This window comes from Brevundimonas sp. P2_A6, assembly GCF_056404975.1.
Genome location: NZ_JBFUCZ010000004.1, coordinates 55709 through 110515, shown reverse-complemented (window position 1 = coordinate 110515; position 54807 = coordinate 55709). Strand labels below are relative to the sequence as shown.

The following is a 54807-nucleotide window of genomic DNA, read 5'->3' as shown; positions in this document are numbered from 1 at the left end:
ACCCGATCAGGAAGAGGTCGTCGCCTCTCCCGATCAGGCCGGTCTGGTTGATCTGGACGAGGCGTTGAAGTCGCTGAGCGAGACCGAACGTCTGTGCGTCTCGCTGTGCCATGGCGCGGGGCTGTCTCATCCCGAGATCGCGGCCGCCATGAATCTGCCGCTTGGAACGGTGAAGTCTCATGTCAAACGTGGTCTGGATAAACTCCGCGCCCGGCTTTCGCCGGATGCCGGACAGTCGGGGAGGGCGACCCATGTCGGCTGACGAATTCGATCCCATGATCGAGCGGATGTTCGCCCGCACGCCCCAGATGGCGGACGCGACCCTGTTCGCCGTCGATGTCGAAACGAAGCTGCAGTCCTCGACGCGGATGCGGACCCTGGCTCTAAGCCTCGCCGGCGTGATCGGCGGGATCATCGCCGTGCGCGAATCCATGAACGTGGATCTGCACCTGACCGAGTCGCAGGCCCCGATCGCCGGGCGGGTGATCGGGCAGGGGATCCAGTCCGCCAGTCTCGATGTGCAGAGCGCGGTGGCGTCGGGCCTGTCGCAGATGGGTCTGGCGGACATGACACTTGGGTCCATGGGCGGGATGCAGCTGTTCTGGATCGCCGCGGGTGCCCTGATCGCGCTGGCGGCCGCCGGGGTGATGCGACTGTCGCAGGAGGTCTGACGGTCGACGTGGCGCGCGGGGCACCCTATCTGTCGCGGCCCAACCCAGCGGAGCGCCCATGTCGAGCCAGAAACAGGATCTCGTGAAACGGACGTCGGTCCCGGATATCGCCAGCCGCAAGGGGGCCGAGCCGATCGTGGTCCTGACCGCCTACGATGCCCCGACCGCTGCGATCATGGATGCTCACTGCGACGTGCTGCTGGTCGGTGACAGCGTGGGCATGGCGGTGCACGGCCTGACCTCGACCGTGGGGGTGACGCTGGAGATGATGATCCTGCACGGACAGGCGGTGATGCGAGGCGCGAAACAGGCGCTGGTGGTCATCGACATGCCGTTCGGCAGCTATGAGGCCGGGTTCGAGGCGGCCTATGCCAATGCCGCGCGCGTCCTGAAGGAAACCGGGGCCCAGGCAGTCAAGGTCGAAAGCGGGCCGCAGGTGCCGGCCACGATCCGCTATCTGGTCGATCGCGGCATACCGGTGATGGGCCACGTCGGCCTGTTGCCCCAGTCGATCAACATCGACGGTTCGTTCAAGGCCAAGGGGCGCGAGGAGGCCGAACGGGCCCGCATTCTGGAGTCCGCGCGCCAGACCGCCGGTGCCGGGGCCTTCGCCGTCGTCATCGAGGGGGTGGCCGAAAGCCTGGCCCGCGAGATCACCGAGGCGATCGACAAACCCACCATCGGCATCGGGGCCTCTTCCGCCTGTGACGGCCAGGTCCTGGTCACGCCGGACATGCTGGGGATGTTCGACTGGACGCCGAAGTTCGTGCGCAAATACGCCGATCTGCGCGGTGAAATCGATCGTGCGGTGGCAAGCTATGCCGCCGATGTGAAAGCCCGCCGTTTTCCTGCCGAAGTCGAGACCTACTTCTCCAAAAAGCCCGTCACCTCCTGACGCCTCTTGCTGGTCAAGATGCGTTGCGGCGGAAGCGCCGACTGTCTAGGGTCCGCGCCGATTGGCTTTGCAGCGATTTTTGGGGCGGCGTTTCACGTGACTGATGTCTTCGAAGAGGTCGAGGAGGAGATTCGCTCCGAACGCCTCAAGCGCCTGGCGCGCACCTGGCTGCCGGTCGTCGGCGGCATTCTGGCCGTCGCCCTGGTCGCCGCCCTGGCGTGGTGGGGCTGGCAGAGCTTCCAGACCAGCCAGGCCAACAAGGCCTCGGTCGCCTATCAGCGTGGGATCGAGTCCCTGCAGTCGGGCGACACGACGGCGGCCGAGAGCGCGTTCGCCGAGGCTGAAAAGGTCGGCAACGGCGCGTACAAGGCCCTGGCCCTGCAGCAGCGCGCCGGCCTGGCCGTCCAGGCCAACCGCGTCGCCGACGCCATCAAGCTGTTCGATCAGGCCGCCAAGGCGTCGTCGGACCCCATCCTGGCCGACCCCGCGCGCTACAAGGCCGCCCTGCTGCTGATGGACAACGGTGGGACGCTGGCGGATCTGGAAGCCCGCCTGATGCCCCTGACTGACGACGATAGGCCGATGCGTCCGTTCGCGCAGGAGGCCCTGGGCCTGGCGCGCCTGCAGTTCAACAAACCGACCGAGGCGCGCGAGCAATTCGTGCTGCTGACCCTGGGTCAGGACGTACCGGATTCGGTGCGCCAGCGCGCCCAGGCCGCGATCAGCATGATCGATGCTGGTCTGGTGGCTGGACTCGGCCCCATCGTCGCCGCGCAGCAGCTGGTGCCGCCGCCCGAACCCCCCGTCCCGACCGGTCCCGATGGCCAGCCGATCGACCCGCGCGCCCTTGAAGCCGCCCGTCAGGCTCAGGCCCAGGCCGAAGCTTCAGGCGCAAACTGACCGTGACGACCCGCCCCCTCAAGACCGGAACCCCGATGACCCCCGGAAACCCAATGAAACCAGTGTCGCGCGCATTGAAGACGGCTCTGGTTCTGGGGCTGGCCGCCGGGCTGGCGTCCTGCGGCACGGTTCGACGCGTGCTGCCATTCGGTCTGGGCAAGGACGATACCCCGCAGGCCACGGCGACCGAGGGAACGCGGATCTCGATCCTGACCTTCGAACAGCAACTGGCCCCCTCGGCCGGTCTGGCGGGGCGTGACTTCTTCCTGCCCGGCCCAGTCGCTGCGAATGCCTGGCCTCTGCCGGGGGGCACCGAGACAAACTCCATCGAGCATGTGATCGCCGCGCCGACCTTCACCGTCGCCTGGCGTCGGCACATCGGAGCCGGCTCGGCCAAGACGCGTCAGGTCATGGCCCCGGTCGTCGCCGACGGTGGACGGGTCTTCGTCATGGACGGCGAATCGACGGTCACGGCCGTCGATGCCGCCACCGGCGACGTCGTCTGGAAGGTCGATGTCAAGCCGGACGGCCGCGAGGTGCGCGGCGGCTCGAGCCTGTTTGGCCTGCCTGTGCCCTCCATCGGTATCGGAGCGCCCGGTGAATTGACCGGCGGCTTCGGGGGCGGTGTCGCGGTCAGCGGCGGAAAGGTCTTCGTGGCCTCGGGCTATCGCACCATGTCGGCGCTGGATGCGGCGACCGGCGCGGTCGTCTGGACCCAGCCGGTGGACGTGCCGATTCACGGCGCGCCGACGGTCGCGGGCACTCATGTCTATGTCGTCGACGTGGACAACCAGCTGATCGCCTTCAACACCGCGACCGGCCTGCAGGACTGGTCCTATCGCGGCATCGTCGAGCCGGCGCGCATCATGCGTGCCTCCAGTCCGGCCGTCAGCGGCGAGACCGTCATCGCGCCGTTCTCCTCCGGCGAAGTCGTCGCCCTGCGCGCCGGAAACGGTCAGGTCGTCTGGCAGCAGGTCCTGTCGCGCACCAGCCGCACCAGCGCCCTGTCCGAGGTCCGCGACATCGCGGGCCGCCCGGTCATCTCGCGCGGCTTCGTCTATGCCGTCGGTCATTCCGGCGTGATGCAGGCCATGGACATCCGCACCGGGGCGCCGAAGTGGTCGCTGCCGGTCGCGGGCGTCAACGCGCCCCTGCCGGCGGGCGACGTGGTCTATGTCGTGTCCAAATCGGGCGAGCTGACCCTGGTCAACCGGGATTCGGGTGCCGTCTACTGGACGCGCGATCTGAACGACGGGTTGATTCGCCAGGAAGGCGGATTCTTCGGCTTCTTCGATCATACGGTCCGGCCCGAGTGGTCGGGTCCGATCCTGGCGTCCAACCGGCTGATCCTGGTCAACTCGGACGGCAACGCCGTGGCCTTCGATCCCAAGACGGGCGTGCAGACCGCCAGCCTCTCGCTGGGCGCGCCCGCCTATATCGCCCCGGCCGCCTATAACGGCGCGCTGTATGTCCTGACCGACAACGGTGATCTGGTCAGCATCCGCTGATTGAAAAATATCCACCGCTCATCCCGGCGAACTCCGGGATCCAGTGCTTAGGTGAGGCACGGAGCGTTGGACTTCGGCCCGCGCGCAATGTCGGCTATCATCGCCCGAAGGACTGGGTCCCGGCTTTCGCCGGGATGAGCGGAATCTAGATGCCACTGAAGCTCGCCATAGTCGGCCGTCCCAATGTGGGCAAGTCGACACTGTTCAACCGGCTGGTCGGCAAGCGCCTGGCGCTCGTCGACGATCGCCCCGGCGTGACCCGCGACCGGCGCTACGCCGAGGGCAACATCGGCGACATGGACCTGACGCTGATCGACACGGCGGGGTACGAGGACGTCACCGACGACAGTCTGGAATCGCGCATGCGCGAACAGACCGAGCTGGCGCTGGAGGACGGCGACGTCATCCTGTTCATGATGGATGCGCGCGAGGGGGTGACCTCGCTGGACGAGATCTTCGCCGAGCGGCTGCGTCGTCAGCACAAGCCGGTCATCCTGCTGGCCAACAAGTCCGAGAGCCGCGAGAGCGGGGGCGGGGTGGGCGAAGCCTATTCCCTGGGCTTCGGCGAACCCGTCGCCATCTCGGCCGAGCACGGCGAGGGGATGGCCGACCTCTATGCCGCCATCCGCGACGCCTCGGTCGACATCTTCGTCGAGGAGCTCGACGAGCCCGACAAGCCGATCCGCATCGCCATCATCGGCCGCCCGAACGCGGGCAAGTCCACCCTGATCAACCGCCTGATCGGCGAGGATCGCCTGCTGACCGGACCGGAGGCCGGGATCACGCGCGACAGTATCTCGGTCGACTGGGAATACGAGGGCCAGAACATCCGCCTGGTCGATACGGCCGGCATGCGTCGCAAGGCGCGGGTGCAGGAGAAGCTGGAGAAGCTGTCGGTCGCCGACACCATCCGCGCCATCACCTATGCCGAGGTGGTCGTGCTGGTGATGGACAAGGATAACGCCTTCGACGTGCAGGACCTGCAGCTGGCCGATCTGGTCGAGCGCGAGGGAAGGGCCTTGGTCTATGTCGCCGCCAAATGGGACCTGGAGGAACAGCCCCAGGCCAAGATGGCCGAGCTGAAGTCGATGGCCGACGACAAGCTGCCCCAACTGCGCGGGTCGCCGTTCGTGGCCCTGTCGGCGCATTCGGGACGCGGTGTCGATCGCCTGATGCCCGCGGTGCTGAAGGCGCACGAGACCTGGTCGGTCAAGGTCAAGACCAAGGACCTGAACGACTGGCTGGCCCTGGCGACCCAGCGGCATCCACCCCCCGCCGTGGACGGCAAGCGCATCAAGACCAAATACATGGCCCAGACCAAGGCCCGCCCGCCGACCTTCGTGCTGTTCGCCAGCCGGGCCGCGAGCCTGCCCGACCACTACATCCGCTATCTGACCAACTCCTTGCGCGAAAGCTTCGACCTGCCGGGCACGCCGCTGCGCCTGACGATCAAGGGCGGGTCGGAGAACCCCTACGCCTCGGGCGGCGCCAAGTCCGGCCCCGAACGCTACAAGGGCGACGCCAAGACCGCGCCGCGCGCCGTGCGCAAGAAGGCCGAGGAGGAAAGCCACCTGCCCGGCAAGGCGCTGGAACAGAAGAAGACCCGCGTCGCCAAGCCGAGGATCATCGGCGCGGTGAAGAACAGCGCGTCCAAGAAGGCCGGGTCGTCGGTGGCGGTCCAGAAGGGCGCGCGCGGCGGGGCGAGGCAGGTGTCGCGCTCAGGCCGCGTGCGGACGGGGCAGAAGCACGCGCCGAAGAAGTGAATTACAGTCGAGCCAACGCTTCTCGGAGGTACAATGAAATTCCCGTTCCTCGCAGTCGGCTTGATTCTCTGCTTCCCATCATTTGCCGTCGGGCAAGACCGTAGCTTGCCTGAAGGCCGGTTGACGCTATTCGCAGGAAGCAGTCTCGCTGCAAATTTCATCGTCGAGGACTCGATCCAGCGTGCCGGAGAGTCCGTCAATCTGACTACATTGCGGTTCTATCCAGATAGAATGCCGGAACCGGGAGGGCCGATCGCCTACGATACAACGTTGATGACGATCGACTGTGCTTCGCGTACGTTTCACAGGCTGCGCGTGGATGCCTTCGACGCCTCCGGGCGCTACTACAGTTCCCTTGCAGCAGAGCCTGTCGTTCCGATCGAAGCAGGTCAGACGTGGGATTTCGTTGCTCGTATCGTTTGCGACGGCGTCAGGTTTGGACCTGAAGCAACGGTGACTGGTCATGAGGCGGCACGAGCTCTGGCTCTGATTGCGCTCGCCCGAGTGCCAGGTTCCAGCTAAAACCGCGTCGTCAGCTGGGTCAGCCACCTGGGTGAGATCTGGACCAGGAAGGCTTCCAGCGAGCGGTCCAGCTTGGTGACGATCAGGATGCCCATGGCGATCATCAGCAGGCCCAGCACCAGCTTTCCGGTCTTGCCCGCGGCGTTCAGCGAGCCGCGCATGCGACCCAGCACCTCGCGCGAGCTCAGGCCGATCAGGACCAGGGGGGTGGCGGCACCGAGGCCGAAGATCAGCATGGTCAGAGCGACGCGACCCAGATCCTGACCCTGGGCGGCCAGAAGCGACGCGGCCCCCAGCGTCGGACCCACGCAGGGGGCCCAGACCAGACCGAGCAGCACGCCCAGACCGCTCTGCGCCAGCGTGCCCCGGCCGTCCAGTTTGCGCATGCCCCCGTCCGCCCAGGTCGAGATCGGCCCACCCAGGCCGGCAATCCAGACCTGAGCCCGGGGGATCACCAGCACCAGACCGATCAGCAGCAACAGGACCCCGCCAAACGTCCGGAACAGGTCCCCATCCAGTCCGATGGAAAAGCCGATCGTGGCGACGAACAGCCCCACGGCCGTGAAACTGGCCGCGAGACCCAGACCCAGGGCCAAGGGAGCCCAGCGCCCCTGCGACCGCGCCCCGCCCAGCACCAGCGGGACCAGCGGCAGGACGCAGGGACTGAGGATGGTCAGGACCCCGGCGACAAAGGCCAGCGCCAGGGTGGCGAACATATCGAGCGACCTCTAGCGCTGGGTCGAGGCGACGACACGGGCGAGGCCGGCGGGGGTGGTATCGCCCACCGATCGCGCCGTTTCGCGCGAGCCACGATAGGCGATCAGGGTGCTCTGGCTGGTGGCGCGAAAACTGCGGACCACGTCCTTCTGATGGTCGAAATCGACGCGGAAGACGATCAGGTCGTCGTTGGCGGGCTGGGCCGTCAGGCTTTCCAGGATCGGCTCCTGGGCGCGGCAGACGGGGCACCAGGGCGCGTAGATATCGATCAGGATCGGCGAACCGGCGGCCTGGGCGGCCTCGAAGGCGGGGCGGGTGAAGGGGCGGTGCTCGGCCAGGGCCGAGCCCGCGGTGGCCAGGGTCCCTGCGGCGGCGAGGGCGAAGGCGAGCAAATGACGACGGATCATGGAAACCTCATGGCTGAGTGCGCAGGGCTGTCCTGCGGCACCCCGTCTACGCGCGAAGGCATCGGCGGGTTACCGCATCACACCCCTTGAACATCGCGCCCAACTCCGGCATAAGCCCGCCCTCGCAGGCGGCTCATCCGATGGGCCGCCGCATTTCGTTTTCGCGCTGGCTTCAGCGCCCGACCCTGAGATTGAGACGGACATGGCTGTTCCGAAGCGCAAAGTATCGCCCTCGCGTCGCAATATGCGCCGCGCCCACGATGCCCTGGGCACCAACCCCTATACCGAAGACAAGGACACGGGCGAGCTGCGCCGGTCGCACCACATCGACCTGAAGACCGGCACCTATCGCGGCCGTCAGGTCCTGACGCCCAAGGAAGAGTAGGCCTCTTCCTTCCCGGACGGATTTGCGAAGTTTGCGGCGCGCGGTTCCCCCGTGCGCCGTTTTCGTGCGTTGATGCGGCATCGACCTTCACCACAGGAGTGCCCGTCATGATCCGATCCCTGACCGCCGTCGCCGCCACCGCCCTGTTCCTGACCGCCTGTGGCGCGCAGGAGCCGGCCTCCGCCCCCGCGCCCGAGGCCCCCGCGACGACGCCCGCCGTTACCCCGGCCGCGCCCGCCGCCGAGGTGCTGACGGCGCAAGGATATGGCCCTCTGCGAATCGGCATGACCCGCGCCGAGGTCGTCGCCGCGATGGGCGACGATTCGGACCCGGCCGCCGTCGGTGGGGCCGAGCCCGAGGTCTGCGACCAGTGGCGACCGGCGCGCGCGCCCGAGGGCGTGATGGTGATGCTGGAGAACGGGGTGCTGAGCCGCATATCGGTGTCCGAACCCTCCACCTTGAAGACCGATCGTGGCTTCGGGGTCGGCGACACCGCCGCCGCCATCAAGGCCGCCTATGGCCCGCTGGCGGTCGCGCAACCGCACAAATATTCCGCCGCTCCGGCCGAGGACATCTTCGTCTGGGCGGTCGGCGCGCCCACAACGGCGGGCGAATACGTTCAGGACACGGCCGCGCGCGGCATCCGCTATGAGATCGGCACCACGGGCAAGGTGGAGACCGTCCACGTCGGCGGGCCTGCCATCCAGCTGGTCGAGGGCTGTTCCTGATCTGACGCGGTTGGCGTTTAGCGGGGGCCGGGCTAAACCCCCGGCCATCTCCACTGCATCCGCGAAGGCCCCGCCATGACCGACATCGCCGACATCGTCGCCCGCCAGATCCTGGACAGCCGGGGCAACCCCACGGTCGAGGTCGATGTGGTGCTGGATGACGGCAGCTTCGGCCGCGCCGCTGTGCCGTCGGGGGCCTCCACCGGCGCGCACGAGGCCGTCGAGCTGCGGGACGGCGACAAGGATCGCTGGGGCGGCAAGGGCGTGCAGAACGCGGTTGACGCCGTCAACGGCGAAATCTTCGACGCCCTGTCCGGCATGGACGCCGAGGACCAGCGCCGCATCGACGAGGCGCTGATCACCCTGGACGGCACCGAGAACAAGGGTCGGCTGGGGGCTAATGCCATCCTGGGCGTGTCGCTGGCGGTGGCCAAGGCCAGCGCCATCTCGGTTGGCCTGCCGCTGTTCCGCTATGTCGGCGGCATCTCGGCGCGCGTGCTGCCGACGCCCATGATGAACATCATCAACGGCGGGGCCCATGCCGACAATCCGATCGACATTCAGGAGTTCATGATCCTGCCGACCGGGGCCGAGAGCTTTTCCGAGGGCCTGCGGATGGGCTCGGAAATCTTCCACGCCCTGAAGAAGCAGCTGAAGGACGCCGGCCACAACACCAACGTCGGCGACGAAGGGGGCTTCGCGCCCAACCTGGCCTCGGCCGAGGAGGCGCTGAGCTTTATTACCAAGGCGGGGCAGGCGGCCGGCTATCTGGCGGGTGAGGATTTCCACCTGGGCCTGGACGTCGCGGCGACCGAGTTCTTCAAGGACGGGGCCTACAACATGGCCGGCGAGGGCAAGATCCTGGATGGCGAGGGCATGGTCGCCTATCTGGCCGACCTGTGCGAACGCTTCCCCATCGTCTCGATCGAGGACGGTTGCGCCGAGGATGACTTCGACGGCTGGAAGCTGCTGACCGATGCCCTTGGCGAGCGGGTGCAGATCGTGGGCGACGACCTGTTCGTGACCAATCCGGCGCGTCTGGCGGCCGGCATCGGCGAGGGCCTGGCGAACTCCATCCTGATCAAGGTCAACCAGATCGGCACCCTGTCGGAGACCCTGGACGCCGTCGATATGGCCCACCGCGCGGGCTATACCGCCGTCATGAGCCACCGCTCGGGCGAGACCGAGGATTCGACCATCGCCGACCTGGCCGTGGCCACCAACTGCGGACAGATCAAGACGGGCTCGCTGGCCCGGTCTGACCGGACGGCGAAGTACAACCAGCTGCTGCGCATCGAGGAACTGCTGGGCGACCAGGCGTCCTACTATGGCGACGGCATGCTGCTGAAGTAGGCGGCCAACACCGGTTCAGTCGATGCGGGTCCAGCCGAGAGGCTTCAGGACCTCCATCGGCCGGAACTGGGCCTTGTAGTCCATCTTGGGCGAGCCCTCGACCCAGTAGCCGAGATAGACATAGGGCAGGCGCACGGTCGCGGCCTGACGGATGTGGTCCAGGATGGCGAAGACGCCCAGCGACCGCCGAGTCAGGGCCGGGTCGAAGAAGCTGTAGACCATCGACAGCCCGTCCGAGAGCAGGTCGCACAGGGTGACGGCGACCAGATCGCCCGGACCCTCGTCATCGCTGGGCAGGCGGTATTCGATCAAATGCGTGCGCACCGCCGTGTCCTCGACCATGGCGATATAGTCCGGCCAGGTCATGTCGGTCATGCCGCCGCCGGGATGACGCGTTTCCAGATAGCGTTTCAGCAGGGCGAACTGCTCCTGCGTCGCCTCGGCCTCGACCAAGTCGCGCGACAGGTCGGCGTTGCGGCCCAAAATCTTGCGGTGCCCGCGCGAGGGCTCGAACGCCGGCACCGGCAGGCGGACGGAGATGCAGGCGTCGCACCCCTCGCAGGCCGGGCGATAGGCGATGTTCTGACTGCGGCGGAAACCGGCGTGGGTCAGTTCGTCGTTGACGTGAGCACCGTCACTGAAGGGCAGGTTCGCGAAGACCTTTCGCTCCGTCATGCCCGGCAGATAGGGGCAGGGCGCGACCGCCGTCATGAAAAAGCGAAGCTGACGTGTCGGAACGTGCTGCGTCATGTCACGGCACCCGGCTCGGGTGGACTGACTGAGAGGGCAGGCGAGGCGTCATCTGCTGATTTGGCGTCATTCCGGCCTGCGCCGCAAGACCGTTCGCGCCGGACGTGACCGGCCGCGCGTTCGTCACAGGCTGGTGTCGGTGGGCAGGACCGGCGCCTCGCGCAACAGGACGATGGCGATACGACGATTTCCGGCGAGAGAGGGATCGTCAGGGTACAGAGGATCGGACCCGGCCTTGCCCGCCACGGAGTACACCCGGTCGGCATCGACGCCGGCGGATTGCAGGATCTGGCGCGACGCATCGGCGCGCGACGCCGACAGCGGCCAGTCGCCCGGACTGGAGGCGCGGCCTGATCCGGCGACGGCCGAGGTATGGCCCGAGATCGAGATACGGTTGGGCAGGCGGTTGATGATGCCGGCGATGGCGCGCAGCAGGACCTGGGCGCGGGCGTTGGGTCGGGCCGAGTTCTGATCGAACATCGAGCGGCCTTCCTGATCGACCAGCTGGATGCGCAGGCCCTCGGGCGTCTGGTCGATGATCAGCTGCTTCGACAGCTCGGCCAGTTCGGGCAGCCGCTGCATGGCCTGGCGCAGGGATTCGGCGGCGGAGGCGAACTCGGCGGCCTCTCGCGCCGCGATCTCGTCGCGCAGTTCCTCTTCGGAGGCGGCGGCCAGATTGGCGTTGGTGCCGACCTCCTCGGGCGCGTCCTGGGGGGCCTCGGGGGCCTGTTCCTGAAGCACGGACATGGAGCCGGAGCTCTTGGAGCCGTCCTCGCCCAGCGAGGTGCCGCCCAGTATGCCGCCGGAGCCGGAGGTCGTCTGAGACACGCTGGCGGGGGCGAAATATTCCGCGATGCCGCGCTTCTGTTCGGGGTCGGTGGTGTTGATCAGCCACATCAACAGGAAGAAGGCCATCATCGCGGTCACGAAGTCCGCATAGGCGACCTTCCAGGCGCCGCCGTGGTGCCCACCGCCGACGACCTTCTTGACCTTCTTGATGAGGATCGGACGATCACTCATGGACGACATGGCAGGGGCCCCGGACAACGATACCGGACCGTGGTCGATCAAGGTTAAGGCGGCGTTTCCGATTGCACGGTTGTCGCCGCGATCGCTTGCCCCTAAACCGCTCGGCCAGTGCGGATGTGGCGAAACTGGTAGACGCACCAGATTTAGGTTCTGGCATCGCAAGATGTGGAGGTTCGAGTCCTCTCATCCGCACCAACACGCTCGATAGGCGCTAACGCTCGGCTCGCGAAGCCTCGCTGCTTGAGCGCTTGACAAGCAAAAGGCCCGGGATCGCTCCCGGGCCTTTTCTTATCGTTCCCAGATTTCAGGTCGTGCCTGGCGTCGGTGGGATGTCGGCGTCGTTCTCATGCACTTCGGTCATGCTGCGGGCGAAGTGGCTGTGCTTACGGCTGTACAGGACATAGATCACCATCCCGACGGCACCCCAGACGGGCAGCACCAGCATGGCGGCAGTCGGCAGGTTGAAGAACAGGAAGACGCATCCCAGGATCGTTGCGGGCGCAATGATCCAGATCAAAGGAGCTTTGAACGGCCGGTGCCGGTTGGGCTCCTTCTTGCGCAGCAGCAGCACGGCCAGCGCCACCATCATGAAGGCGTAGAGCGTGCCTGCGTTTGCGATGTCCGCGAGTTGACCGACCGGAAGAAAAGCGGCGGCAAAGGCAACAGCGGCACCGGTGACGATGGTGACGATATACGGCGTCTTCCATTTCGGGTGCACCTTGCTGAGGACGTCGGGCAACAGCCCGTCGCGGCTCATCACGAAGAAGATGCGCGTCTGGCCGAAGATCAGAACCAGGATCACGGAGGGCAGCGCCAGGAATGCGGCAACGCCGAGCGCATTGCCAACCCAGCTGAAGCCGATGTTGCGAAGAACGTGGGCAAGTGCCTCGTTGGAGCAGACCAGGGCGTCGGCATGGACGGCCAACGCACATTGGCGCGCGAGTTCTTCAGATCCAGCCGGGAAGGGGATGCCGTTGGGGCCCATGATGGGCTGTCCACCGATGGTCCCGATCGCGCCCGCCGCCACCAAAATGTAGAACACGGTGCAGAACAGCAGCGAGGCGATCAGACCGATCGGCACGTTGCGCTGGGGGTTCTTGGTTTCCTCGGCCGCCGTCGAAACAGCGTCGAAGCCGACATAGGCAAAGAAGATCGTGGCCGCCGCGCCGACGGCCCCGACACCCGTGCCGAACCCGCCGAATACGCCGGCAGGCAGGAAGGGGTTGAACTTTTCCATGCTGAATTGCGGCGATGTCAGCGTCAGCCCGATGAAGGCGGTCAGGGCCACGACCTTGATGGCCACCAACACGGCGTTGACCTTGGCGCTTTCGCTGGTGCCCAAGACGAGCAGACCCGTGATCAGCAGTGCGATGACAACGGCCGGGAGGTTGATGAAACCGCCCGCGGCACCGCCGAGGGCCAGGGGCCCAGCCGATAGATAGGCCGGCAGATGTATCCCGAAAAACTCGTTCAGGATTGTCCCGGTAAAGTAACCCGACCAGCCCACCGAAACAGCGGATGCGGCCACGGCATATTCGAGGATCAGGGCCCAACCAACCGTCCAGGCCAGTACCTCCCCCATGACAGCATAGGTATAGGTGTAGGCAGAACCTGCCACCGGGACCATGGCTGCGATTTCAGCGTAGCAGATCGCGGCGACGATGCAGATCGCTCCGGCGATGGCGAAGGCCAGCATCAGACCAGGACCTGCCTTCTGAGCACCTGCGGCGGTCAGAACAAAGATCCCGGTCCCGATGACGCAGCCGATGCCGAACAGAGTCAGCTGGAACCAGCCGAGCGACCGATGAAGCGACTTCTTCTCGGCCGTGGCTAGAATCGCGTCGAGCGACTTAATGCGCCACATGAAATTCCCCTCAAACTGTTATCCCGGACCCCTGCCGGTTTGCGCGGACGCTAACCATGGAAATGGGCTTAGGCAACGCGGTATCCTCTCCATGACCGCGCGACGACGCTTTCGTGAACGCGACCGTTGCCGCTAGAGCCCTTTTGATGCTGCCGATCCATGCCGTTCTGGACGACCTGAAGGCCGCGCTGGCCGGGCACCCGGCCGTCGTGCTGGCGGCCCCGCCGGGCGCGGGCAAGACGACGGTCGTGCCCCTGGCCCTGCTGGACGCGCCCTGGCGAGGGGACGGACGCATCCTGGTGCTGGAGCCGCGGCGGCTGGCGGCGCGGGCGGCGGCCGAGCGGATGGCGGCGACGCTGGGCCAGGTGACGGGGGAGGTCGTCGGCTACCGCACCCGGCTGCAGAGCCGCATCGGGCCCGACACCCGGGTCGAGGTCATCACCGAGGGCGTCTTCACCCGGATGATCCTGGATGACCCCGGTCTGGACGGCGTGGCCTGCGTGATCTTCGACGAGTTCCACGAACGAAGCCTGGATGCCGATCTGGGGCTGGCCCTGGCGCGGGACAGCCAGGGGGTGCTGCGCGAGGACCTGAAGATCTTGGTGATGTCGGCGACGCTGGACATCGCGGGGATTTCCCGGCTGCTGGATGATGCGCCGGTGATCGAGGCTGAGGGTCGGGCCTATCCGGTCCAGACGGTCTATCTGGGCCGCAACCCGGTCGAGCGGATCGAGGACGCGACCGCGCGGGCCTGTCTGACCGCGCTCGGGGACCAGTCGGGGTCGGTGCTGGCTTTCCTGCCGGGGCAGGGAGAGATCCACCGGACGGCACAGCGGATCGCGGAACGGCTGCGCGACCCGACCGTCGATATGGTGCCGCTGTTCGGGGCGATGGAAAAGGACGCTCAGGATCGGGCCATCCAGCCGTCGCCGCCGGGCCGGCGCAAGGTGGTGCTGGCGACCTCGGTGGCCGAGACCAGTTTGACCATCGAGGGCGTGCGGGTGGTCGTCGACAGCGGCGTGTCGCGCGTCCCCCGGTTCGAGCCGTCCAGCGGCCTGACGCGGCTGGTGACCGTGCGGGTCAGCCGATCCTCGGCCGAGCAGCGTCGCGGACGGGCCGGACGCACCCAGCCGGGCGTCTGCTATCGGCTGTGGGACGAGGAGGCGACACGGGGTCTGGTGCCGCACCAGCGGCCGGAAATCCTCGAGGCCGACCTGACCGGCCTGGCGCTGGACCTGGCGCGATGGGGCGCGCGATCCACTGATGGGCTGGCCCTGCTGGATGCCCCGCCGAAGGGCGCGATGGCCGAGGCGCGGGCGGTGCTGGCGCGGCTTGGGGCGCTGGATGGTGCGGGCGGGTTGACGGCGCATGGGCAGAGGCTGACGCGGATGCCGCTGACGCCACGCTTGGCGCATCTGGTCGTGGTGGCGGCCGACGTCGGGGAGGCCATGCTGGGCGCGCGGATCGCGGCGGTGCTGAGCGAGCCGGGTCTGGGCGGCAACGACACGGATCTGCGCGACCGGCTGCGCGGCTTAGATCGTGATCGTAGCCCCCGCGCCAATGACGCGCGCAAGCTGGCGGACCGCTGGTCGCGGGCAGCCTCGGACGGCGGCAAGGCCAAGGGCGAGGGCATCGATGTCGGCACCCTGCTGGCCGAGGCTTTCCCCGAGCGGGTCGCGCGGGCGCGGGGCAAGCCGGGCGAGGTGTTGCTGGCGTCCGGGCGAGGCGCGTTTCTGGACGCGACCGATCCGCTGGTTGCCGAGGCGTGGCTGGCCGTGGCCGATCTGGGGGGCGGGGATGCCCGCGACCGCATCCGGCTGGCGGCTCCGCTCGATCCGGCGACGCTGGAGGCGCGGATGACGCTGGAGGATCGGCTGGTGCGCGAGCCGTCGGGGCGAAGGGTCGTGAAACGCATCCGCCGTCTGGGGGCCATCGTGGTCGATGAGCGGATCGTTGGAGCCGCCGACCGCGCGGCGATCACCGCCGCCCTGCGCGCCGAGGTCGAGCAGGATGGGCTGGCGGGCTTGCGTTGGAGTGAGCGGGCGACGGCCCTGCGCGACCGCCTGGCGTTTCTGAGAGGGCTGGAGGCGGGCTGGCCGGACGTTTCGGACCACGCCCTGCTTGAGGCGCGCGAGACCTGGCTGTGGCCGCTGCTGGAGACGGCGCAGGCGCTGGACGGTATTCCTGATGAGGCTCTGACCCAGGCCCTCCTTGGCCTCGTGCCCTGGGACCGGCACCGCGACCTCGACAGCCTGGCGCCCGCGCGGTTGGTGACGCCTCTGGGCTCGGCGGCGATCGACTATGCGGGCCAGGGCGGGCCGCGCGTGGATATTCGGGTGCAGGAACTGTTCGGGGTGCGCGAGCATCCCACGGTGGGCGGCGGCCGGGTGCCGCTGACCCTGGCCCTGCTGTCGCCGGCGCGACGTCCGCTGCAGTTGACCAAGGACCTTCCCGGCTTCTGGAGCGGGTCGTGGAAGGACGTGCGGGCCGAGATGCGCGGCCGCTATCCGCGACATCCCTGGCCCGAGAACCCGGCCGAGGCCCCGCCAACCAACCGCGTCAAGCCAAGGGGCACCTGACCGTCAGACCGCGTCGGTCACCGCATAGGCCATGATGCCGGTGGCGATGGCCAGGTTCAGGCTGTCGGCCCGGCCACGCATGGGGATCTTCACGTTGACGTCGCAGGTGGCGGCCAGGCCGTCGGTCAGGCCGGCCTGTTCGTTGCCCATCAGGATCAGGGTCGGCGAGGCGTAGGCGGCGTCGCGGTAGCCGACCGTCGCGTCCAGCCGGGTGCCGACGACACTGCCGGGCCAGTTCGCGCGCCAGGCCAGGAAGGCTTCGGCCGTGCAGCGGACGATGGCGACGGCGAATACGCTGCCCATGGTCGCGCGCACCGCCTCGACCGAAAAGGGGTCGACGCAGTCTCCGATCAGGATGACCCCGCCGCACCCGGCCGCATCGGCTGTGCGGATGATGGTGCCGAGGTTGCCGGGATCGCGCACCTGCTCCAGCGCGATCCAGCAGGCGGCCGAGGTCGGGTTGATCTGATCGAGCCTGGCATAGGCCTGGTCGAAGACGCCCAGCACGGTCTGGGGGTTCTCGCGGCGACTGATCTTTTCCAGAATCGGGTGGGTGACGGTGACGATCTCGCCGCCTGCCTCCAGCGTCGCGGCCCTGGCGCGGTCCAGCAGAGGATGCGGGCGCGCCTCCATGCCGACCATCAGCAGCCGGGGCGCGCGGCCCTGATCCAGGGCCTCACCAATGAACTTCAGGCCCTCGGCCAGAAACTGGCCTGTGACCTCGCGCTCCTTGCGCATGTGAAGAGCTCGGACTCCCTTGATCGTGTCGTTGGTCAGGGAGGTGACGAGGCGTTCCGTCACGACGCGCTCCATCGGGCGAAGAAGGACAGGCCGATGGCGCGGGCACCCGCGTCGTCTTCCGACAGGGCCAGTTCGCCCCAGTCGACGCGACCTGCGCGCCCCTGCGTCGCCTCCAGCATCAGATGCGCCAGCGACAGGCCCGAGACCCGCGCCGCATAGGCGTTCAGCAAGAGGAAGTCGGCATCGTCGGACAGCAGGCTGGCGCAGTCCTTGAGCAGGGCGGGCATGTCCTCGAACAGCCGCCAGATCTCGCCCGTCGGTCCGCGCCCGTATTTCGGCGGGTCAAGGATGATGCCGTCGTAGCGCGAGCCGCGCCGGACCTCGCGCGCGACCCATTTCCGGGCGTCCTCGACGATCCAGCGGATGGGGTGGTCCGACAGGCCGGAAAGCTCGGCGTTCTCGCGCGCCCAGGCGACGGACTTCTTGGAGGCATCGACGTGGGTGACTTCGGCCCCCGCCGCCGCGCAGGCCAGGCTGGCCACGCCGGTGTAGCCGAACAGGTTCAGGATCTTCGGTCTCGAACGAGAACGCACGCGCCCATCCAGCCATTCCCAGTTCGCGGCCTGTTCGGGAAAGAAAGCCAGGTGGCGGAAGGGCGTGAACCGGCCGGTGAACCGCACCTCGCGCCAGGACAGGGGAAAGGTGTCGATCGCCTTGCCCGCGAAACGCCAGCGGCCGTCGTCGTCCTCGTCCTGGGCCTGGGGGTCGAAGACGGCGTCAGGCCGGTCGAACGCCTCCGCATGGCGTGGCTTCCAGAAGCACTGGGGCTCCGGCCGGACGACGGTGTGAGGCCCGTAGCGCTCCAGTTTCTTGCCGGCCCCGGAATCCAGCAGGGCATAGTCGGACCAGCCGTGGGTCAGCAGGGTCTGGGGTTCGGCGGCGAAAACGGGGGGCATGGATCAGGCCTTATGCCGTCAGGCCGCCCTGCGTCCAGCCGTGGACGGCTCGGCGGCGACTTCGACGTCCAGATCGACGGCGTCGGGCATGTGCCGGGTCTTGTTCCAGGCGAAGGGCTCGTAGAACAGCCGCACAAGCGCATGGAAGAAAGCGAGGCTCAGTAGCGACCAGTACAGCGGCGCCATCGCGATGTCCCCAAGGCGATAGGGCAGACTGGCTCGCCGGGCCCCGATCCATGCGCTGATCCAGGCGGCGACGGTCCCCAGGGCGAGCACTGCCAGCGACGTCAGGGACGCGCGGGGCTCCAGCCCCGCGGCGGCCGCCACCAGGATCAGCGCTGCGAGCCAGGCCAGGGACACAGCGTGCACGGCCGCTGCCCCCAGCGATGCGCCTACGGTCATCAGCAGGGCGAAACTGCCCCGCCAGCCCAGGCCGTGCAGCGAACGGGTATGCACCCCGCACGTCTGCATGAAGCCCTTCAGCCACCGCGTCCGCTGCGGCAGCCAGGCATCCAGTCCTCCGGGCGGGGGTTCATAGGTCGGCCGCTGGATAACGCCCAGGGTGCCGCCGGCCCGCCACAGCCGGAAGCCCAGATCGGCGTCTTCGGTGACGTTGTGCGCGTCCCATCCGCCGACCCTGCGAAGCCAGGACGCGCGGAAGTGGTTGCTGGTCCCGCCCATCGGAAATGGCAGTCCCAATCCACTCATGGCGGGCAGCGTGACCTCGAACAGGCTGGCATATTCGATCGCGAACTGCCGATCCAGAAATGGCGTCCGGGTGCGCCTCGCGGTGCGGATGCGCAACGGCGCCTGAAGAGCGGCGAGGGTGCCGGTGCTGTCGCCGAAGAAGCGCGCCGCGGCCTCTCGCAACTGCAGGGGATCGGGGTCGTCCTCGGCATCGTAGACGGTGACCAATTCGCCCGTCGCGGCGCTGAGGCCCGCATTCAGGGCCCGGGGTTTGGTCCGGGGATCGCCGGGCGGCACGATTAGGATCGACATCCAGTGCGGGCGATCGGCATGCCATGCGGCGTCGATCGTCTCATGGTCATGCGCTTCAAGCAGAAGGAAGGCTTCCAGCCGATCGGACGGATAGTCGATTTGGGACAGGCGCTCGACCAGCTGGTCGATCACCGCCGCCTCGTCCAGCAGCGCCACCAGAATCGTGTAGCGAGGAAGGTCCGTGCCCCTGTCGTAGCCTCCAGGCGCGGGCACGGGCGTTAGAACCAGCACGACCCGCCAGAAGGCCACGGTCAGGAACGCCAGTTGCGCGCCACCGATCAGCAATGCCCCGGCAAGGGACGGGGCCAGGCGCATCCCCATCATCGCGATCACGATCGTCGCCAACAGGACACCGGCCTGCGGCGCGGTCAGGCTTCGGCGGCTCGCCCATTCGTCAAAGCGGCGAACCAACGGATCCACGGCCCCCCACCCGCTAGTTGTCGAACATTCCTAAGCGGCGAAGCGGTGCCGGGCAAGGCGTTGGCATGCCGATGGAAATGCCGCTATTCCAGCACGGCGGCGTCGCGCCGTGGAGGGAGCCGTTCGCGTGCCGGAACAGCCGACGATGCCACAATCCGGTTCGGCCAAGCGCGCGCGCAAGCCTAAGGGCGAAGGCCATGCCCGGCGCGCGGAGATCCTGGAGGCGGCCGAGCGAATCTTCGTTGAAGTCGGCTACGAGGGATCGACCATCCGCCGGATCGCGGACGAGGTCGGTCTGTCGTCGACCGCCCTCTACATGCATTTTTCCGAAAAGTCGGAAATCCTCCACGAGATTTGCCGAGCGGCGTTCGCACGCCTGCAGGCGATGAACCAGGCCGTTATGGACGAACCCGGCCCGTCCGATGTCCGGCTGCGGCGCTTGCTTGAGGCCTATGTCGCGTTCGGGTTCGATAACCCCAACGCCTATCGCCTGACCTATTTGACCCGCCCGGTCGAGGCACGCGACGGCGCGCAGACGGCCGCACAAAATCTGGGGGGTGAGCTCTTCCGGGCATTCGAGGCGGTGGTCGCGGACGTGGCGGTTCAGGGTCACCTTCGGGGAGACCCCAAGACGACGGCGCAGACCCTCTGGGCCGGTGCGCACGGGGTCGTCTCGCTGATGATCACCAAGCCGTATTTCGACTGGGTCGGTCGTGAGGCCCTGACCCGGTCGATGATCGACGCCCTGATCGCGGGCCTGCTCAAGCCATGAGGGTCAGCGCGACCGTCGCGGCCGTGGTCCTGCTCATCGCCACGGCGGCGCAGGCGCGGCCGCTGCGGGTGATGTCGCTGGATCAATGCGCGGATCAATATGCCCTGGCGATCGCGCCGGACGCCGACCTGTTCCTGTCGCCCCGCGCGGACGATCCGGATGCGTGGATGGGCCAGGCGGCGCGGGGGCGGTCGAAGGTTCGACCGACGCTGGAGACCGCCATCGGGGTCGATCCCGACGTCGTCGTACGGTCCTGGGGAGGCGAGCCCCGCATGCTGGCGGTGCTGGAGCGGCGCGGGGCGACGGTCGTCAGCCTGGACGACGCCTCCGAGATGGAGGGCGTTCGGGCCAATGTCCGAAGGGTCGCCTCGGCGCTGCATCGCGAGGCGTCGGGCCAGCGGATCATCGCCCGGATGGATGCGCGGCTCGCCGAGGCCGCCCACGCGCCAGCCCCGGAGCGAACGGCACTGTATCTGACGTCTGGCGGGTTCACGGCCGGGAAGGGGACGCTCATCGATGCGATCATGCGATCGGCCGGCTTCGTCAATCTGGCGGCCCTGACGGGGTTCGGGGCGGTCAGCGTGGAACGAATCGTGTTGCAGCCTCCACGCCGCTTCCTGCTGGGCTTCTTCGATCAGGTCCGGGGCGACTGGCGCGGCGTGGGGCGTCATCCCCTTATCGCGCGGGCCGCAAAAGGGCACGTCGCTGCCGAACTGCCCGCCTCGGTCCTGACCTGTCCCGCGTGGTTCGCGGCGGATGCGGCCGTGATGCTGTCCAAGGGGCAAGGCGGGTCGTGATGCGCGCGGGGGACGGTCGGTTGATCGCGCTGCTGGCGCTGGGCATCGGGCTGTCGCTGGCTCTGGCCGTGACGCTGGGCGAGACGCGGTTCGATGCCGCACAGTATGCCGCCGGACTGACGCGGTGGAGCTCCGACGAGGCGGTCGTGCTGTGGCAGATCCGAGCTCCGCGCGCGGTCTGTGCGCTGGTCGTCGGCGCGGCGTTGGGACTGGCCGGGGCCGTGCTGCAGGGGTTGCTGAGGAACCCGCTGGCCGATCCGGGCGTGCTGGGGGTGTCGGCGACGGCGGCCCTGGCGGCGGCGGGTGCGATCGTGCTGGGACTGGCGGCGGTGCCCGGGGCGGTCGAGGTTTCGGCGTTGGCGGGTGCGGGTCTTGCGGCGCTTTTGCTGCTGGCGGTGGCCACTCGGCTGACCTCGCCGGAGGGGCTGATCCTGTTCGGAGTGGCGCTGTCCAGCCTCGCGGGGGCGCTGACGGCCCTGATCTTCAATCTGTCGCCGTCGCCGATCGCCCAGGCCGAGGTGATGTCCTGGCTGCTGGGATCGGTGCAGAATCGCAGCTGGATCGATGTTGCTTGGGTCACGCCGCCGGTGCTGGTCGCGAGTGGACTGGCCGTGATGGCGTCCGGCGGATTGCGGATGCTGGCGCTGGGCGAGGACGTCGCCGCGACCTCGGGTCTCGCCATCGGGCGGATGAAGATGCTCGCCCTGATCGCCGCCGCCGTCGCGGCCGGGGCGTCCGTGGCCGTGGCCGGCGTGATCGGGTTCGTGGGCCTGGCTGCGCCGCATCTGGTGCGGGGTGCTGTTCGAGGGGACCCGGCTAGGCTGCTGCTGCCGTCCGCCTTGGCGGGCGGGCTGATGCTGGTGGTCGCCGATCTGATGGCGCGAGTGATTCCGACGGATCAGGAGCTGAAGCTGGGCGTGTTCACGGCCCTGGTCGGCGCGCCCCTGTTCGCCCTGATCGCCTGGCGCGCGGCGAGGGAGTGGCGGTCATGATCGCCTTGCAGGATGTCAGCGCAAAGATTGGCGGGGCACCTGTGCTGGACGGGGTCGATCTGACGGTCAACGCGGGCGAACTGTTGGCCCTGGTGGGTCCGAACGGTGCGGGCAAGACCAGCGTCATGAAGGCGATGCTCGGACTGCTGCCGATCGCGTTCGGGACGGTGACAATCCGGGGTCACGGGCTGGCTGATTTCGATGCGCGGCGACTGGCCGAGGCCATGGCTTACCTGCCGCAGGATCGGCGCATCGCCTGGAACATGCCGGCGGTGGAGATCGCGGCTCTGGGGCTGCCGTTCCTGCATGGAGATCAGGCTCGCGCGCGGGCGCTGGAGGCCTTGGCTGAGGTTCAGGCCGACGAGCTCGCCGGACGCGGCGTGGCAGAGATGTCGGGGGGAGAGCGGGCGCGAGTGCTGATCGCACGCGTCCTGGCCACGGGTGCGGCGGCGCTGTTGCTTGACGAACCGGTCGCGGGACTGGATCCCGACGCGCAGTTCCTGCTGATGGACCGACTGCGGGCGCGGGCGACGGCGGGGCAGGCGGTGATCGTCAGCCTGCACGACCTGTCGCTGGCGGCGCGCTATGCCGACCGGGTCGTGGTCCTGGACGCGGGGCGGGTCGCGGCGGATGGACCGCCGAAACAGGCCCTGTCCGCCACTGTGCTGGCCGACGTGTTCGGTCTCGACGGAGCTTGGCTGGACACGCCGGACGGGCCGATACTGTCAGCCCGCCGCGCCGCTCACTGATACCGGCTCACTGATACGGTCGCGGGCCGTTGTAACCCGCCGCGATGTCGCGTGAGAGGGTCAGCGGGGCGGAGCCGCCGTTCAGCCGGGCCTTGTAGACCGACATGTTTTCCATGACCCGCATCATGTAGTTGCGCGTCTCGGTGAAGGGCGCGCATTCGATGAAGTCGGTCGGATCGACGCCGCCACCGGCGACACCGCCCCGGGGATCGCCGCACCGGGCCGTCCACTGCGGCGGGCGGGCCGGCCCGGCGTTGTATCCGACGGTGGTCAGCAGCATGGAGCCCGAGAACTGGCTCATCAGTTCACCCAGGTGATAGCTGCCCAGGGTCATGTTGTAGTCGGGATCCCACAGGCGTTCAGCCGAATAGGACATGCCCAGACGGCGCGCGACGCCCGACGCTGTCGATGGCAGGAACTGCATCATGCCACGCGCATCGGCGGCCGAGCGGGCGCGGGGGTCGAAGCTGGATTCCTGGCGCGTGATGGCCAGCGTGAACTCCAGCGGCGCGGCCCCGGCGACGACCGGCGGGATACGGATCGGGTACTGGCGCTCGGGCATCAGGAAGCCGCGCTGGCTGGCGGTGCGGCCGACCATCATGGCCCCGAACCCGTCGCCATAGCCGCGCGACATGTCCATCAACTGGGCCAGGTCGGTGATGCCGGGCAGGGTGTCGTCCAACTGATAGGCGAATACGCGGAACAGGCTCATCTCGCCCGTCTCGCCCAGGATGCGGGCGGCGCGGACGACCTCGTTGGCTCCGAAGGCGGCGGCGTCGTTCTGGGTGATGACCGGATCGGCCGGCAGGGTCAGCGTCGTCATGCCGGCCTTCTCTGCAGCTAGCTGGCCATAGAAGGTCTGAATGTGACGGGCACCGCCCTGATAGAAGGCCTGGGCACCCGCCTGATCGCCGCGAGCCTCGGCCGCGCGACCCAGCCAATAGAGGGCACGTCCTTGGGTGATCGGGGTGTTGGAGGTCTGGCGCAGCGTCTCGAAATGGCGGGCGGCCGTGGCGGGGTCGTTCAGCTTGGTCAGGGCGACCCAGCCGGCGAAGAACTCCGCATCGACCTTTTTCTCACCCGACGGGAAGCCGTGGCCGGCCATGGCGTCATAGGCCGCGCGCCATTCCCGGCGTTCCAGCGCGTCGAGGAAATAGTTGCGACGCTCGGACCACAGGGTGGCCAGGGCATCGGTGTTCAGCGGCGAAGGGGGCAGGGCCGACAGCAGGGGAAAGCCCTCGGTCTGGCGACCGGCCGCGCGCAGGATGCGCACCCGCTCCAGCACCACGTTGGGGTCCATCGCCTGCGACGGCGACAGGTTGGCGACGATGGAATCGCCGCCATAGGCGCTGCGCAGCGACATTACGGCGTTGGCGACGGTCTGGCGCTCGGGCGAGACCAGATTGACCATGGCGCGCGTCGCCGGACCGTGCGGCCCGACCAGCAGCATGTTCAGCCGCGCCTCGTGATCGCGCTGGGTCAGGGTGGAGCCCCAGCGGGCCAGGATGCGGCTCTGGTTCGCGTCGTCGAAGGACTGGGTCTGCCACCATTCCTGGATCAGCAGCCGGGCCTGATCACCTTGTCCGCGCTGGTCCAGCGCCTCGGCCAGGGCGATCGCCCCCTCGACCGTGGTGGGTTTGTCCGAGCCGAAATACGCCAGGGTGGCATCCGGTCCCATGCCCGCGCGACCCAGCGCCCGCTCGCCCGCCGCGATCCGGCTTTCGCCGCGCGGCCAGCCGGTCAGGGCGGTCTTGTCCTGGGCCAGTTCGGTGAAGGACAGCTGATCGGCCGAGGTGTCGACCAGGGCCCATTCCACCAGTTTCCTCGCCGTGCCGTCACCGATGCCGGAGATGGCGTTGCGCGCGCCGATGACGTCGCGGGCGCGGGCAGCGGCCAGACCCTGGCGGAACAGGGCGGTGTCGCTCTGGCTCAGGATGCCGGGCTGATAGGTCCCGCTGGAAACATAGGGCGTGGCCTGGGGGGCCTGGCGGTTCAGGTCGGCGGTCTGCGGAATCGGGGCGAGGACGGCCAGTACGGCCGCGAGGCTGGTCGCAAGCATGATATGTCCGATCCCCATTCATCCCGGTTGCGGGTTCGACCCCGGCAACCTACCCTCTCGCGTCTCGTTTCAGGCGACCGCCGCCCATCCCCACGCAAGGTAGACTTGTTTCAATGACCGCCCCCTTGTTCAAGGGCGTGATCACCGCCCTGATCACACCACTTCGTGACGGAAACGTGGACGAAGCCGCTTTCGAGACGCTGCTGGAACGCCAGATCGCCGCCGGGGTTCACGGCGTCGTGCCGATGGGCACCACGGGCGAAAGCGCCAGCCTGTCGCTGGACGAGCACAGACGCGTCGTGGAGCTGTGCGTGCGCATGGCCGCCGGTCGGGTGCGGGTGATCGCGGGCGCGGGATCGTCCGCGACCGACAAGGCGATCGACATGGTCCGCCATGCCAAGACCGTCGGGGCCGACGGTGCGCTGGTCGTCACCCCCTATTACAATCGGCCGTCACAGGCGGGCCTGAAGGCGCATTTCGAAGCGATCGCGGAAGCCGTGCAGCTGCCGGTCCTGCTTTACAACGTACCGGGCCGGACGGGCGTCGATCTGGCGGATACGACGGTCGCCGAATTGGCCGGGCATCCGAACATCGTCGGCATCAAGGACGCGACCGGCGACATGGGCCGGGTCAGCTGGATGCGAGCGAACATCAGCGGCCAGTTCGACCTGATCTCGGGCGATGACGCCAGCTTCCTGGGCTATCTGGCGAACGGCGGGCACGGTGTGATCTCGGTGGTGTCGAACGTCGCGCCAGAGGGAATGGTGGCGCTGTACAACGCGGTTCAGGCGGGCGACCCGGCCACGGCACGGTCCTGGCAGGATCGGCTGATCGGCCTGCACCGGGGGCTGTTCGCGGACGCTTCGCCGTCGCCGACCAAATACGCGCTGTCGAAGCTGGGGCTTTGCGGCGAGGAGGTTCGGTTGCCGCTGGTGCCGACGTCGGCTGCGGCGCGGGCGATCGTGGATGCGGCCCTGTCGGCGGCCGGGATCCACTGATGGCGACCTCGAAGGAGAAGGCGGCAGCGACCGCGAAAGCCCCGATCACCAAGGCCAAGGTGATCGCAGAGAACCGGCGCGCGCGGTTCGACTATTTCCTGGAGGACAATATCGAGGCCGGGATCATGCTGCTGGGCACCGAGATCAAGGCGCTGCGGATGGGCCGGGCCAATATCGCCGAGAGCTATGCGGCGGTGGAGGGGCGCGAGATCGTGCTGATCAACGCCGACATCCCGCCCTATGTCCAGGCCAACCGGTTCAACCATGAGCCGCGCCGGCCGCGTAAGCTGTTGCTGCACAGGAAGCAGATCGACCGGCTGATCGGAGCGGTCCAGAAGGACGGGCAGACGATCATCCCGCTGAAGCTGTATCTGAACGACGACGGCAAGGCGAAGCTGGAAATCGCCCTGGCCAAGGGCAAGAAGCTGCACGACAAACGTGAGGCTTCGGCCGACCGCGACTGGGCCCGCGACAAGGCCCGTCTGCTGCGCGACCGGGGCTAGATCAGGCCGCGCGGCTGAGCGGCGTGGCGTCGATCACGTTCGGCATCTGCATCGTCGGTGCGTTCGATCCGTAGATGCCCAGCGACGGTGCGAAGGATCGTTCGGCGACCATGATCGTCAGGGTCAGAACGACAGCCGCGAGCAGGGCCAGCAGGCCCATCCGACGTTCGGCTGCGGTGAAGAACGAAGGCTTGTTACGCATGGATCTGCCCCTCCCAAGGCGAGATTTCAACGCAAGCTACGCGGGTGGGTTCCGCCCGGATTTCATACACCCGAACGGCTCTGATTCGTGTGTCCGGCGAACAACAGTCGCCCGATGGGCGAGGTGAATCAGCCGTTGTCCATAAGGGCGCGGGCGCGGCGGAAGATCGCCTCGAACATCTCGGGCGTCAGGCGGCCGGTGTTCGTGTTCAGCCGCGAGCAGTGGAAGCTGTTCAACAGGGTGTAGCCGCCCAATTCAGCCTCTACACCGTGGCCCGACGCCATGGCCGATCCGGGCAGGCCCAGGGCCTTCAGCACGCTGCGCCGCGAGACGTCGCCCAGGGTCACGATGACCTTCAGACGGGGCAAGGCGTCCAGCCGGGCCTTCAGGAAGGGACGACAGGTCGCCTCCTCGATCGGCAGGGGCTTGTTCTGTGGCGGGGCGCAGCGCACGGCGTTGGTGATCATGCAGTCGATCAGCGTCAGGCCGTCGTCGGGCCGCGCGTCATAGGTGCCGGTGGCGAAGCCGGTCTTGATCAAGGTCTCGTACAGGATCCAGCCCGCGCCATCGCCGGTGAAGGGTCTGCCGGTCCGATTGGCCCCGGTGCGCCCGGGTGCGAGGCCCGCCACCAGCAGCCGCGCGTCCGGGTCGCCGAACGAGGGGGCCGGGCCGTTCCACCAGTCGGGGTTCTGACGCCGGTTCTCCTCGCGGTAGGCGACGAGGCGCGGGCAAAGGGGGCAGTCGCGGGGTGGTTCGGGGGTCATGGTGTCGGTGTCATCCGAAAGCGCGAATGGGAGTCGTGGAGTCAGAAAAAGTGACTTCTTCTTCTCCAATGGATCGGGGTGGCGCCGTTCACGGTCTGGTGGTCATAGCAGAGACCCATGCCAGAATCGGTCGTAGCCCGGCTCAGGTCGCATCGCGATCGAAGGTGCGCACAGTGGGGGTGGGCGACACGGTCTTCGGCCGCCCCCAGTCCTCCAGCCGGTCGGCCAGATCGATATAGGAATCCGCCTGACGGCGCAGTTCGTCGGCGATCATCGGCGGCTGGCTCTTCATCGTCGAGACGACCGTGACCCGCACACCCCTAGCCTGAACCGCCTGCACCACCCGACGGAAGTCGCCGTCGCCCGAGAACAGGATGGCGTGGTCCATATGCGGGGCCATCTCCAGCATGTCGACGGCGATCTCCATGTCCATATTGCCCTTCATCTTCGTGTGCCCCTGGGCATCGGTGAAGCGCTTGACCGGCTTGGTGACGACCGAGAATCCGTTGTAGCCCAGCCAGTCGACCAGGGGCCGGATGGAGGAGAACTCTTCGCCCTCGATCACCGCCGTGTAATAGTGCGCGCGGATCAGGCGGCCCTGCTGCCGGAGGTCGGCCAGCATCTTGCTGAAATCCAGATCGGCGTGCAGCGCCCGGGCCGTTGAATACAGGTTCGCCCCGTCGATGAAGACGGCGAGGCGGTCGGTCGGATAGGACGTCATGGCAATCCCCTCGGAAATATCGACCCCGGACTCCCACGCGGACCTCGTCAATATGGACGCGCCCCAGAGCCTGGACGAGGCCGTCTTCGTCGCCCTGGGGTGCAATGACAAGGGGGTCTGGGCCGACTGCCGCGAGGCGCTGGAGGCGGCCCTGGCGCGGTTCCGGGCCGAGGGCATCGATGTGATGGCCCGATCATCCTGGTGGTCATCGCAGGCCTGGCCCGATCCGACCGATCCGCCCTTCCTGAACGGCGTCGTCAGGGTCCGCACGGCGCACGACCCCCACGCCCTGATGGCGGCGCTGGGTCGGATCGAGGAGGCCTTCGGGCGTCGGCGCACCGTGCCGAACGCGCGCCGTACGCTGGACCTGGACCTGATCGCCTATGGGCGGGAACAGGGCGACTGCGAGGGCCTGATCCTGCCGCATCCGCGCGCGGCGGATCGGCTGTTCGTCATGGGGCCGCTGGCGGAGATCGCGCCGTACTGGGTGCATCCGGTGGTGGGCGGGACGGCGGGATCGCTGGCCAAGGCGACGACGGTGGGGGTGGATGCACGCCCTGTGGCCTGATCGCCCCAAATCCGCCCCTGTGGCGTTGCACAAACGCCTCCCCATCTGTATGCAACGCGGTTCTCCCCCCGCCCGAGGTAATTCATGGCTCGCGTCACTGTCGAAGATTGCATCCAGAAGGTGCCGAACCGGTTCGGCCTGGTCCTGCTGGCCGGGAACCGCGCCCGCGCGATCGCCAACGGCGCGCCGCTGACGCTGGATCGCGACAACGACAAGAACCCGGTCGTGGCCCTGCGCGAGATCGCCGAGGAAACCGTAGTGCCGGACGAACTGCTGGAGACCGTCGTGGTCGCCCTGCAGCGCGTCGACGAGCGTACCGAAGCCGAGGACGAGGCGGAAATCGTCGGTCTGCTGGCCGAGCCGCAGCACATGAACATGGCCGAGGCCGAACTGATCCGCGCCCTGCAGAGCGATCGGGACGGCGGGCAGGAGGAACGGTACTGACGGCGGAACCCGCCACCGGTATCACGATACTCCCGGCGCGGTCCGGCAAGACCCCGCCGACAACGATCATTGCCAATGACATTGCTTCGCCGCCCGTGGAAACGCAGGCGGCGAAACGCGTTCCTGTCCTGCGCCAGTTCGAGCTGATCGAGGCAGTCAAGGCGTATGACCCCACTGCGGACGAGGCCCTGCTGAACCGGGCCTATGTCTATGCGATGAAGATGCACGGCTCGCAGTTGCGGGCCTCGGGCGATCCCTATTTCGCCCACCCGATCCAGGTCGCGGGCATCCTGACGGACTACAAGCTGGATACGGCGACCATCGTCACGGCCCTGCTGCATGACGTCGTGGAGGACACCTCGGCGACGCGCGACGACATCGCCCGCATGTTCGGCGAGGAGGTCGCGGTCCTGGTCGAGGGGGTGACCAAGCTGAGCCGGCTGGAGCTACAGGCCGAGCATACGCGGCAGGCGGAGAACCTGCGCAAATTCATCCTGGCCATCAGCCGCGACGTGCGGGTGCTGCTGGTCAAGCTGGCCGACCGTCTGCACAACATGCGGACGCTGAAATACGTCAAGCCCGAGAAGCGCGAGCGGATCAGTCGCGAGACGCTGGAGGTCTATGCGCCGCTGGGCCGGTCGATCGGCATCCACTCCATCGCATCGGAGCTGGAAGAACTGGCGTTCGAGCACCTGAACCCCACGGCCCGGACCGCCATCGAGCGGCGGCTGGAGGCGCTGAAGCTGGAGCATGGCGGGGCCACCGAGACCGTGGCGGCCGAATTCCAGCGCGTGCTGACCGAGGCGGGGATCAAGGCCCGCGTCTATGGCCGCCAGAAGACGCCCTATTCGATCTGGCGCAAGCTGCAGAGGAAGTCAGTCGGCTTTTCGGCCCTGTCCGACATCTATGGGTTCCGCGTCCTGGTCGAGGCCGAGGACGACTGCTACCGCGCACTGGGCGTCATCCACCGCGCGTGGCCGATGGTGCCCGAACGGTTCAAGGACTTCATCTCCACGCCCAAGTCGAACAACTATCGCTCGCTGCACACCACGGTGGTGGGTCCCGCCGGCCTGCGCATCGAGATGCAGATCCGCACCGAGGCCATGGACCGGGTGGCCGAGGACGGCGTGGCCGCGCACTGGGCCTACAAGAACAAGTCCTATGGCTTCGACCAGGAGGCGATGGAGAAGGACGGCGGGCGCGACCCGCTGCAGAACCTGCGCCACCTGGTCCAGGTGATCGAGCACGGGGAGGGGGGCGAGGACTGGGTCGAGCACGCCAAGCTGGAGATGTACCTGGATCAGGTGTTCGTCTTCACGCCCAAGGGGACGCTGATCACCCTGCCGCGCGGCGGCATGGCTCTGGACTTCGCCTATTCGGTTCACACCGAGGTCGGCGACACGGCCGTCGGCGTCAAGATCAACGGCGAGCTGAAGCCGATGCGCACCGCGCTCCAGAACGGCGACGTGGTGGAGATCATCCGCGGCAAGAAGCGAGAGGCCCCCGCCGACTGGCGCAGCCTGACCGTCACCGGCCGCGCCCGCTCCGCCATTCGCCGCCACATCCGATCCTCGGAGAGGGACGAGTTCTACAAACTGGGCAAGACGACGCTGGAGCAGGCCCTGACGCGGGTCGGCAAGTCGCTGTCCGAAGTCTCGCTGAAATCTGTGGTCGAGACCCTGGCCACGGGGACGCAGGAAGACCTGTTCGACGCCATCGGCCGGGGGCGCATCCCGGCCAACAGGGTCGTCGAGATGCTGTTCCCGGCCCTGAAGGGGACGCTGAATACGGGTCAGGAGCGCCGCAGGATCGCCGACGACAAGGCCCGGATGTTCGTGCGCGGCGGCGGCCTGACGCCCGGGGTCAGCATCCATTTCGGAGCGTGCTGCACACCGGTGCCGGGCGACCGGATCGTCGGGATACTGGAGCCCGAGAAGGGCCTGACCGTCCACGTCATCGACTGCCAGAAGCTGGCCGACTTCGCCGATGACGACAGCGTCTGGCAGGATCTGCAATGGACGCCCCAGGCCGAGCAGGGCGCGGTCGGCACCGCCCGGCTGCGCGCCACGATCAAGAACGCGCCCGGCGTCCTGGGCCAGGTCGCGACGGTCATCGGCGAAGCCGGCGGAAACATCCTGAACCTGAAGATGGCCCACCGACAGTCGGATTTCTTCGACGTCGACCTGGACGTCGAGGTGGCGGATGCGAAACACGCCACCAGCATCATGGCCGCGCTGAGGGCGAATCCGAGCGTGGATACGGTCGAACGCTCGCGGGGGTAGGGGTCAGTTCTTCCCGGGCGGCTGGGTGAACGGCGAGGTCCCCACCGACACGGCCGGCTTGGCCTTCTCGGCCTTGGGCTTCCGCTTTTCCTTGTTCGACTTCACTTGACCCTTGGCCATGGCCGGTCCTCCAGACGGGCACCGCCGGGCGGGCGATGCGATAGCGGCATCATAGACCTTTCCACAGCGCGCGGGCCACAGGCTGTTGACGAGAACAAAAAGCCAACATAGAACAATACCAGAACACGCAATCTGGGGATAAGGCGATGACACGGGTGGTTCGGGAAACTCTGTCGCTTGCATCGTGCGGCGGCTTTGTCTGGATGGTCTGGCAGGTCGCCCTGTTGGCGAGATGAGTCGCCTCCGGCCTGACATCGAGGTTCAGGCCATCTCCGACAGCCCCCAACAGTCCGGTTTCGTCCATCTGAGGGTCCGCTCGGCCTATTCGCTGCTGGAAGGCGCGATCAAGGCGGGCAAGGTCGGGAAACTGGCGGCGGACACGGGGATGCCGGCCGTGGGCGTCGCGGACCGGGTCAATCTGTTCGGGGCGCTGGAGTTCTCCGAGGCCGCCAAGTCGGTGGGGGTCCAGCCGCTGATCGCCTGTGCCCTGCCGGTGACGGGCATCGGCGGCAAGCGGACCGAACGCTGGGCCAAGGTGCCGACCATCGTCCTGATCTGCCAGAACGAAGCGGGGTGGCGGAATCTGTGCGCTCTGTCGTCGGAGGCCTATCTGCTGGCCGGGGATGAGGAACCCAATGTGGCCTGGAGCCGGGTCGCGGAGCTGTCCGAGGGGCTGATCCTGCTGTCCGGAGGGCCGGACGGGCCTGTCGATCCGCTGTTCGTGCAGAACAAGCCGGCCGAGGGCGCCAAGGCCCTGGCGGCGATGACCGAGGCATTCGGCGACCGCTTCTATGTCGAGTTGCAGCGGCATGGGCTGCCGGACGAAGCAGCGGCGGAACGGGGTCTGGTCGACTGGGCCTATGGCCACGACGTGCCGCTGGTGGCGACGAACGACGTCCATTACGCGCGGCGCGAGCAGGCGCGTTCGCACGACGCCTTGCTTTGCATCGCCGACGGAGCCTTCACCGGTCAGGAGGATCGCCGCCGCATTACCGACCAGCATTTCTTCAAGACGGCGGCGGAGATGCGGACCCTGTTCGCCGACCTGCCGGAGGCCTGCGACAGCACCATCGAGATCGCGCGTCGCTGCGCCTTCCTGGTCAAGACCCATCCGCCGATCCTGCCGCGCTTTGATGCCGGCGACGGACGGTCGGAGCCCGAAGAGCTGATGCACCAGGCCCGCGAGGGTCTGAAGGCCCGGCTGAAGCTGGTGACGCCCTCCGCGCCCGAGGCCGACTACTGGACCCGGCTGGAGTGGGAGGTCGGGATCATCACCCAAATGGGCTTCCCCGGCTATTTCCTGATCGTGTCGGACTTCATCAAATGGGCCAAGGCGCACGGGATTCCCGTGGGACCGGGCCGGGGGTCCGGGGCCGGGTCGCTGGTCGCCTGGGCCCTGACCATCACCGATCTGGATCCTCTGCGGTTCGGCCTGCTGTTCGAGCGGTTCCTGAACCCCGAACGGGTCTCCATGCCCGACTTCGACATCGACTTCTGTCAGGAGCGGCGCGAGGAGGTCATCACCTACGTCCAGGAGCGATACGGCAAGGACCGGGTCGCCCAGATCATCACCTTCGGCACGCTGCAGGCGCGGGCCGTGCTGCGCGACGTGGGCCGGGTGCTGCAGATGCCGCTGGGACAGGTCGATCGCCTGGCCAAGATGATCCCGAACAACCCGGCCAATCCGACGACCCTGGCCCAGGCGATCGAGATCGAACCGCGCCTGAGGGAGGCGCGCGACGCCGACCGGGCCGTGGCGACCCTGCTGGAGACGGCGCTGGAACTGGAGGGGCTGTACCGCAACGCCTCGACCCACGCGGCGGGCATCGTCATCGGCGACCGGCCCCTGGTCGAGCTGACGCCCCTGTATCAGGACCCGCGCTCCGACATTCCGGCCACCCAGTTCAACATGAAATGGGTCGAACCGGCCGGTCTTGTGAAGTTCGACTTCCTGGGGCTGAAGACCCTGACGGTGCTGGACCGGGCGCACGGATACCTGAGCCGACGCGGGGCCGCGCAGGACTTCAACCTGCTGCCGCTGGATGACGGCAAGACCTATGAGCTGATGGCGTCGGGCCAGACGGTCGGGGTGTTCCAGCTGGAATCCCAGGGGATGCGCGACACCCTGAGGAAGATGCGCTGCGGCTCGATCGAGGAGATCACCGCGCTGATCTCGCTGTATCGGCCCGGCCCGATGGAGATGATCGACACATATATCGACCGGAAATTCGGCCGGGCCGAGGTCGATTACCTGCATCCCAGCCTGAAGGAGACGCTGTCGGAGACCTATGGCGTCATCATCTACCAGGAGCAGGTGATGAAGATCGCCCAGATCCTGGCGGGCTACAGCCTGGGCGAGGCCGACCTGCTGCGTCGCGCCATGGGCAAGAAGAAGAAGGAGGAGATGGACGTCCAGAAGGCGCGTTTCATCAAGGGGGCCTCCGAGAAGTCCGTGCCCGAGCAGCAGTCCGACGGCATCTTCGAGCTGGTGGCAAAGTTCGCGGGCTATGGCTTCAACAAGTCCCACGCCGCCGCCTATGCCCTGATCAGCTATCAGACGGGCTGGCTGAAGGCGAACCACCCGGTGGAGTTCTTCGCCGCCTCGATGAGCCTGGACGTGTCGAACACCGACAAGCTGGCGGTCTTCTATCAGGACGCCCGGAAGTTCGGCGTGCCGGTGCGCGCGCCCGACGTGAACGCGTCCTCGGCCGACTTCGACGTGACCTGGGAGGAGGGGGCCGGCGCGGTGCTCTATGCGCTGGGGGCCATCCGCAACGTGGGGCTGGAGGCGATGAAGCACGTCGTCGAGGTGCGCGAGACGGGCGGGCGTTTCGCCGACATCTTCGATTTCCTGGAGCGGGTCGATCCGCGCGCCGTCAACAAGCGGGCGCTGGAGGGTCTGGCCAAGGCCGGGGCGTTCGACAGCATCCACCCCAACCGGCGTCAGCTGTTCGAACAGGCCGACACCCTGATGGCCTATTGCCAGAGCGTGGCGGCGGATCGGACCTCGTCGCAGGTGTCGCTGTTCGGGGCCGATCAGGCCGGGGCGTCTCGGCCACGGCTGAAGGCGGTCGAGCCCTGGGTCGGGCCCGAACGGCTGGATCAGGAACTGTCGGCGGTCGGCTTCTACCTGTCCGGCCACCCGCTGGAGGACATGGAAGGGGCGCTGCGCCGCAAGCGCGTGACCTTCGTCGCCGAGGCGGTGCAGCGGGCGGAGCAGGGCCACGACGCCTTCATGATGGCCGGCGTCGTGCGTCGCCGTCAGGAACGGGCCAGCGCCAAGTCGGGCGAAAAGTTCGCCTTCGTCACCTTCTCGGATCCGACGGGCGAGTTCGAATGCCTGTTCCCGCCGGAACAACTGAGGAAATGCAGGGACCTGCTGGAGGTGGGCTCGGCCCTGATGGTGCGGGTCCGCGCCAAGTCCTCGGACGGAGAGGTGCGGTTCTTCGGCGACGACTGTTCACGGCTGGAGACGCTGGTGGACGACGCCTCCGTCGGTCTGCGGGTTCACGTCTCGGCGCGGACGACCGATCCGGCGGCCATTCAGGCGCGGCTGGCGCGGGCGACGGCACCCAGCAAGGGCGGGGAGATCACCCTGATCGCCTCGCTGGACGGACGCCGCGAGGTCGAGATGCGGCTGCCCGGCCGCTACCGGCTGGACGGGGCGCTCAGGGGTGCGCTGAAATCCGCGCCGGGCGTCTTGATGCTGGAAGACGCCTGATGCGCCGGGCCGCCTGGATGGCGGCCCTGTGGTCGCTGATCGCGGCCGTGGCCATTTCGGCGAGCGGGTGCGCCTCGGTGAATGGATTCACCGGCACGCCACCCTCAGCCGTTCGGGCCATTCTGGACGAACCCGCCCTGGCGGGGACCCGTTGGGGCCTGATGGCGGTGACCGCCGAGGGCGAACCGGTCATCGCCCTGAACGCCGACCAGAGGTTCATTCCAGCGTCCAACACCAAGATATTCACCACGGCCGCCGCCTTCGCCCTTCTGGACGATCTCGACGCGCCCGGTGCGTTGAACGGGACCTCTGTCCGGCTGGAAGAGCGCTCGCAAGGTGGGGCTGCAGATGTCGTGCTGATCGGCGCGGGCGATGCCCAGCTCGGCGACGGACCTGCTTGCGTCGCCGATTGCCTGTCGGAACTCGCGGACGCCACGGCCACGCGGGTCCGGCGTGTCGGCGACGTTATCGGCGACGATGGGCTGTATCCCGACGAGCGATGGGGTCCCGGCTGGAGCTGGGAGGACATGCAGGAGTCCTTTGGCGCCGCCGTCTCAGCCCTGACGGTCAACGACAATGTCGTCGTTCTGGAGGTCACCCCTGGTGCGGCCGTCGGCGCAGCCGTGCAGGCGACCTGGCGAGCGGGCGACGATCTGCAACCGATCGAGATCGGCGCGGTGACGACCGCGGACGGCGACGCCGATCTGAGACTGGAGCGACGGCCAGGACAGGAGGGGGTTCGGCTGGATGGCCGGATGCCGCTCGGGGGCACGATGGCGAGCCTGCGGGTCGGGCTGGATGACCCGGCCCTGACGGCGGCGCGGCGCTTCCGGCGTCTTCTGGAAGCAAGGGGCGTGACGGTCGAGGGAGAGGTTCGTTCGCGTCACCGGTCGCGTACGCTGGCGGATGAAAACGCTAGGCGGGCCGGGAACGACGGCGCGGAGGTGGCGCATCTGGCGCGGCCGCCGCTGCTGGCCACCCTGACCCGCACGGCCAAGTTCAGCCAGAATCTGCACGCCGAACTGATGCTGCGCCGGCTGGGCCTGCTGGAGGGGACAGGCTCCCGCGCCGACGGCCTGAGCCAGGTCGAGGCCGTGATGGCGACGGCGGGCGTGCCGCGCGGGACGTTCGACCTGTACGACGGGTCCGGCCTGTCGGCCTACAACCGCGTCACGCCGCGCGCCGTGACGACCTTCCTGCTGTGGTCGATGCATCAGCCCTGGGGCGAGGCGTGGCGGGCGACCCTGCCGGTCGGCGGGCGGGATGGGACGCTGCTCCGTCGCTTCGTCGGCACGCCGCTGGAGGGGAAGGTGTTCGCCAAGACGGGCACGCTGAACGGCGTCACTGCCCTGGCCGGATTCCTGACGGCGACCAGCGGGCGGACGCTGGTGTTCGCCATCTATGCCAACGACCGTCCCTCGACGGCGGGCTCGGCGCTGGAGGCGATGGACCGGGCGCTGGTCGCGCTCGCACAGGCGAACTGATCCCAAATCCGCTTGCCCCGACCCGCGAAACCGTCAGATATGGTGACGCTTAACCCTGGGGTCGCTCATGTCCGAAAAGCCTTCCGCCTCCACCCTGCGCCTGCTGGTCGGGATCATGCTGGGCGGATCGCTCGCCTTGATCGCGCTCGCCGTCTGGATGATCGTCAAGGATGAGGGGTCGCCCGTGTTCGTGGCCGTTGCGGGGTCGATGCTCGCCGCCTTCGCCGCCATCATCGCCTCCCAGTCCAAGCCCAAGGCCTGAGACCATCCGCCTGTGTCGGATAGTGGACACAGGAACGGGCGCGTCGCATCCGGGTTTGGCCTTCAACGCCATGAAGGAGACACCCATGACCCGAATGCTTCTTGTCGGCACCGCCGCACTCGCCCTGTTGGGGGCCTGCAGCCAGTCGAATGACCCCGCCGACGATGCCGCCGCCGCCGTCAACGCGACCCAGGACGCCATGTCCGCGCCTGTCGGCCAGACCTCGGCCGCGACGCTGGGGGCCAACACGGCCGGTGGCTTCGTCACCGCGCTTGCGACATCCGACATGTATGAACTGGCCGCCGCCGACATCGCCAACGCCAAGTCCAGCAATGCGGGCGTCAAGGAACTGGCCGGGATGATCAAGACCGACCACACCGCCTCGACCGCCAAGCTGAAGACCGTCGCCCCGACCGAAGCCGCCGACACGCCCCTGCCGACCGGGCTGGACGAGCGTCGTCAGGGCCTGATCGACAATCTGAACGCGGCGGCCCCCGCCGATTTCGACCGGGTTTTCCTGACCCAGCAGGTGGCCGCCCACAACGAGGCCCTGACCCTGCTGAACGGCTTCAAGGACCACACCGAGACGCCGGGCCTTGCCGCCCTGGCCACCGAGGTCATCCCCAAGGTGACCATGCACCGCGACCGCGCCCAGGAACTGCTCGACGCGATGTAGGTCTGGACGACAGCTCAGGCTGGAGGAGGGCGGTCTCGAGAGAGGCCGCCCTTCTTCGTCGCAGGGTTCCGTTTGTCGTTGGTTTCAGCCTGCGGCTGGCCGATGGGGCATGATAAACCAACCTGCTGGGAAAATCTTCGATGTGTGGTTAGATTGAGCCGACTGATAGTCCTTCGCGACGCGGCCACCCGCATCCAATGACTTTCTAGTCGGTGACCGCGACGAGCATCGGCGTATAGCCGCTAAGCGACATGCCCCAGTTAACATCCGTTGCTAGGATTAGAACTAGGCCGACCTGCGAGAGTTGGATGCCTGCGAAGGGCTCGGCTTCGGGCATGTCCGAGGTCTCCACCTCGCCGCCACCCGAAACGAACACCTTCCCCGGCGCGATCGCGAACCAGCCGTCCGGCGTCGGGGCAAGTCCGAACAACGGCCATGTGCTGTGGGAGAGCACCCCGATAGAATCCGGAGGACCGTCCAGTTCGCGACTAAATACTAGGGTTGCCTCATCACCACAGACTCGCATGACGCGACCGTGAGACAGCATGTGGGACAGGCCGATGGATGCCAGAAGACATTCGGCATGATCAACGTCGGGAACCAGACCGGTGATCGGATCGCACTCAGCCGCAAGCGGGCCGTCGCACGGATTGTCATCGACCTTGCGAACCTCGACCAGCCTCGAGGAGCCTGGCGCGATCCGCCACAGTCCGCCGCCCCATTCTCCCTGATTGAAGCCGATATAGATCGACCCGTCAGGCGTTGAGGCCATGGTCATGACGCCAAAATGACGCCCGAAGCCTTCGATCGCCTGCCGGTGCCACTGCCCCCCGTCGCTGCGGTAAAGGGCGTCCTGGGTGACAATGACCCAGTCCGGACCGACCCGCAGTAGGCCGAGAGCATCCGCCCGAAGCGAAGGCGTAAGGGATTGGTTCGCTTCCGCATCCCTCACCAGGAACCGGTTCGGCGTCCCGCCATCCGATTGGAGCACTAGGGTTCGACCGGAGTCGCGTAGCAAGTCCGCAGCGCCTTGCTCGACGACAATGCGCCGCTCGCCGTCGGACCGGTCGAAGACGACCACGGCCCCGGTTGCGTTTCTGAGCCAGAGGCGATCCGCTGTGGCGACGCCCTCGACAAGCCGGGCACCAAGCACAGGATCGCTCGGCGGCGACGGAACGTTCTGTGCGGCCGCCGAGCCGGCGCTGAAAAGGATCAAGAGCAAAAGAACTATGATGCGCATGATGCGACCCTAGCGCGAAATGCAGAGGGTGTCGCGGCGCGCATAATGGCCCCAACCCACACCCGCCTTGCCTTATCCCCCCAACCCGCCTATATCGCCGCCCACTTCACACGCAGGCGTGGCGTGTTCGGGGAGACATCCCGGACGCTCCGTTCCGAGGGACCATTTGGTCCTTTCACCGTCTGCGGCGGAATAATCGGAAAAAGGACTTTCCCAATGGCTCTGCCAGACTTCTCCATGCGCACCCTGCTCGAGGCAGGCGCTCACTTCGGCCACCAGACGCACCGGTGGAACCCGAAGATGGAACGCTATATCTTCGGTTCGCGCTCCAACATCCACATCATCGACCTGTCGCAGACGATGCCGCTGTTCCACCAGGCGCTGGTGGCCGTGCGCGAAGTCGCCGCCAAGGGTGGCCGCGTCCTGTTCGTCGGCACCAAGCGCCAGGCCGCGGAGCCCGTCGCCGAGGCTGCCAAGCGCTGCGCCCAGTACTACATGAACAACCGCTGGCTCGGCGGCACCCTGACCAACTGGAAGACCGTCTCGGGCTCCATCGCGCGTCTGCGCGAGCTGGAGGGCATTCTGGAGCGCGGCGGCGAAGGCCGGGTCAAGAAGGAACTGGTCAACCTGGCCCGCGAAAAGGAAAAGCTGGAACTGTCGCTGGGCGGCATCCGCGACATGGGTTCGATCCCCGACATCATGTTCGTGATCGACACCAACAAGGAAGCCATCGCGATCCTGGAAGCCCGCAAGCTGAACATCCCGATCATCGCGATCCTGGACACCAACTCCGATCCCGACGGCATCACCTATCCGATCCCGGGCAACGATGACGCCGCGCGCGCCATCCAGACCTATTGCGACCTGATCGCCGACGCCGTCCTGGACGGCCTAGCCGCCGGCGCCGCCAACTCGGGCGTCGACCTGGGAGCGATGGAAAACCCCGTCGAACCGATGCTGGCCGAGGCCTCTGCCCCGGTTGACGCCGATGCAGCGCCTGCGGGCACCGAGGCTGTCGCCGAGGAAATGCTGGCCGCTTCGGGCGAAGAGACGCCTGCCGAAGAGCCTGCCGCCGAGGCCCCGGCCGCCGAAGCCGAGAAGACCGAAGCCTGATCGTTCGGTCCGGCACACCGGACCGTCCGCAAATCTGACATGCGGCCGGGCTAATCCAAGCCCGGCCGCTCACGCATTCAAGACCTCAGGAGACCAGAAATGGCCGAGATCACCGCCGCCCTCGTCATGGAACTGCGCGCCAAGTCCGGCGTGGGCATGATGGACTGCAAGAAGGCGCTTCAGGAAACCGACGGCGACATCAACGCCGCGATCGACTGGCTGCGCGCCAAGGGCCTGTCCAAGGCCGCCAAGAAGGCCGACCGCGTCGCCGCCGAGGGCCTGGTGGCCGTCGCCTCCAAGGAAGACGGCAAGGGCGAAGTCGGCGCCGCCATCGAGTTCAACTCGGAAACCGACTTCGTCGCCCGCAACGAGCTGTTCCAGAACGCCGCCAAGGCCTTCGCCCAGAAGGGCCTGGAGCATCACACTGTCGAGGCGCTGCACGGCGCCGAGCTGGAAAACGGCAACACCATTCAGGCCGAGGTCACCAACATGATCGCGACCATCGGCGAGAACATGCAGCTGCGTCGCGCCGCCCGCCTGTCGGTCGATGAGGGCGTCGTGGCGTCCTACGTCCACAACGCCGTGGCTCCGGGCCTGGGCCGTATCGGCGTGCTGGTCGCCCTGCACGGCGGTGGCGACAAGACGGCTCTGCGCGAGCTGGGCCGCAAGATCGCCATGCACGTCGCGGCGACCGCGCCCCTGTCGCTGAACACCGACGACCTGGATCCGGCCGCGATCGAGAAGGAACGCTCGGTCCTGACCGAAAAGGCCAAGGAAGAGGGCCGTCCCGAGAACATGATCGCCAAGATCGTCGAGGGCCAGATCAACAAGTTCCAGAAGGACGTGGTGCTGACCAAGCAGCCGTTCGTCATGAACCCCGACGTGACCATCGAACAGCTGGTCGCCGACGCGGGCAAGGAACTGGGCGCGCCCGGCCTGCACCTGGCCGGCTTCGTCCGTCTGGCGCTGGGCGAGGGCGTGGAGAAGGTTGAAGGACCGGACTTCGCCTCGGAAGTCGCCTCGATGATGGCCCCGCAAGGCTAAGCTCGACGCATTCGTGACGATTGGGGCGCGTTCGGCTTTGAAGCCGGGCGCGCCCTTCGTCTATAAGGCATCGTCGATTCCCGCTGAACGAGACCGCCATGCCCGCTGACAGTGCCCCGAAATACAAGAAGGTGCTGCTGAAGGTCTCCGGCGAGGTTCTGATGGGGGACCAAGGCTTCGGCATCGACATGGACACGGTCGACACCGTCGCCCAGGCCATCGCCAAGGTGGCCAAGGGCGGGACCGAAATCTGCCTGGTCATCGGCGGCGGAAACATCTTCCGTGGCCTGTCGACCGCGGCCGCCGGCATGGAGCGGGCCAGCGCCGACTACATGGGCATGCTGGCCACGGTCATGAACGCCCTGGCCATGCAGAACGCGCTGGAAAAGATCGGCGTCCAGACCCGGGTGCAGAGCGCCATCCCCATGGCCGCGATCGCCGAACCCTATATCCGCCGTCGCGCCGTGCGGCACATGGAGAAGGGTCGCGTGGTGATCTTCGCCGCCGGGACCGGCAATCCATACTTCACCACCGATACGGCCGCCGCGCTGCGGGCCGCCGAGATGGGCTGCGATGCCCTGTTGAAAGGCACGTCGGTGGACGGCGTCTATTCGGCGGACCCCAAGAAGGACAAGTCGGCCACCCGCTACGAGCATCTGACCTATCAGGACGTTCTGACCCAGAACCTGAAGGTCATGGATGCCGCCGCCATCGCCCTGATGCGCGAGAGTGGCATCCCGATCGTGGTGTTCTCGATCCGCGAGGAAGATTCGCTGCGCAAGGTGCTGAAAGGCAAGGGAACGTTCACTGTGATCAGCGACCTTCCCGTTTCGGCCTGACAAGAAACGAATTCAGGAGACCCAAATGGCCAAGCCCGATCTGAAGACCTATCGCGACCGCATGGACCGCGCCGTGTCCTCCTTGAAGGAGGAGTTCCAGGGCCTGCGGACAGGCCGCGCCAATGCCGGGCTGCTGGATCCGGTGCAGGTGCAGGCTTATGGCTCTTCCTCGCCGCTGAACGCCGTGGCCGCGATCAGCGTGCCCGAACCGCGGATGATCTCGGTCAGCGTCTGGGACAAGTCGATGGTCGGGCCGGTCGAGAAGGCCATCCGCGCGGCGGGTCTGGGACTGAACCCCATCGTCGATGGCCAGACCCTGCGCATCCCCGTGCCGCCCTTGACCGAGGAACGCCGTCGCGAGCTGGCCAAGCTGGCCGGAAAGTATGCCGAGCAGCAGAAGATCGCCGTCCGCAACGTGCGCCGCGACGCCAACGACGACCTGAAGAAGGCCGAGAAGGCGGGCGAGATCAGTCAGGACGACCAGAAAAAGATGGAAACCGAGGTCCAGAAGGACACCGATGCGGCCATCAAGCGTATCGACGAGACCTTGAAGACCAAGGAAGTTGAGATCATGCAGGTTTGAGGGCCTCCTCTCACCTCGACAGAACGGATATTCGATGACGGCCCAACCCGGCGGTCTGCCAGCCTCTGAGATCGGGCCCCGGCATGTCGCATTGATCATGGACGGCAACGGCCGCTGGGCGCAGGCCCGGGGCTTGCCGCGCGCCATGGGCCATCGCGAGGGCGTCCAGGCCCTGAAGCGCACGGTGCAGGCGGCACCGGATTTCGGCATCGAATGCCTGACGGTGTTCGGCTTCTCGACCGAGAACTGGCGTCGACCGGTCGAAGAGGTGTCCGACCTGATGGGTCTGGTCCGATCCTATGTATCCAGCGACCTGAACCGACTGGCGCGTGAAGGGGTGCGGGTCCGCGTTCTCGGGCGGCGCACGGGCCTGCCCAGCGACATCGACGCCATCATCGAACGCGCCGAGCGCACGACGGCGCATAACGACCGGTTCCTGTTGCAGGTCGCCTTCAACTATGGCGGCCGGGCCGATATCGTCGATGCGGCCCAGGCTCACGTGGAGCGCGTTCTGGCCGGACAGGCGACGGGTCCCCTGGACGAAGACATGCTGGGATCCGGGTTGTCGACGGCAGGGTCGCCGCCGGTCGATGCCATCGTGCGGACCTCGGGCGAGCAACGGTTGTCGAACTTCCTCTTGTGGGAAGCGGCCTATGCGGAGCTGATCTACCAGGACGTTCTGTGGCCCGACTACGGGCCGAAGGCCCTGGCCGACGTGGTGCAGCAGTATCGCGCGCGCGACCGGCGCTTCGGCGCGGTGACCGTCGCCCCCGCGCTCGCGGTCGGCTGATGGCGATGCGGGTGCGCGACATCGGGCTTCGCGCGGCTTCTGCGATCGTTCTGGCACCGGCGGCCGGTGTGGCCACCTGGGCCGGGGGGCCGTGGTTCCTGGCCCTGCTGATCGCGGCCGTCGGCCTGTTGTCTGCCGAATGGGCGATGATGAGCGCGCCCAAGGCCTGGCGCGCGACCGGCACGGCCGTGTTTCTGGCCCTTCTTTGCGCGATCCTGACCGTTCATGCGCATCAGCTTTCGTTGTCGCTGGTTCTGCTGGTGTTTGGGGCCGCCGCCGCTGCGCTTTATGCGCGGGCAAGGGGGCAGGAGGCGCTGGATGCGGCCTATGGCGTTCTGTATCTCGGCTGGCCGGCGGTGCTGGTCATCTGGTTGCGCAACGGACAGGCCGATGATGCCTCGGGCCTGCACTGGACCGTGTTCGTGCTGGCGGTGACCTGGGCGTCCGACATCGCCGCCTATGTATTCGGCAGCCTGCTGGGCGGACCCAAGCTGTGGCCGCGCTTTTCACCCAACAAGACCTGGTCCGGTTTCCTCGGCGGCCTGCTGGCCGGGGTGGTCGCCGGCGCGGCGATCGCAGCCTGGCTGGACATGGGTCCGCTGACCGTTGTCTGGGGGGGCGCGCTGGGGCTGGCGGGCGCGCTGGCGACCATGGCGGGTGATCTGTGGGAGTCGGCGCTGAAGCGGCGGTTCGGCGTCAAGGACGCGGGCAAGCTGATCCCGGGCCACGGCGGGCTGCTGGACCGCGTCGACGGGTTGATGTTCGCCATCGTCGTGGTGGCGGCCGGGCGGCTGGGCGTGCTGCTTCTGGAGCGGGCGGCGTGATCCGGCGGCGCGTCAGCGTGTTGGGGTCAACCGGCTCGGTCGGCACCTCGACCCTGGACCTGATGGAACATGGGCAGGCGGCCGGTTCGGCCGAGTTTCAGGTGGTCGCGCTGACCGGCGGAGCCAATATCGAACGGCTGGCCGAACAGGCCCGGCGCTGGCGGCCCGAGGTCGCCGTGACGGCCGATCCTGCCAGGCTGGAAGCGCTGCGCCATGCGCTGGAGGGCACCGGCATTGCGGTCGCGGCGGGCGAGCAGGCTGTGATCGAGGCCGCGACACGGCCCACCGATCTGGTGATGGCCTCCATCGTCGGGGCGGCCGGGCTGAAGTCGGCCTGGGCGGCGGCGGCGACCGGAGCCACGCTCGCCCTGGCCAACAAGGAAAGTCTGGTCTGCTGCGGGTCCAGCCTGATCGAACGCGTCCAGTCCAGCGGCGGGAGACTGATCCCCGTCGATTCCGAACACTCCGCCATCTTTCAGGTTTTCCCGGCCGAAACGCCGGAGCAGGTGGCGCGCGTGATCCTGACCGCGTCGGGCGGCCCGTTTCGCACCACATCGCGCGAGGCGATGGCCTCGATGACGCCCGAACAGGCCGTCGCCCACCCCAACTGGAGCATGGGGGCCAAGATCTCCGTCGACAGCGCCACCATGGCCAACAAGGGCCTGGAGATGATCGAGGCGGCCTATCTGTTCGGCATGCCGGCGAACAGGATCGACGTCGTGGTCCATCCCGAATCGATCATTCACAGCCTGGTCGAATACATCGACGGATCGACCCTGGCCCAGATGGGGCCGCCCGACATGCGCACGCCCATCGCCTGCGCCCTGGCCTGGCCCGAGCGGCTGGCGTGGCCTGCGCCGCGCCTGGACCTGGCCGCGCTGGGCCGTCTGACTTTCGAAAGGCCCGATACGGAGCGGTTTCCGGCGCTGCGGCTGGCACGCGAAGCCCTGGAGGCGGGGGTGGGTGCGCCGACCATCTTCAACGCGGCCAACGAGGTCGCGGCGCTGGCCTTTCTTGACCGGCGTCTGGCCTTTCTCAATATTGCCGCAGTCATCGCCGAAACGCTTGATCGGATGACGAAGGCGGGGCCGATTTCCGGTTACGACGACGCGTGCGCGGGGGCATTGGCCCTGGATGCGGATGCCCGTCGTCTGGCGATCGGGATCGTCCAGGACATGGCGATCGCTGCCTGAGGGCGTGTCGCGCGCGGCACGGTGGGAGACGACGAGCGAATGCTGAACGCCCTGACCCAGGTCTTGATGACCGTCGTGCCGTTCCTGCTGGTGCTGACCTTCATCGTCACGATCCACGAACTGGGTCACTTTCTGGTCGCGCGCTATTTTGGGGTGAAGATCGACCGGTTCGCCATCGGCTTCGGCAAGGCGATCCTCAGCCGCACGGATCGCCATGGCGTCGAATGGCGGGTCGGCTGGTTGCCGCTGGGCGGCTATGTAAAGTTCTCTGGCGACATGGATGCGTCCAGCGTGCCCGACAGTCGGGGCCTGGATACGCTGCGGCGCGAGATCGTCGCCGAGCAGGGCGTGGGGGCCGAGCGGGACTATTTCCACTTCAAGCCCATCTGGCAGCGCATGCTGATCGTCGCCGCCGGGCCGGTGTCGAACTTCATTCTGGCGATCGCCATATTCACGGTGCTGTTTTCGCTGGTCGGCGTCGATCTTCGTCCCGCGCGCGTGACTGACATCCAGCCTGGTTCGCCCGCCGCCGCCGCCGGCTTCCTCGACGGCGATCTGATCACGGCGATGAACGGCAGGCCCGTCGGCGACGCCGGAGAGGTCGTTCGCAAGGTCAATCTGTCGAGCGGCGACGCCATCCGCTTCACCGTCGAACGCGTCGGCCGGCCGATCGAAGTCGTAGCAGTTCCGGTTCGGACGGCCAGGACCGATCCCATCGCGGGCCGGGTCAATGTCGGCACGATCGGTCTTTCGCTGACCTCAACGCCGGCCGAAACCCGCCATATCCGCTATAATCCGATCGAGGCCGTGGGGCAGGGCGTCCGCGAGACGGGGGACATCCTGGGCACGACGCTGACCTATCTGGGTCGCATCTTCTCCGGCCGTGAGAACGGCGATCAGCTCAGCGGCCCTCTGGGTATCGCCAAGGCGTCGGGGGCCCTGACCAATGCGGCGGTGGCCGCCAATCCCGACCCGTTGGCCATCGCCATCAATCTGCTTCTGACGATGACGAGCTTTGCCGCCATACTTTCGATCGGAATCGGCTTTCTAAATCTGTTGCCCATCCCGGTTCTGGACGGTGGTCATCTGGTTTTCTACGCCTATGAGGCTGTGGCGAGAAAACCCGTGGCGGCCGGCGTTCAGGAGGCGGGGTATCGGGTCGGTCTTGCTTTGCTGGCGGGTTTGATGTTGTTCGCGACCTGGAACGACCTGCAGAAGTTGAACCTGTTCAAATTCCTGGGCGGGCTCGTCTCGTGAGCCGACGCCAGCCCTTTTTGGTTTCCCGAATGATCCTGAACGACCCGCGCGCCGCCAACACTCCGGCCGACAGAACTTTGCGAGGCGGTTTCGTCGCCACCGTCAGCCTGATCGCGCTGATGGCGGGTGGGCCCGCGCTCGCCCAGACCGCGCCGTCGGCTGTCCCGCCGGCCCCGAACGTCCAGCCCGGCACCCTCCAGGCGACGGGCCAGGCCCCGACCGCGCCGCCGACCGAGACCGGTGTGGTCAACCGCATCCTGGTGCAGGGCAACCAGCGGATCGATCAGACGACGGTCCTGTCCTATCTGCCGATCCAGCCCGGCGACACCATCGACCCGGTCATCCTGGACGTCGCCATCCGCACCCTGACGCGCACCCAGCTGTTCGCCGACGTGCAGATCGGCCTGCAGGAGAACGGCGACCTGGTGGTCCGCATCGTCGAGAACCCCATCATCAACCAGGTGGTGTTCGAGGGGAACAGCGCGATCGCCGAAAAGAAGCTGCGCGAAGAGGTCACCATCTCTCCGCGTGGCATCTACACCCGGGCCCGGGTGCAGGAAGACGTGGGCAAGCTGATCGAACTCTATCGCCTGTCCGGTCGGATCTCGGCGACCGTCACCCCCAAGCTGGTGCAGCTGGAACAGAACCGCGTCGACGTCGTCTTCGAGATCGACGAGGGCCCCGAAACCGGCGTCCAGGCCATCACCTTCCTGGGCAACCAGGCGTTCTCGGATTCCGAGCTGCGCGAGGTCATGGTGACCAAGGAATCGGCCTGGTATCGCCTGTTCACCAAGAACGACAACTACGATCCCGGCCGCCTGGATTACGATCGCGAGCAGCTGCGCAAGTTCTACACGAACCGGGGCTATTATGACTTCCGGATCACCTCGGCGGTCGCCGAACTGACGCCGGATGACAGCGCCTTCGGCATGACGCTGACGGTCGATGAAGGCGATCGCTACAATTTCGGCACCATCGACGTGGTGACCCAGAACGATCGTCTGAACGCCGACTTCCTGAAGCTGCTGCTGCCGATCCAGAGCGGCGATCTGTATGAGAGCGACAAGATCGAGACGTCGGTCGATGCTCTGACGTTCGCGGCCGGGTCTGCCGGCTACGCCTTCGTCGATATCAATCCGACCTATCGGGCCAATCCCGATACAGACACCGTCGATGTGACCTTCAACATAACCGAAGGTCAGCGCGTCTACGTCGATCGCATCAACATCATCGGCAATACCCGCACCATCGATCCCGTGATCCGTCGTGAACTGCTTCTGACCGAGGGCGACGCGTTCAATCGCACCCTGGTCGAGCGGTCGCGCAACAATCTTCGCGGGCTGGGCTTCTTCAAGGACGTGACGATCGAGGAGGAGCGCGGTTCCGCGCCCGACCGCTCGGTGGTCAACGTCAACGTCCAGGAACAGCCCACCGGCGAACTCTCGGTCGGCGCGGGTTTCAGCTCGGTCGACAGCTTCGTCGTCAACCTGGGCATCTCGGAACGCAACTTCCGCGGACGGGGCCAGAACGTGGTCGCCCGTGTGGAATGGGGATCGCTCCGCCAGCAGATCGACTTCCGCTTCACTGAACCGCGCTTCCTGGGTCGCGACATCGGGGCGGGCTTCGACCTGTTCCACTCTCGCTATGACTTCCAGACCGAGTCCTCGTTCGACTATCGCTCCACCGGCGCGGGTCTGCGTCTGACCTATCCGCTGAACGGCTACAGCCGTCTGGCCACGCGATATTTCATCAAGGACGACGAGATCATCGTCCCGACGGGCTATTGCTCGGGCGGCGGGCAAGGGTCAGCGGCGTTGTGCGAACAGATCGGGGCGTCGCTGAACTCCTCGGTCGGCTACACCCTGCTGGTGGATCGTCGGAACGACCCGGTCCGCCCGACGCGAGGCTGGACCGGATCCCTGCGCCAGGACGTCGCCGGTCTGGGCGGCGACGTGAACTATGTGAAGACCGAGGTCGAATCGTCGATCTATTACGGCGTCACGCCGAGCTGGATCGTGACCGTCACCGGTTCGGCGGGCTATGTCTCTGGCTGGGCCGGCGATGCGATCCGCATCAACGATCGCTTCTTCAAGGGCGGCAACACGTTCCGCGGGTTCGAGAACGCCGGCATGGGGCCACGGGATCTGGCCACGAACGACGCCCTGGGCGGTAACTTCTACGCCGTCGGCAGCGTGGAGCTGACCCTGCCCAACGGCCTGCCGGAGCAGTACGGCATCAAGACGTCCCTGTTCGCAGACGTCGGTACACTCGGCGTGCTCGACGATCGCTATACGCTGAATGCGACGACCGGGTTGTCCAGCGCCTGTCCGCCCAACGCCCAGATCGGCGATGCCTGTGTCGCCGATGACCTGTCGCTTCGCGCTTCGGTGGGACTCAGCGTGCACTGGAAGGCCCCCGTCGGGCCGATCCGGTTCGACTTCTCCAAGATCCTCAGTTCCGAAGACTACGACCGCACTGAAACGTTCCGCTTCTCGACTTCCACCCAGTTCTAAGCCGGGCCAATTCGGCCTTCATAAGGTTACCCATGAAACTCCTCGCTCTCGGCGCTGTCGCCCTGGCCTCCTTCGTCGCCATCGCCGCCCCCAACGCCGCATCGGCCCAGACCGCTGGTCCCCAGAACCCCGGACCCGTCATTCCCGGCGTCTGCGTCTATTTCAACCAGCGCCTGCTGGCCCAGTCGACCGTCGGTCAGGCTGTCCAGACGCGCATGGAGCAGCTGGCGACCGAAGTTCAAGGCGAACTCGCTCCCTATGGCACGTCGATCCAGACGGAAATCACCGCCCTGCAGCAGGGTGGCCAGGCCGCTGATCCGGACGGTTCGCGCCGCACGGCCCTGCAACAGCGTATCCAGGAGGCCCAGGCCCTGGAACAGACCCGCCAGGACGAACTGCGTTACACCCTGGGTGAACAGCGCCGCCTGATCTCGGCCTCGGTCGAGCCGATCCTGGTCGCCGTCTATCAGGAACGCGGTTGCGGACTGCTGCTGGACCGCGAAAGCGTGTTCATCGCCAACCCCGCCATGGACGTGACGGACACGGTCATCGAACGCCTGAACACCGCCCTGCCGACGCTCAGCTTCAACCGCCTGCCGGTGCCCGTTCAAGCGGCTCAGTAGGTTTTCGGCATGATGCCCGACGTCCGGTTCTTCACCACGTCGGCCCCGCTCGGCCTGGACGACCTCGCTGCCCTGACGGGTGGCGAGGTCGTTCGCCGTTCGGACGTCACCATCGCGCGCGTGTCTCCGTTGGCGACGGCGGACGCCGGTTCCGTGGCCTTCATGGCGGATCGCAAGTTCGCCGCCGCCCTGACAGCCTCGGCCGCGGGCGTCGTGATCGTGCCGCCATCCGCGGTCGATGCCGCTCCGGCTTCCGCCGCCGTCATTGTCTCGCGCGAGCCGCAGGCGGCCTGGGCCCGCGTCGCCGCGCACCTGCATCGCCCCGTGGCGCTGGAGGCTGTTCGGGCGGAAGACGCCTGCGAGGACCAGACCGTCGTCCTGGAACCCGGCGTCGTCGTCGGGTCAGGCGCCCGGATCGGACGCGGCACTCGCATCGGTGCCAACACCGTGATCGGCGCAGGGGTTCAGATCGGCCGAGACTGCCTGATCGGCGCTGGTGCGACGATCGGTTTCGCCCTGATCGGTGACCGGGTGAAGATCTATGCCGGCGCGCGGGTGGGAGAAGCGGGTTTCGGTGCGGCCGGTGCCGTCGGCGGGCCGGTGGATATCCCGCAGCTGGGCCGTGTCATTTTGCAGGATGGCGTGACGGTCGGCGCCAATACCTGCATCGACAGGGGCGCCTATGGCGACACGGTCATCGGCGAGAACACCAAGATCGATAATCTGGTCCAGATCGGCCACAACTGCCTTATCGGCCGCAACTGCCTGATCGCCGCCCATACGGGCATTTCCGGCTCCTGCACCGTCGGCGACAACGTCATGTTCGGCGGCAAGGCGGGTATCGGCGACCACATAACGATCGGCGACGGCGCGCGGGTCGCGGCCGGTGCGGGCGTGCTGGCTGACATCCCGGCGGGCGAGACCTGGTCCGGCTATCCCGCCAAACCCATCCGCCAGTTCTTGCGCGAGGCCGTCTGGCTTGCCAGACAGGTCAATCGCAAGAAGGACTGAGTTCGCGTGACTGACCCGACGACGACCGAGGACATCAAGATCGATTACGCCGAGGTGATGCGCCGCCTGCCGCATCGCTATCCTTTTCTGCTGGTCGACAAGGCCGAGGCCTTCGTCGCGGCGACCTCGATCGTCGGCATCAAGAACGTCAGCCACAACGAGCCGTTCTTTCCCGGCCACTTCCCCATCGACCCGGTCATGCCCGGCGTCCTGATCGTCGAGGCCATGGCCCAGACCGGTGCGCTTCTGATGTCCAAGACACTGGACGTCGCGGTGGCCGACAAGGTCATCATGTTCATGTCGATCGACGGGGTGCGCTTCAGAAAGCCCGCACGGCCCGGCGACCAGCTGCGCATGGAGGTCAAGGTGACCCGCGCACGGGGCGACGCCTACAAGTTCCGGGGCGAGACTTTCATCGACGGCAAGCTGGCGGCCGAGGCCGAGTTCATGGCCATGGTGGTCAAGGTCGACCAGCCCGCGACATGACCATTCACCCCAGCGCCATCGTCGATCCCTCGGCCCGCATCGCCGCCGACGTGGTGATCGGTCCCTGGTGCACGGTGGGTCCGGGCGTGACGCTGGCAGCCGGCGTCCACCTGGTCAGCCACGTGGTGATTCAGCAGGACACCAGCGTCGGCGAACGCACTGTGATCCACCCCTTCGCCGTCATCGGCGGCGATCCCCAGCACAATGGCTACAAGGGCGAGCCCGTGCGGCTGGAGATCGGCAGCGACAACTCGGTCCGCGAACACTGCACTTTTAACCGCGGCACACCGCAGGGGGCTGGCGTGACACGCGTCGGCTCGAATGGCCTGTTCATGACCGGGGCCCACGTCGGCCATGACGCGGTTGTCGGCGACCATGTCGTCATGGCCAATCAGGCGACCTTGGGCGGTCATGCGAAGATCGGCGATCGGGTCTTCCTGGGCGGTCTGTGCGCCGTGCATCAGAACGGACGGGTGGGGCAGGGGGCGATCGTGGGCGGTCTGGCGGCCGTGACGCGCGATGTCATCCCCTACGGCTCAGCCTGGGGCAATCACGCGCGGCTGCACGGGCTGAACCTGATCGGGCTGAAGCGGAAGGGCTATGGCAAGGACGCCGTGCGTCGCCTGCTGGCCGCCTTCCGCGACCTGTTCGAAGGCCAGGGGGTGTTCGCCGAGCGGCTGGACCGGGTCGAGGCCACCTATGCCGATCTTCCCGAGATCATGGAGATCGTCGCCTTCATCCGCGCCGACGCCAAACGCCCCCTCTGTCTGCCGGGCGAATGACCGCAGCACCGGGCAAGCTCGGGCTGATCGCGGGCGGCGGCGAACTGCCCCATGCCATCGCCTGGCGTTGCGAGGCCGAAGGACGGCCGTTGTTCATCGTGCGGCTGGATGGGTTCGCGGACGGCCATCTGGAACGCTGGCCAGGGGCAACTTTTAACATGGCCGAGATCGGCGGGATCCTGAAAGCCTTGAAGCGCGAGGGCTGCTCGGCGGTCTGTCTGGCCGGGACGGTGAACCGCCCGGATTTCAAACGGCTGAAACCCGACCTGAAGGGTGCCTCAGTCCTGCCCGGTATCATCGCAGCCGCCACCAAGGGCGACGACGCCCTGCTGCGCAAGATCCTGTCGGTGTTCGAGGCCGAGGGATATGGCGTCGAAGGTGCCGACGACATTCTGGGTGGCGAAACCCTGCCGACCGGCGCGCTGGGCAGAGTCGTGCCGACGACTGATCAGCTAGCTGATCTGAGGAAGGCGCTCTACGTCGCGGAAAAGGCGGGGGAACTGGATATCGGCCAAGGGGCCGTGGTTTGCGACGGCCTGGTTCTGGCAGTCGAGGCGCAGGAGGGGACCGATGCCATGCTCTCCCGTGTCGCGGGTTTGCCCGCCGATCTGCGCGGCTCCCCCACGGGTCGCAAGGGCGCGCTGGGCAAGGCCCCCAAGCCGATCCAGGACCTGCGCGTCGATATGCCGGTGATCGGTGCCCGCACAGTCGAGATGGCGGCGGCTGCCGGGCTGGCGGGCATCGGGGGCATCGCCGGTCGGCTGATCCTGATCGATCGCTCGTCAATCATTGATACGGCCGATCGCCTGGGCCTCTTCGTCTGGGGCGAGGCGCGGCCGTGAAGGTCATGCTGGTCGCAGCCGAGGCGTCCGGCGATGCGCTGGGAGCCGGGCTGGCCTCGGCGCTCTTGGCGCGGGACCCCGCAATGGAGATCGTCGGCGTCGGGGGGCCTCGCATGGCCGAACAGGGCATCGTCAGCCCCTTCGACATCGCCGAAATGTCGATCCTGGGCTGGATCGAGGGCTTGCGCGCCTACGGGCGGGTCAAGGCGCGGGTCGCCGACACGGTCGCCATGGCGGTGCGCGAGCGGCCGGATGCCGTGGTCCTGATCGACAGCTGGGGCTTCACGATCCGCGTCGCCAAGGCCATCCGCGCGGCTCTGCCGGGCGTGAAGCTGATCAAATACGTCGGGCCGCAGGTCTGGGCCTCCCGTCCGGGCCGAGCGAAGACCCTGGCCGCCGCCGTCGATCACCTGCTGGCCCTCTACAGCTTCGACGCGCCCTGGTTCGAAGCCGAGGGCCTGCCGACGACCGTCGTCGGCTCACAGGCTCTGCACATCGACATGAGCGGGGCCGACCCCGCTGCCTTTCGCGCCGCGCGGGGCATCGCGCCGCACGCGCCCCTGCTGCTGATCCTGCCGGGCAGCCGTCCGGGCGAGATCCGCCTGATGACCCCCGTCTACGAACAGGCCGCCGCGCGGCTGAAGGCCGAGCGTCCGGATATGCAGATCGCCGTTGTCGCCGCCGGCACCGTCGCCGCCGACGTCACAGCTCGCGTCGCCGCCTGGCCGTTCCGAGCCCATCTGGTGACGGAGGCGGACAAATACGCGGCGATGAAGGCCGCTACCGTGGCGCTCGCCACCAGTGGCACGGTCTCGACCGAGCTGGCGCTGGCGGGCGTGCCCATGGTCATCGGCTATCGGTTCGCGCCGGTCAGCTATGCGATCATGAAGCCCTTCTTCACCGGCAAATACGCGACCCTGTTCAACCACGCCGCCGACGCCGAGATCGCCAGGGAGTTGATCCAGGCCGACGCGACGCCGGACCGCTTCGCCGCCGAGGTGGCCCGCCTGTTGGACGATCCCGCCGCCCGCACCGATCAGGCCGCCCGCCAGACCGTCGCCCTGGACCGGATGGGCCGCGAGGGCCGCGATCCGTCCGAGATCGCGGCGGAGACGGTGCTCAGCCTTCTGCCGAATGACGCGGCCAGTCCGCGCACTGGTTCCTGAACCAGGTCAGCTGGCGCTTGGCGTAATTCCGCGTGGCCTGCTGCATGGCGCTCGTCGCCTCAGCCAGTGATGTCTCTCCGGTCAGATGCCCCGCAATCTCCCGCACCCCGACGGCCTTCATCGCGGGCAGGGCGGGGTCCAGGCAGCGCTCGATCAGGGCCGTGACCTCGGCCAGCGCGCCGGTGCCCAGCATCGTCACCACCCGCGCGTCGCTGGCCGCGTAAAGCGCCTGCCTATCCGGCTCGATCACCAGCCGGTCGTAGGTCCCCGGTGCCAGCAGCGGCCGGGTCGAGGCGCGCCAGTCGCTGAGCGAGCGCCCGGTCGCCCGCGCGACGGCATAGGCTCGCGTCAGGCGCTGACGGTCTCCGGCCTCGATCGCGGCCGCGGCCGGGGGGTCGAAGGTCGTCAGGCGCAGGCGGAAAGCCGATTCGCCCTCTGTGTCGTACAGCGCCATCGCCTCCTCGCGGGCGGCCAGCGGCACGTCGGGTATGTCGGCCAGACCCTGGGTCAGGGCGTTGAAATACAGCCCCGTCCCCCCAACGATCAGCGCGGGTCGCCCCTCGGCGCGCAGTTCTTCCAGCACCGGCATCACCGCCCGCGTCCAGCGCCCCACCGACCACGCCTCTGCGGCATCGACGGTGCCATAGAGGTGGTGCGCCGCCCGCGCCTCTTCCTCCACCGAGGGACGGGCCGTCAGGACACGGAGATCGGCATACAGTTGCTGGCTGTCGGCATTGACGATCACCGCGCCCGTCCGCCCGGCGATCTCCAGCGCCAGACGCGACTTGCCCGAGGCGGTCGGGCCGGCGATCAATGTGAGGGCGGGACGGGGCACGGGACGCTCGCTTGCGGCAGGGGTTGGCGATAGAACGCACGTCCACGCCTCGCAACCATCCCCCGAGTCCGCCTTGATCGATCGTGCCGCCGTTGAAGCCGTCCTGAACGCCATTCCCGACCCCCTGACGGGCCGGGGGTTGGTCGACGCGGGCGTGCCCAAGGGCCTGATGGTCGCCGAGGATCGCGCCGGCTTCGTCATCGAGGTGCCGGCCGATCGCACCGCCGCCTATGCCCCCGTCCGCGACGCGGCCGAGGCGGCGCTGAAGGCCATGCCCGGCATGAGCCGCGTGTCCGTCATCCTGACCGCCGAGACGGCACCCGCCGCCCGCAAGGCCTCCCTGTCGCCCGCCGCTGTCGAACAGA

At 67.5% G+C, this 54807-nt stretch carries 55 protein-coding genes and 1 tRNA gene (2 of these 56 only partly in view); 41 read left to right on the top strand and 15 right to left on the bottom strand.

Going from position 1 to position 54807, the window contains the following annotated elements; all coding sequences use genetic code 11:
• The 7 genes from AC1DW4_RS11455 to AC1DW4_RS11425 form a co-directional block, all read left to right on the top strand.
• Positions 1–262: the 3' end of an RNA polymerase sigma factor gene (locus tag AC1DW4_RS11455; RefSeq protein WP_477017392.1), read on the top strand. It extends 302 nt beyond the left edge of the window; only the last 262 of its 564 coding nucleotides appear in the window; its start codon lies off the left edge, out of view; the stop codon is at positions 260–262.
• Positions 252–671 (top strand): hypothetical protein, encoded by a 420-nt coding sequence (locus AC1DW4_RS11450; protein WP_477017391.1) that lies wholly within the window; start codon positions 252–254, stop codon positions 669–671. The genes AC1DW4_RS11455 and AC1DW4_RS11450 overlap by 11 nt, the downstream gene beginning before the upstream one ends.
• Positions 672–729: 58 nt before the next feature.
• Positions 730–1566 carry a 3-methyl-2-oxobutanoate hydroxymethyltransferase gene (panB, locus tag AC1DW4_RS11445; RefSeq protein ID WP_477017390.1) on the top strand — a complete coding sequence of 279 codons (837 nt, stop codon included), beginning with the start codon at positions 730–732 and terminating at the stop codon, positions 1564–1566.
• 96 nt (positions 1567–1662) lie between these two features.
• Complete coding sequence (locus tag AC1DW4_RS11440) at positions 1663–2466, top strand: tetratricopeptide repeat protein (RefSeq protein WP_477017389.1); 804 nt, start codon at positions 1663–1665, stop codon at positions 2464–2466.
• A 53-nt stretch (positions 2467–2519) separates the two neighbouring features.
• Positions 2520–3974: a PQQ-binding-like beta-propeller repeat protein gene (locus AC1DW4_RS11435; RefSeq protein ID WP_477017388.1), complete on the top strand. Its 1455-nt coding sequence runs from the start codon at positions 2520–2522 to the stop codon at positions 3972–3974.
• Positions 3975–4123: 149 nt separating this feature from the next.
• Positions 4124–5737: a ribosome biogenesis GTPase Der gene (der, locus tag AC1DW4_RS11430; RefSeq protein ID WP_477017387.1), complete on the top strand. Its 1614-nt coding sequence runs from the start codon at positions 4124–4126 to the stop codon at positions 5735–5737.
• 33 nt (positions 5738–5770) lie between these two features.
• Positions 5771–6259: a surface-adhesin E family protein gene (locus AC1DW4_RS11425; RefSeq protein WP_477017386.1), complete on the top strand. Its 489-nt coding sequence runs from the start codon at positions 5771–5773 to the stop codon at positions 6257–6259.
• Here the strand turns inward: AC1DW4_RS11425 and AC1DW4_RS11420 are convergent.
• A complete protein-coding gene (locus AC1DW4_RS11420; RefSeq protein ID WP_477017385.1) occupies positions 6256–6975 on the bottom strand; it encodes a cytochrome c biogenesis CcdA family protein in 720 nt (239 codons plus the stop codon). The genes AC1DW4_RS11425 and AC1DW4_RS11420 overlap by 4 nt on opposite strands.
• A 12-nt stretch (positions 6976–6987) precedes the next feature.
• Positions 6988–7383 (bottom strand): thioredoxin family protein, encoded by a 396-nt coding sequence (locus tag AC1DW4_RS11415; RefSeq protein ID WP_477017384.1) that lies wholly within the window; start codon positions 7381–7383, stop codon positions 6988–6990.
• Between the two features lie 202 nt (positions 7384–7585).
• Here AC1DW4_RS11415 and rpmF point away from each other — a divergent pair, with 202 nt between their 5' ends.
• The 3 genes from rpmF (at position 7586) to eno (ending at position 9849) form a co-directional block, all read left to right on the top strand.
• Positions 7586–7768: a 50S ribosomal protein L32 gene (gene rpmF / locus AC1DW4_RS11410; RefSeq protein ID WP_477017383.1), complete on the top strand. Its 183-nt coding sequence runs from the start codon at positions 7586–7588 to the stop codon at positions 7766–7768.
• Positions 7769–7875: 107 nt separating this feature from the next.
• Positions 7876–8496 (top strand): hypothetical protein, encoded by a 621-nt coding sequence (locus tag AC1DW4_RS11405; RefSeq protein WP_477017382.1) that lies wholly within the window; start codon positions 7876–7878, stop codon positions 8494–8496.
• 75 nt (positions 8497–8571) lie between these two features.
• On the top strand, positions 8572–9849 hold the full coding sequence (eno, locus tag AC1DW4_RS11400; RefSeq protein WP_477017381.1) for a phosphopyruvate hydratase: 1278 nt from the start codon (positions 8572–8574) through the stop codon (positions 9847–9849).
• Between the two features lie 15 nt (positions 9850–9864).
• Here the strand turns inward: eno and AC1DW4_RS11395 are convergent, their stop codons facing one another.
• Together AC1DW4_RS11395 and AC1DW4_RS11390 are read right to left on the bottom strand one after the other, a co-directional pair.
• Positions 9865–10599: an arginyltransferase gene (locus AC1DW4_RS11395; protein WP_477017380.1), complete on the bottom strand. Its 735-nt coding sequence runs from the start codon at positions 10597–10599 to the stop codon at positions 9865–9867.
• 123 nt (positions 10600–10722) lie between these two features.
• Positions 10723–11619 (bottom strand): flagellar motor protein MotB, encoded by an 897-nt coding sequence (locus AC1DW4_RS11390; protein WP_477017541.1) that lies wholly within the window; start codon positions 11617–11619, stop codon positions 10723–10725.
• Positions 11620–11738: 119 nt separating this feature from the next.
• Here AC1DW4_RS11390 and AC1DW4_RS11385 point away from each other — a divergent pair.
• Positions 11739–11823, top strand: a tRNA-Leu gene (locus AC1DW4_RS11385).
• 109 nt (positions 11824–11932) lie between these two features.
• Here AC1DW4_RS11385 and AC1DW4_RS11380 read toward each other — a convergent pair.
• A complete protein-coding gene (locus AC1DW4_RS11380; RefSeq protein ID WP_477017379.1) occupies positions 11933–13492 on the bottom strand; it encodes an amino acid permease in 1560 nt (519 codons plus the stop codon).
• 146 nt (positions 13493–13638) lie between these two features.
• Between AC1DW4_RS11380 and hrpB the strand changes: the two genes are divergently transcribed.
• Positions 13639–16071 (top strand): ATP-dependent helicase HrpB, encoded by a 2433-nt coding sequence (gene hrpB / locus AC1DW4_RS11375; RefSeq protein ID WP_477017378.1) that lies wholly within the window; start codon positions 13639–13641, stop codon positions 16069–16071.
• A 3-nt stretch (positions 16072–16074) separates the two neighbouring features.
• On the opposite strand, the gene AC1DW4_RS11370 is transcribed toward hrpB, so the two are convergent.
• From AC1DW4_RS11370 to AC1DW4_RS11360, 3 genes are read right to left on the bottom strand one after another with little or no spacing between them, the layout of a single operon-like run.
• Complete coding sequence (locus AC1DW4_RS11370; protein WP_477017377.1) at positions 16075–16872, bottom strand: TrmH family RNA methyltransferase; 798 nt, start codon at positions 16870–16872, stop codon at positions 16075–16077.
• Positions 16869–17768: a class I SAM-dependent methyltransferase gene (locus AC1DW4_RS11365; RefSeq protein ID WP_477017376.1), complete on the bottom strand. Its 900-nt coding sequence runs from the start codon at positions 17766–17768 to the stop codon at positions 16869–16871. The genes AC1DW4_RS11370 and AC1DW4_RS11365 overlap by 4 nt, the downstream gene beginning before the upstream one ends.
• Before the next feature lie 18 nt (positions 17769–17786).
• On the bottom strand, positions 17787–19187 hold the full coding sequence (locus AC1DW4_RS11360; protein WP_477017375.1) for a glycosyltransferase family 2 protein: 1401 nt from the start codon (positions 19185–19187) through the stop codon (positions 17787–17789).
• A gap of 145 nt (positions 19188–19332) precedes the next feature.
• On the opposite strand from AC1DW4_RS11360, the gene AC1DW4_RS11355 reads away from it, so the two are divergent.
• Genes AC1DW4_RS11355 through AC1DW4_RS11340 form a run of 4 tightly spaced genes read left to right on the top strand, consistent with a single transcriptional unit; the run spans position 19333 to position 22497 of the window.
• Positions 19333–19959 carry a TetR/AcrR family transcriptional regulator gene (locus AC1DW4_RS11355; RefSeq protein WP_477017374.1) on the top strand — a complete coding sequence of 209 codons (627 nt, stop codon included), beginning with the start codon at positions 19333–19335 and terminating at the stop codon, positions 19957–19959.
• Positions 19956–20756: an ABC transporter substrate-binding protein gene (locus AC1DW4_RS11350; protein WP_477017373.1), complete on the top strand. Its 801-nt coding sequence runs from the start codon at positions 19956–19958 to the stop codon at positions 20754–20756. The genes AC1DW4_RS11355 and AC1DW4_RS11350 overlap by 4 nt, the downstream gene beginning before the upstream one ends.
• On the top strand, positions 20756–21748 hold the full coding sequence (locus AC1DW4_RS11345; protein WP_477017372.1) for a FecCD family ABC transporter permease: 993 nt from the start codon (positions 20756–20758) through the stop codon (positions 21746–21748). Before AC1DW4_RS11350 ends, AC1DW4_RS11345 begins: the two co-directional genes overlap by 1 nt.
• Positions 21745–22497: an ABC transporter ATP-binding protein gene (locus AC1DW4_RS11340; RefSeq protein ID WP_477017371.1), complete on the top strand. Its 753-nt coding sequence runs from the start codon at positions 21745–21747 to the stop codon at positions 22495–22497. The genes AC1DW4_RS11345 and AC1DW4_RS11340 overlap by 4 nt, the downstream gene beginning before the upstream one ends.
• Positions 22498–22504: 7 nt before the next feature.
• Here the strand turns inward: AC1DW4_RS11340 and AC1DW4_RS11335 are convergent, their stop codons facing one another.
• Positions 22505–24556 (bottom strand): lytic transglycosylase domain-containing protein, encoded by a 2052-nt coding sequence (locus tag AC1DW4_RS11335; RefSeq protein WP_477017370.1) that lies wholly within the window; start codon positions 24554–24556, stop codon positions 22505–22507.
• Positions 24557–24669: 113 nt separating this feature from the next.
• On the opposite strand from AC1DW4_RS11335, the gene dapA reads away from it, so the two are divergent.
• Both dapA and smpB read left to right on the top strand, forming a co-directional pair.
• Positions 24670–25554, top strand: coding sequence for a 4-hydroxy-tetrahydrodipicolinate synthase (gene dapA / locus AC1DW4_RS11330; RefSeq protein WP_477017369.1), 885 nt, complete (start codon positions 24670–24672; stop codon positions 25552–25554).
• Positions 25554–26057, top strand: coding sequence for an SsrA-binding protein SmpB (smpB, locus tag AC1DW4_RS11325; RefSeq protein ID WP_477017368.1), 504 nt, complete (start codon positions 25554–25556; stop codon positions 26055–26057). Before dapA ends, smpB begins: the two co-directional genes overlap by 1 nt.
• Before the next feature lies 1 nt (position 26058).
• Here the strand turns inward: smpB and AC1DW4_RS11320 are convergent, their stop codons facing one another.
• From AC1DW4_RS11320 to AC1DW4_RS11310, 3 genes are all read right to left on the bottom strand, one after another.
• Complete coding sequence (locus AC1DW4_RS11320) at positions 26059–26259, bottom strand: hypothetical protein (RefSeq protein WP_477017367.1); 201 nt, start codon at positions 26257–26259, stop codon at positions 26059–26061.
• Positions 26260–26387: 128 nt separating this feature from the next.
• Entirely contained in the window at positions 26388–27023 is a 636-nt protein-coding gene (locus AC1DW4_RS11315) for a uracil-DNA glycosylase (protein ID WP_477017366.1), read from the bottom strand.
• Between the two features lie 142 nt (positions 27024–27165).
• Positions 27166–27744 carry a LabA-like NYN domain-containing protein gene (locus tag AC1DW4_RS11310; RefSeq protein ID WP_477017365.1) on the bottom strand — a complete coding sequence of 193 codons (579 nt, stop codon included), beginning with the start codon at positions 27742–27744 and terminating at the stop codon, positions 27166–27168.
• Here AC1DW4_RS11310 and folK point away from each other — a divergent pair.
• The 3 genes from folK to AC1DW4_RS11295 all read left to right on the top strand — a co-directional run bounded on the left by folK (position 27743) and on the right by AC1DW4_RS11295 (position 31038).
• The gene (gene folK / locus AC1DW4_RS11305; protein WP_477017364.1) at positions 27743–28312 is read left to right on the top strand and encodes a 2-amino-4-hydroxy-6-hydroxymethyldihydropteridine diphosphokinase; all 570 of its coding nucleotides are present in this window, start codon (positions 27743–27745) and stop codon (positions 28310–28312) included. The genes AC1DW4_RS11310 and folK overlap by 2 nt on opposite strands.
• A gap of 84 nt (positions 28313–28396) precedes the next feature.
• Positions 28397–28756, top strand: a complete 360-nt coding sequence (rpoZ, locus tag AC1DW4_RS11300; RefSeq protein WP_477017363.1) for a DNA-directed RNA polymerase subunit omega — start codon at positions 28397–28399, stop codon at positions 28754–28756.
• A gap of 95 nt (positions 28757–28851) precedes the next feature.
• Positions 28852–31038 carry a RelA/SpoT family protein gene (locus tag AC1DW4_RS11295; RefSeq protein WP_477017362.1) on the top strand — a complete coding sequence of 729 codons (2187 nt, stop codon included), beginning with the start codon at positions 28852–28854 and terminating at the stop codon, positions 31036–31038.
• Between the two features lie 3 nt (positions 31039–31041).
• Here AC1DW4_RS11295 and AC1DW4_RS11290 read toward each other — a convergent pair whose 3' ends face one another.
• Positions 31042–31158 carry a hypothetical protein gene (locus AC1DW4_RS11290; protein ID WP_477017361.1) on the bottom strand — a complete coding sequence of 39 codons (117 nt, stop codon included), beginning with the start codon at positions 31156–31158 and terminating at the stop codon, positions 31042–31044.
• Positions 31159–31426: 268 nt separating this feature from the next.
• Between AC1DW4_RS11290 and dnaE the strand changes: the two genes are divergently transcribed.
• The 4 genes from dnaE to AC1DW4_RS11270 all read left to right on the top strand — a co-directional run bounded on the left by dnaE (position 31427) and on the right by AC1DW4_RS11270 (position 37301).
• A complete protein-coding gene (dnaE, locus tag AC1DW4_RS11285; protein ID WP_477017540.1) occupies positions 31427–34879 on the top strand; it encodes a DNA polymerase III subunit alpha in 3453 nt (1150 codons plus the stop codon).
• Positions 34879–36363, top strand: coding sequence for a D-alanyl-D-alanine carboxypeptidase/D-alanyl-D-alanine endopeptidase (dacB, locus tag AC1DW4_RS11280; RefSeq protein ID WP_477017360.1), 1485 nt, complete (start codon positions 34879–34881; stop codon positions 36361–36363). Before dnaE ends, dacB begins: the two co-directional genes overlap by 1 nt.
• Positions 36364–36430: 67 nt before the next feature.
• Positions 36431–36625, top strand: a complete 195-nt coding sequence (locus tag AC1DW4_RS11275) for a hypothetical protein (RefSeq protein WP_477017359.1) — start codon at positions 36431–36433, stop codon at positions 36623–36625.
• Positions 36626–36710: 85 nt separating this feature from the next.
• A complete protein-coding gene (locus AC1DW4_RS11270; RefSeq protein WP_477017358.1) occupies positions 36711–37301 on the top strand; it encodes a DUF4142 domain-containing protein in 591 nt (196 codons plus the stop codon).
• Positions 37302–37506: 205 nt separating this feature from the next.
• Here AC1DW4_RS11270 and AC1DW4_RS11265 read toward each other — a convergent pair whose 3' ends face one another.
• The gene (locus AC1DW4_RS11265) at positions 37507–38541 is read right to left on the bottom strand and encodes a hypothetical protein (protein ID WP_477017357.1); all 1035 of its coding nucleotides are present in this window, start codon (positions 38539–38541) and stop codon (positions 37507–37509) included.
• A 216-nt stretch (positions 38542–38757) separates the two neighbouring features.
• Here AC1DW4_RS11265 and rpsB point away from each other — a divergent pair, with 216 nt between their 5' ends.
• The 15 genes from rpsB to lpxB all read left to right on the top strand — a co-directional run bounded on the left by rpsB (position 38758) and on the right by lpxB (position 53607).
• Complete coding sequence (rpsB, locus tag AC1DW4_RS11260; RefSeq protein ID WP_477017356.1) at positions 38758–39654, top strand: 30S ribosomal protein S2; 897 nt, start codon at positions 38758–38760, stop codon at positions 39652–39654.
• A gap of 99 nt (positions 39655–39753) precedes the next feature.
• A complete protein-coding gene (gene tsf, locus AC1DW4_RS11255) occupies positions 39754–40698 on the top strand; it encodes a translation elongation factor Ts (protein ID WP_477017355.1) in 945 nt (314 codons plus the stop codon).
• Positions 40699–40796: 98 nt separating this feature from the next.
• Positions 40797–41537, top strand: a complete 741-nt coding sequence (gene pyrH / locus AC1DW4_RS11250; RefSeq protein ID WP_477017354.1) for a UMP kinase — start codon at positions 40797–40799, stop codon at positions 41535–41537.
• A 25-nt stretch (positions 41538–41562) separates the two neighbouring features.
• Positions 41563–42120: a ribosome recycling factor gene (gene frr, locus AC1DW4_RS11245; RefSeq protein ID WP_209320968.1), complete on the top strand. Its 558-nt coding sequence runs from the start codon at positions 41563–41565 to the stop codon at positions 42118–42120.
• Between the two features lie 34 nt (positions 42121–42154).
• Positions 42155–42910 carry a polyprenyl diphosphate synthase gene (gene uppS, locus AC1DW4_RS11240; protein ID WP_477017353.1) on the top strand — a complete coding sequence of 252 codons (756 nt, stop codon included), beginning with the start codon at positions 42155–42157 and terminating at the stop codon, positions 42908–42910.
• On the top strand, positions 42910–43734 hold the full coding sequence (locus tag AC1DW4_RS11235; RefSeq protein ID WP_477017352.1) for a phosphatidate cytidylyltransferase: 825 nt from the start codon (positions 42910–42912) through the stop codon (positions 43732–43734). Before uppS ends, AC1DW4_RS11235 begins: the two co-directional genes overlap by 1 nt.
• Positions 43731–44927 (top strand): 1-deoxy-D-xylulose-5-phosphate reductoisomerase, encoded by a 1197-nt coding sequence (gene dxr, locus AC1DW4_RS11230; RefSeq protein ID WP_477017351.1) that lies wholly within the window; start codon positions 43731–43733, stop codon positions 44925–44927. Before AC1DW4_RS11235 ends, dxr begins: the two co-directional genes overlap by 4 nt.
• Positions 44928–44966: 39 nt before the next feature.
• Positions 44967–46184: a M50 family metallopeptidase gene (locus tag AC1DW4_RS11225; protein ID WP_477017350.1), complete on the top strand. Its 1218-nt coding sequence runs from the start codon at positions 44967–44969 to the stop codon at positions 46182–46184.
• Between the two features lie 29 nt (positions 46185–46213).
• Positions 46214–48697, top strand: a complete 2484-nt coding sequence (bamA, locus tag AC1DW4_RS11220) for an outer membrane protein assembly factor BamA (RefSeq protein ID WP_477017349.1) — start codon at positions 46214–46216, stop codon at positions 48695–48697.
• A 32-nt stretch (positions 48698–48729) separates the two neighbouring features.
• Entirely contained in the window at positions 48730–49320 is a 591-nt protein-coding gene (locus AC1DW4_RS11215; RefSeq protein ID WP_477017348.1) for an OmpH/Skp family outer membrane protein, read from the top strand.
• A gap of 12 nt (positions 49321–49332) precedes the next feature.
• Positions 49333–50331: a UDP-3-O-(3-hydroxymyristoyl)glucosamine N-acyltransferase gene (gene lpxD / locus AC1DW4_RS11210; protein ID WP_477017539.1), complete on the top strand. Its 999-nt coding sequence runs from the start codon at positions 49333–49335 to the stop codon at positions 50329–50331.
• 6 nt (positions 50332–50337) lie between these two features.
• On the top strand, positions 50338–50817 hold the full coding sequence (gene fabZ / locus AC1DW4_RS11205; RefSeq protein WP_477017347.1) for a 3-hydroxyacyl-ACP dehydratase FabZ: 480 nt from the start codon (positions 50338–50340) through the stop codon (positions 50815–50817).
• Complete coding sequence (gene lpxA / locus AC1DW4_RS11200) at positions 50814–51599, top strand: acyl-ACP--UDP-N-acetylglucosamine O-acyltransferase (RefSeq protein WP_477017346.1); 786 nt, start codon at positions 50814–50816, stop codon at positions 51597–51599. Before fabZ ends, lpxA begins: the two co-directional genes overlap by 4 nt.
• Complete coding sequence (lpxI, locus tag AC1DW4_RS11195; protein WP_477017345.1) at positions 51596–52441, top strand: UDP-2,3-diacylglucosamine diphosphatase; 846 nt, start codon at positions 51596–51598, stop codon at positions 52439–52441. Before lpxA ends, lpxI begins: the two co-directional genes overlap by 4 nt.
• Positions 52442–52446: 5 nt before the next feature.
• Positions 52447–53607 (top strand): lipid-A-disaccharide synthase, encoded by a 1161-nt coding sequence (lpxB, locus tag AC1DW4_RS11190; protein WP_477017538.1) that lies wholly within the window; start codon positions 52447–52449, stop codon positions 53605–53607.
• Here lpxB and miaA read toward each other — a convergent pair.
• Positions 53561–54442: a tRNA (adenosine(37)-N6)-dimethylallyltransferase MiaA gene (gene miaA, locus AC1DW4_RS11185; protein WP_477017344.1), complete on the bottom strand. Its 882-nt coding sequence runs from the start codon at positions 54440–54442 to the stop codon at positions 53561–53563. The genes lpxB and miaA overlap by 47 nt on opposite strands.
• A gap of 73 nt (positions 54443–54515) precedes the next feature.
• Between miaA and AC1DW4_RS11180 the strand changes: the two genes are divergently transcribed.
• On the top strand, positions 54516–54807 hold the 5' end (the start) of the coding sequence (locus AC1DW4_RS11180) for an Mrp/NBP35 family ATP-binding protein (protein WP_477017343.1). 758 nt of this gene lie beyond the right edge of the window; only the first 292 of its 1050 coding nucleotides appear in the window; it begins with the start codon at positions 54516–54518; the stop codon falls past the right edge of the window.

Bases quoted from the DNA above. Each gene is read 5' to 3' on its own strand.
- AC1DW4_RS11450 (WP_477017391.1), top strand. From the start codon at position 252: ATGTCGGCTGACGAATTCGATCCCATGATCGAGCGGATGTTCGCCCGC.
- panB (WP_477017390.1), top strand. From the start codon at position 730: ATGTCGAGCCAGAAACAGGATCTCGTGAAACGGACGTCGGTCCCGGAT.
- AC1DW4_RS11435 (WP_477017388.1), top strand. From the start codon at position 2,520: ATGAAACCAGTGTCGCGCGCATTGAAGACGGCTCTGGTTCTGGGGCTG.
- der (WP_477017387.1), top strand. From the start codon at position 4,124: ATGCCACTGAAGCTCGCCATAGTCGGCCGTCCCAATGTGGGCAAGTCG.
- AC1DW4_RS11425 (WP_477017386.1), top strand. From the start codon at position 5,771: ATGAAATTCCCGTTCCTCGCAGTCGGCTTGATTCTCTGCTTCCCATCA.
- AC1DW4_RS11420 (WP_477017385.1), bottom strand. From the start codon at position 6,975: ATGTTCGCCACCCTGGCGCTGGCCTTTGTCGCCGGGGTCCTGACCATC.
- AC1DW4_RS11415 (WP_477017384.1), bottom strand. From the start codon at position 7,383: ATGATCCGTCGTCATTTGCTCGCCTTCGCCCTCGCCGCCGCAGGGACC.
- rpmF (WP_477017383.1), top strand. From the start codon at position 7,586: ATGGCTGTTCCGAAGCGCAAAGTATCGCCCTCGCGTCGCAATATGCGC.
- AC1DW4_RS11405 (WP_477017382.1), top strand. From the start codon at position 7,876: ATGATCCGATCCCTGACCGCCGTCGCCGCCACCGCCCTGTTCCTGACC.
- eno (WP_477017381.1), top strand. From the start codon at position 8,572: ATGACCGACATCGCCGACATCGTCGCCCGCCAGATCCTGGACAGCCGG.
- AC1DW4_RS11395 (WP_477017380.1), bottom strand. From the start codon at position 10,599: ATGACGCAGCACGTTCCGACACGTCAGCTTCGCTTTTTCATGACGGCG.
- AC1DW4_RS11390 (WP_477017541.1), bottom strand. From the start codon at position 11,619: ATGAGTGATCGTCCGATCCTCATCAAGAAGGTCAAGAAGGTCGTCGGC.
- AC1DW4_RS11380 (WP_477017379.1), bottom strand. From the start codon at position 13,492: ATGTGGCGCATTAAGTCGCTCGACGCGATTCTAGCCACGGCCGAGAAG.
- hrpB (WP_477017378.1), top strand. From the start codon at position 13,639: ATGCTGCCGATCCATGCCGTTCTGGACGACCTGAAGGCCGCGCTGGCC.
- AC1DW4_RS11365 (WP_477017376.1), bottom strand. From the start codon at position 17,768: ATGCCCCCCGTTTTCGCCGCCGAACCCCAGACCCTGCTGACCCACGGC.
- AC1DW4_RS11355 (WP_477017374.1), top strand. From the start codon at position 19,333: ATGCCACAATCCGGTTCGGCCAAGCGCGCGCGCAAGCCTAAGGGCGAA.
- AC1DW4_RS11350 (WP_477017373.1), top strand. From the start codon at position 19,956: ATGAGGGTCAGCGCGACCGTCGCGGCCGTGGTCCTGCTCATCGCCACG.
- AC1DW4_RS11345 (WP_477017372.1), top strand. From the start codon at position 20,756: ATGCGCGCGGGGGACGGTCGGTTGATCGCGCTGCTGGCGCTGGGCATC.
- AC1DW4_RS11340 (WP_477017371.1), top strand. From the start codon at position 21,745: ATGATCGCCTTGCAGGATGTCAGCGCAAAGATTGGCGGGGCACCTGTG.
- AC1DW4_RS11335 (WP_477017370.1), bottom strand. From the start codon at position 24,556: ATGCTTGCGACCAGCCTCGCGGCCGTACTGGCCGTCCTCGCCCCGATT.
- dapA (WP_477017369.1), top strand. From the start codon at position 24,670: ATGACCGCCCCCTTGTTCAAGGGCGTGATCACCGCCCTGATCACACCA.
- smpB (WP_477017368.1), top strand. From the start codon at position 25,554: ATGGCGACCTCGAAGGAGAAGGCGGCAGCGACCGCGAAAGCCCCGATC.
- AC1DW4_RS11320 (WP_477017367.1), bottom strand. From the start codon at position 26,259: ATGCGTAACAAGCCTTCGTTCTTCACCGCAGCCGAACGTCGGATGGGC.
- AC1DW4_RS11315 (WP_477017366.1), bottom strand. From the start codon at position 27,023: ATGACCCCCGAACCACCCCGCGACTGCCCCCTTTGCCCGCGCCTCGTC.
- folK (WP_477017364.1), top strand. From the start codon at position 27,743: ATGGCAATCCCCTCGGAAATATCGACCCCGGACTCCCACGCGGACCTC.
- AC1DW4_RS11310 (WP_477017365.1), bottom strand. From the start codon at position 27,744: ATGACGTCCTATCCGACCGACCGCCTCGCCGTCTTCATCGACGGGGCG.
- rpoZ (WP_477017363.1), top strand. From the start codon at position 28,397: ATGGCTCGCGTCACTGTCGAAGATTGCATCCAGAAGGTGCCGAACCGG.
- AC1DW4_RS11290 (WP_477017361.1), bottom strand. From the start codon at position 31,158: ATGGCCAAGGGTCAAGTGAAGTCGAACAAGGAAAAGCGGAAGCCCAAG.
- dacB (WP_477017360.1), top strand. From the start codon at position 34,879: ATGCGCCGGGCCGCCTGGATGGCGGCCCTGTGGTCGCTGATCGCGGCC.
- AC1DW4_RS11275 (WP_477017359.1), top strand. From the start codon at position 36,431: ATGTCCGAAAAGCCTTCCGCCTCCACCCTGCGCCTGCTGGTCGGGATC.
- AC1DW4_RS11270 (WP_477017358.1), top strand. From the start codon at position 36,711: ATGACCCGAATGCTTCTTGTCGGCACCGCCGCACTCGCCCTGTTGGGG.
- AC1DW4_RS11265 (WP_477017357.1), bottom strand. From the start codon at position 38,541: ATGCGCATCATAGTTCTTTTGCTCTTGATCCTTTTCAGCGCCGGCTCG.
- rpsB (WP_477017356.1), top strand. From the start codon at position 38,758: ATGGCTCTGCCAGACTTCTCCATGCGCACCCTGCTCGAGGCAGGCGCT.
- tsf (WP_477017355.1), top strand. From the start codon at position 39,754: ATGGCCGAGATCACCGCCGCCCTCGTCATGGAACTGCGCGCCAAGTCC.
- pyrH (WP_477017354.1), top strand. From the start codon at position 40,797: ATGCCCGCTGACAGTGCCCCGAAATACAAGAAGGTGCTGCTGAAGGTC.
- frr (WP_209320968.1), top strand. From the start codon at position 41,563: ATGGCCAAGCCCGATCTGAAGACCTATCGCGACCGCATGGACCGCGCC.
- uppS (WP_477017353.1), top strand. From the start codon at position 42,155: ATGACGGCCCAACCCGGCGGTCTGCCAGCCTCTGAGATCGGGCCCCGG.
- AC1DW4_RS11235 (WP_477017352.1), top strand. From the start codon at position 42,910: ATGGCGATGCGGGTGCGCGACATCGGGCTTCGCGCGGCTTCTGCGATC.
- AC1DW4_RS11225 (WP_477017350.1), top strand. From the start codon at position 44,967: ATGCTGAACGCCCTGACCCAGGTCTTGATGACCGTCGTGCCGTTCCTG.
- bamA (WP_477017349.1), top strand. From the start codon at position 46,214: ATGATCCTGAACGACCCGCGCGCCGCCAACACTCCGGCCGACAGAACT.
- AC1DW4_RS11215 (WP_477017348.1), top strand. From the start codon at position 48,730: ATGAAACTCCTCGCTCTCGGCGCTGTCGCCCTGGCCTCCTTCGTCGCC.
- lpxD (WP_477017539.1), top strand. From the start codon at position 49,333: ATGCCCGACGTCCGGTTCTTCACCACGTCGGCCCCGCTCGGCCTGGAC.
- lpxA (WP_477017346.1), top strand. From the start codon at position 50,814: ATGACCATTCACCCCAGCGCCATCGTCGATCCCTCGGCCCGCATCGCC.
- lpxI (WP_477017345.1), top strand. From the start codon at position 51,596: ATGACCGCAGCACCGGGCAAGCTCGGGCTGATCGCGGGCGGCGGCGAA.
- lpxB (WP_477017538.1), top strand. From the start codon at position 52,447: ATGCTGGTCGCAGCCGAGGCGTCCGGCGATGCGCTGGGAGCCGGGCTG.